The organism is Nocardioides sp. YIM 152588 (genome assembly GCF_040191335.1).
GTDB lineage: Bacteria > Actinomycetota > Actinomycetes > Propionibacteriales > Nocardioidaceae > Nocardioides.
Genome location: NZ_JBEGDJ010000014.1, coordinates 1 through 54,420, shown reverse-complemented (window position 1 = coordinate 54,420; position 54,420 = coordinate 1). Strand labels below are relative to the sequence as shown.

General features: G+C 73.4%; 59 protein-coding genes and 2 tRNA genes. 25 read left to right on the top strand and 36 right to left on the bottom strand.

The genetic code is table 11. The annotated features are described in order from the left end of the window. Window positions 1-33: 33 nt before the first annotated feature. Window positions 34-738 carry a hypothetical protein gene (locus ABLM29_RS09505; protein WP_349713854.1) on the top strand — a complete coding sequence of 235 codons (705 nt, stop codon included), beginning with the start codon at window positions 34-36 and terminating at the stop codon, window positions 736-738. Window positions 739-1,030: 292 nt separating this feature from the next. Continuing rightward, window positions 1,031-2,263, top strand: coding sequence for an HNH endonuclease signature motif containing protein (locus tag ABLM29_RS09500; RefSeq protein WP_349713853.1), 1,233 nt, complete (start codon window positions 1,031-1,033; stop codon window positions 2,261-2,263). Between the two features lie 30 nt (window positions 2,264-2,293). Here the strand turns inward: ABLM29_RS09500 and ABLM29_RS09495 are convergent, their stop codons facing one another. Then, window positions 2,294-2,758 carry a GNAT family N-acetyltransferase gene (locus ABLM29_RS09495; RefSeq protein ID WP_349713852.1) on the bottom strand — a complete coding sequence of 155 codons (465 nt, stop codon included), beginning with the start codon at window positions 2,756-2,758 and terminating at the stop codon, window positions 2,294-2,296. Window positions 2,759-2,796: 38 nt separating this feature from the next. Then, a complete protein-coding gene (locus ABLM29_RS09490; protein ID WP_349713851.1) occupies window positions 2,797-3,747 on the bottom strand; it encodes a pirin family protein in 951 nt (316 codons plus the stop codon). Window positions 3,748-3,843: 96 nt separating this feature from the next. Here ABLM29_RS09490 and ABLM29_RS09485 point away from each other — a divergent pair, with 96 nt between their 5' ends. The 3 genes from ABLM29_RS09485 to ABLM29_RS09475 all read left to right on the top strand — a co-directional run bounded on the left by ABLM29_RS09485 (window position 3,844) and on the right by ABLM29_RS09475 (window position 6,440). Continuing rightward, window positions 3,844-5,430, top strand: a complete 1,587-nt coding sequence (locus ABLM29_RS09485) for a phytoene desaturase family protein (RefSeq protein WP_349713850.1) — start codon at window positions 3,844-3,846, stop codon at window positions 5,428-5,430. A gap of 122 nt (window positions 5,431-5,552) precedes the next feature. Next, window positions 5,553-5,625 (top strand) — tRNA-Lys (locus ABLM29_RS09480). 71 nt (window positions 5,626-5,696) lie between these two features. Beyond that, window positions 5,697-6,440 (top strand): maleate cis-trans isomerase family protein, encoded by a 744-nt coding sequence (locus ABLM29_RS09475; RefSeq protein WP_349713849.1) that lies wholly within the window; start codon window positions 5,697-5,699, stop codon window positions 6,438-6,440. A 49-nt stretch (window positions 6,441-6,489) separates the two neighbouring features. On the opposite strand, the gene ppk2 is transcribed toward ABLM29_RS09475, so the two are convergent. From ppk2 to ABLM29_RS09460, 3 genes are all read right to left on the bottom strand, one after another. Beyond that, window positions 6,490-7,353, bottom strand: coding sequence for a polyphosphate kinase 2 (gene ppk2, locus ABLM29_RS09470; RefSeq protein ID WP_349713848.1), 864 nt, complete (start codon window positions 7,351-7,353; stop codon window positions 6,490-6,492). Between the two features lie 128 nt (window positions 7,354-7,481). Further along, complete coding sequence (locus ABLM29_RS09465) at window positions 7,482-7,802, bottom strand: DUF1905 domain-containing protein (protein WP_349713847.1); 321 nt, start codon at window positions 7,800-7,802, stop codon at window positions 7,482-7,484. Window positions 7,803-7,838: 36 nt separating this feature from the next. After that, window positions 7,839-8,243 (bottom strand): DoxX family protein, encoded by a 405-nt coding sequence (locus tag ABLM29_RS09460; RefSeq protein ID WP_349713846.1) that lies wholly within the window; start codon window positions 8,241-8,243, stop codon window positions 7,839-7,841. A 95-nt stretch (window positions 8,244-8,338) separates the two neighbouring features. Between ABLM29_RS09460 and ABLM29_RS09455 the strand changes: the two genes are divergently transcribed. Both ABLM29_RS09455 and ABLM29_RS09450 read left to right on the top strand, forming a co-directional pair. Next, window positions 8,339-9,616: a uracil-xanthine permease family protein gene (locus ABLM29_RS09455; RefSeq protein WP_349713845.1), complete on the top strand. Its 1,278-nt coding sequence runs from the start codon at window positions 8,339-8,341 to the stop codon at window positions 9,614-9,616. A gap of 47 nt (window positions 9,617-9,663) precedes the next feature. Continuing rightward, complete coding sequence (locus ABLM29_RS09450; RefSeq protein ID WP_349713844.1) at window positions 9,664-11,001, top strand: TIGR04338 family metallohydrolase; 1,338 nt, start codon at window positions 9,664-9,666, stop codon at window positions 10,999-11,001. A gap of 3 nt (window positions 11,002-11,004) precedes the next feature. Here ABLM29_RS09450 and ABLM29_RS09445 read toward each other — a convergent pair whose 3' ends face one another. From ABLM29_RS09445 to ABLM29_RS09405, 9 genes are all read right to left on the bottom strand, one after another. Then, window positions 11,005-12,003, bottom strand: a complete 999-nt coding sequence (locus tag ABLM29_RS09445; RefSeq protein WP_349713843.1) for a helix-turn-helix transcriptional regulator — start codon at window positions 12,001-12,003, stop codon at window positions 11,005-11,007. Then, on the bottom strand, window positions 12,003-12,965 hold the full coding sequence (locus tag ABLM29_RS09440; protein ID WP_349713842.1) for a WYL domain-containing protein: 963 nt from the start codon (window positions 12,963-12,965) through the stop codon (window positions 12,003-12,005). The genes ABLM29_RS09445 and ABLM29_RS09440 overlap by 1 nt, the downstream gene beginning before the upstream one ends. Before the next feature lie 68 nt (window positions 12,966-13,033). Continuing rightward, window positions 13,034-13,801, bottom strand: a complete 768-nt coding sequence (locus tag ABLM29_RS09435) for a crotonase/enoyl-CoA hydratase family protein (RefSeq protein ID WP_349713841.1) — start codon at window positions 13,799-13,801, stop codon at window positions 13,034-13,036. A gap of 60 nt (window positions 13,802-13,861) precedes the next feature. After that, window positions 13,862-14,185 (bottom strand): GroES family chaperonin, encoded by a 324-nt coding sequence (locus ABLM29_RS09430; RefSeq protein ID WP_502889205.1) that lies wholly within the window; start codon window positions 14,183-14,185, stop codon window positions 13,862-13,864. 20 nt (window positions 14,186-14,205) lie between these two features. Then, entirely contained in the window at window positions 14,206-14,454 is a 249-nt protein-coding gene (locus tag ABLM29_RS09425; RefSeq protein ID WP_349713840.1) for a DUF3618 domain-containing protein, read from the bottom strand. Continuing rightward, window positions 14,451-15,215, bottom strand: a complete 765-nt coding sequence (locus ABLM29_RS09420; protein WP_349713839.1) for an energy-coupling factor ABC transporter ATP-binding protein — start codon at window positions 15,213-15,215, stop codon at window positions 14,451-14,453. The genes ABLM29_RS09425 and ABLM29_RS09420 overlap by 4 nt, the downstream gene beginning before the upstream one ends. Then, complete coding sequence (gene cbiQ, locus ABLM29_RS09415; protein ID WP_349713838.1) at window positions 15,212-15,916, bottom strand: cobalt ECF transporter T component CbiQ; 705 nt, start codon at window positions 15,914-15,916, stop codon at window positions 15,212-15,214. Before cbiQ ends, ABLM29_RS09420 begins: the two co-directional genes overlap by 4 nt. A 3-nt stretch (window positions 15,917-15,919) precedes the next feature. Beyond that, on the bottom strand, window positions 15,920-16,273 hold the full coding sequence (locus tag ABLM29_RS09410; protein WP_349713837.1) for a PDGLE domain-containing protein: 354 nt from the start codon (window positions 16,271-16,273) through the stop codon (window positions 15,920-15,922). Beyond that, a complete protein-coding gene (locus tag ABLM29_RS09405) occupies window positions 16,270-16,959 on the bottom strand; it encodes an energy-coupling factor ABC transporter permease (RefSeq protein WP_349713836.1) in 690 nt (229 codons plus the stop codon). Before ABLM29_RS09405 ends, ABLM29_RS09410 begins: the two co-directional genes overlap by 4 nt. Window positions 16,960-17,101: 142 nt before the next feature. Here ABLM29_RS09405 and bcp point away from each other — a divergent pair, with 142 nt between their 5' ends. From bcp to ABLM29_RS09390, 3 genes are all read left to right on the top strand, one after another. After that, window positions 17,102-17,584 (top strand): thioredoxin-dependent thiol peroxidase, encoded by a 483-nt coding sequence (gene bcp, locus ABLM29_RS09400; RefSeq protein WP_349713835.1) that lies wholly within the window; start codon window positions 17,102-17,104, stop codon window positions 17,582-17,584. 50 nt (window positions 17,585-17,634) lie between these two features. Beyond that, entirely contained in the window at window positions 17,635-18,855 is a 1,221-nt protein-coding gene (locus ABLM29_RS09395) for a hypothetical protein (RefSeq protein ID WP_349713834.1), read from the top strand. Between the two features lie 25 nt (window positions 18,856-18,880). Next, window positions 18,881-18,962, top strand: a tRNA-Leu gene (locus ABLM29_RS09390). Between the two features lie 99 nt (window positions 18,963-19,061). Here the strand turns inward: ABLM29_RS09390 and rdgB are convergent. The 5 genes from rdgB to ABLM29_RS09365 form a co-directional block, all read right to left on the bottom strand. Further along, complete coding sequence (gene rdgB / locus ABLM29_RS09385) at window positions 19,062-19,676, bottom strand: RdgB/HAM1 family non-canonical purine NTP pyrophosphatase (protein ID WP_349713833.1); 615 nt, start codon at window positions 19,674-19,676, stop codon at window positions 19,062-19,064. 2 nt (window positions 19,677-19,678) lie between these two features. Continuing rightward, window positions 19,679-20,386 (bottom strand): ribonuclease PH, encoded by a 708-nt coding sequence (gene rph / locus ABLM29_RS09380; protein WP_349713832.1) that lies wholly within the window; start codon window positions 20,384-20,386, stop codon window positions 19,679-19,681. Between the two features lie 61 nt (window positions 20,387-20,447). Continuing rightward, window positions 20,448-21,251, bottom strand: a complete 804-nt coding sequence (locus ABLM29_RS09375; protein ID WP_349713831.1) for an ABC transporter permease — start codon at window positions 21,249-21,251, stop codon at window positions 20,448-20,450. Then, a complete protein-coding gene (locus ABLM29_RS09370) occupies window positions 21,248-22,159 on the bottom strand; it encodes an ABC transporter ATP-binding protein (RefSeq protein WP_349713830.1) in 912 nt (303 codons plus the stop codon). Before ABLM29_RS09370 ends, ABLM29_RS09375 begins: the two co-directional genes overlap by 4 nt. A gap of 47 nt (window positions 22,160-22,206) precedes the next feature. Further along, a complete protein-coding gene (locus tag ABLM29_RS09365; protein ID WP_349713829.1) occupies window positions 22,207-23,040 on the bottom strand; it encodes an MBL fold metallo-hydrolase in 834 nt (277 codons plus the stop codon). Between the two features lie 77 nt (window positions 23,041-23,117). Between ABLM29_RS09365 and ABLM29_RS09360 the strand changes: the two genes are divergently transcribed. Beyond that, window positions 23,118-24,227, top strand: coding sequence for an alkaline phosphatase family protein (locus ABLM29_RS09360; protein WP_349713893.1), 1,110 nt, complete (start codon window positions 23,118-23,120; stop codon window positions 24,225-24,227). 22 nt (window positions 24,228-24,249) lie between these two features. On the opposite strand, the gene ABLM29_RS09355 is transcribed toward ABLM29_RS09360, so the two are convergent. The 6 genes from ABLM29_RS09355 to clpS all read right to left on the bottom strand — a co-directional run bounded on the left by ABLM29_RS09355 (window position 24,250) and on the right by clpS (window position 27,499). After that, entirely contained in the window at window positions 24,250-25,200 is a 951-nt protein-coding gene (locus tag ABLM29_RS09355) for a PLP-dependent cysteine synthase family protein (protein WP_349713828.1), read from the bottom strand. 32 nt (window positions 25,201-25,232) lie between these two features. Further along, complete coding sequence (locus tag ABLM29_RS09350; protein WP_349713827.1) at window positions 25,233-25,790, bottom strand: NYN domain-containing protein; 558 nt, start codon at window positions 25,788-25,790, stop codon at window positions 25,233-25,235. A gap of 13 nt (window positions 25,791-25,803) precedes the next feature. Further along, window positions 25,804-26,076, bottom strand: a complete 273-nt coding sequence (locus ABLM29_RS09345) for a MoaD/ThiS family protein (protein ID WP_349713826.1) — start codon at window positions 26,074-26,076, stop codon at window positions 25,804-25,806. After that, window positions 26,076-26,516 carry a M67 family metallopeptidase gene (locus tag ABLM29_RS09340; protein ID WP_349713825.1) on the bottom strand — a complete coding sequence of 147 codons (441 nt, stop codon included), beginning with the start codon at window positions 26,514-26,516 and terminating at the stop codon, window positions 26,076-26,078. The genes ABLM29_RS09345 and ABLM29_RS09340 overlap by 1 nt, the downstream gene beginning before the upstream one ends. Window positions 26,517-26,585: 69 nt before the next feature. Next, the gene (locus tag ABLM29_RS09335) at window positions 26,586-27,176 is read right to left on the bottom strand and encodes a DUF2017 domain-containing protein (RefSeq protein ID WP_349713824.1); all 591 of its coding nucleotides are present in this window, start codon (window positions 27,174-27,176) and stop codon (window positions 26,586-26,588) included. Between the two features lie 14 nt (window positions 27,177-27,190). Continuing rightward, window positions 27,191-27,499 carry an ATP-dependent Clp protease adapter ClpS gene (gene clpS, locus ABLM29_RS09330; RefSeq protein WP_502889203.1) on the bottom strand — a complete coding sequence of 103 codons (309 nt, stop codon included), beginning with the start codon at window positions 27,497-27,499 and terminating at the stop codon, window positions 27,191-27,193. A 122-nt stretch (window positions 27,500-27,621) separates the two neighbouring features. On the opposite strand from clpS, the gene ABLM29_RS09325 reads away from it, so the two are divergent. Further along, window positions 27,622-28,170 carry an ArsR/SmtB family transcription factor gene (locus tag ABLM29_RS09325; protein ID WP_349713823.1) on the top strand — a complete coding sequence of 183 codons (549 nt, stop codon included), beginning with the start codon at window positions 27,622-27,624 and terminating at the stop codon, window positions 28,168-28,170. After that, window positions 28,167-29,435 (top strand): MFS transporter, encoded by a 1,269-nt coding sequence (locus tag ABLM29_RS09320; RefSeq protein WP_349713822.1) that lies wholly within the window; start codon window positions 28,167-28,169, stop codon window positions 29,433-29,435. The genes ABLM29_RS09325 and ABLM29_RS09320 overlap by 4 nt, the downstream gene beginning before the upstream one ends. Here the strand turns inward: ABLM29_RS09320 and ABLM29_RS09315 are convergent. Genes ABLM29_RS09315 through ABLM29_RS09305 form a run of 3 tightly spaced genes read right to left on the bottom strand, consistent with a single transcriptional unit; the run spans window position 29,407 to window position 32,951 of the window. Beyond that, window positions 29,407-29,952 (bottom strand): DUF1697 domain-containing protein, encoded by a 546-nt coding sequence (locus ABLM29_RS09315; RefSeq protein ID WP_349713821.1) that lies wholly within the window; start codon window positions 29,950-29,952, stop codon window positions 29,407-29,409. The genes ABLM29_RS09320 and ABLM29_RS09315 overlap by 29 nt on opposite strands. An 11-nt stretch (window positions 29,953-29,963) precedes the next feature. Continuing rightward, window positions 29,964-30,665 (bottom strand): TetR family transcriptional regulator, encoded by a 702-nt coding sequence (locus ABLM29_RS09310; protein ID WP_349713820.1) that lies wholly within the window; start codon window positions 30,663-30,665, stop codon window positions 29,964-29,966. 12 nt (window positions 30,666-30,677) lie between these two features. Beyond that, window positions 30,678-32,951 carry an arylsulfatase gene (locus ABLM29_RS09305; protein WP_349713819.1) on the bottom strand — a complete coding sequence of 758 codons (2,274 nt, stop codon included), beginning with the start codon at window positions 32,949-32,951 and terminating at the stop codon, window positions 30,678-30,680. Window positions 32,952-33,081: 130 nt separating this feature from the next. Between ABLM29_RS09305 and ABLM29_RS09300 the strand changes: the two genes are divergently transcribed. The 3 genes from ABLM29_RS09300 (at window position 33,082) to ABLM29_RS09290 (ending at window position 34,798) form a co-directional block, all read left to right on the top strand. Then, window positions 33,082-34,041, top strand: a complete 960-nt coding sequence (locus tag ABLM29_RS09300; protein ID WP_349713818.1) for a bile acid:sodium symporter family protein — start codon at window positions 33,082-33,084, stop codon at window positions 34,039-34,041. Window positions 34,042-34,184: 143 nt separating this feature from the next. Further along, window positions 34,185-34,649: a MarR family winged helix-turn-helix transcriptional regulator gene (locus ABLM29_RS09295; RefSeq protein ID WP_349713817.1), complete on the top strand. Its 465-nt coding sequence runs from the start codon at window positions 34,185-34,187 to the stop codon at window positions 34,647-34,649. Next, entirely contained in the window at window positions 34,646-34,798 is a 153-nt protein-coding gene (locus ABLM29_RS09290) for a hypothetical protein (protein ID WP_349713816.1), read from the top strand. Before ABLM29_RS09295 ends, ABLM29_RS09290 begins: the two co-directional genes overlap by 4 nt. Before the next feature lie 206 nt (window positions 34,799-35,004). On the opposite strand, the gene ABLM29_RS09285 is transcribed toward ABLM29_RS09290, so the two are convergent. The 8 genes from ABLM29_RS09285 to ABLM29_RS09250 all read right to left on the bottom strand — a co-directional run bounded on the left by ABLM29_RS09285 (window position 35,005) and on the right by ABLM29_RS09250 (window position 43,832). Next, the gene (locus tag ABLM29_RS09285) at window positions 35,005-35,634 is read right to left on the bottom strand and encodes a hypothetical protein (RefSeq protein ID WP_349713815.1); all 630 of its coding nucleotides are present in this window, start codon (window positions 35,632-35,634) and stop codon (window positions 35,005-35,007) included. A 106-nt stretch (window positions 35,635-35,740) separates the two neighbouring features. Then, window positions 35,741-36,619, bottom strand: coding sequence for a PfkB family carbohydrate kinase (locus ABLM29_RS09280; protein WP_349713814.1), 879 nt, complete (start codon window positions 36,617-36,619; stop codon window positions 35,741-35,743). Between the two features lie 105 nt (window positions 36,620-36,724). Continuing rightward, window positions 36,725-37,801, bottom strand: coding sequence for a nucleoside hydrolase (locus ABLM29_RS09275; RefSeq protein WP_349713813.1), 1,077 nt, complete (start codon window positions 37,799-37,801; stop codon window positions 36,725-36,727). 22 nt (window positions 37,802-37,823) lie between these two features. Further along, the gene (locus ABLM29_RS09270) at window positions 37,824-38,807 is read right to left on the bottom strand and encodes a queuosine salvage family protein (RefSeq protein ID WP_349713812.1); all 984 of its coding nucleotides are present in this window, start codon (window positions 38,805-38,807) and stop codon (window positions 37,824-37,826) included. Window positions 38,808-38,838: 31 nt separating this feature from the next. Then, entirely contained in the window at window positions 38,839-40,089 is a 1,251-nt protein-coding gene (locus ABLM29_RS09265) for an ABC transporter permease (protein WP_349713811.1), read from the bottom strand. After that, window positions 40,086-41,240, bottom strand: a complete 1,155-nt coding sequence (locus tag ABLM29_RS09260; protein ID WP_349713810.1) for an ABC transporter permease — start codon at window positions 41,238-41,240, stop codon at window positions 40,086-40,088. Before ABLM29_RS09260 ends, ABLM29_RS09265 begins: the two co-directional genes overlap by 4 nt. Further along, a complete protein-coding gene (locus ABLM29_RS09255) occupies window positions 41,237-42,775 on the bottom strand; it encodes an ABC transporter ATP-binding protein (RefSeq protein WP_349713809.1) in 1,539 nt (512 codons plus the stop codon). Before ABLM29_RS09255 ends, ABLM29_RS09260 begins: the two co-directional genes overlap by 4 nt. A gap of 10 nt (window positions 42,776-42,785) precedes the next feature. After that, entirely contained in the window at window positions 42,786-43,832 is a 1,047-nt protein-coding gene (locus tag ABLM29_RS09250) for a BMP family lipoprotein (protein WP_349713808.1), read from the bottom strand. Window positions 43,833-44,233: 401 nt separating this feature from the next. Between ABLM29_RS09250 and ABLM29_RS09245 the strand changes: the two genes are divergently transcribed. From ABLM29_RS09245 to ABLM29_RS09205, 9 genes are all read left to right on the top strand, one after another. Continuing rightward, the gene (locus ABLM29_RS09245) at window positions 44,234-45,001 is read left to right on the top strand and encodes an ABC transporter ATP-binding protein (protein WP_349713807.1); all 768 of its coding nucleotides are present in this window, start codon (window positions 44,234-44,236) and stop codon (window positions 44,999-45,001) included. Continuing rightward, window positions 44,998-45,798 carry an ABC transporter permease gene (locus ABLM29_RS09240; RefSeq protein WP_349713806.1) on the top strand — a complete coding sequence of 267 codons (801 nt, stop codon included), beginning with the start codon at window positions 44,998-45,000 and terminating at the stop codon, window positions 45,796-45,798. Before ABLM29_RS09245 ends, ABLM29_RS09240 begins: the two co-directional genes overlap by 4 nt. A gap of 126 nt (window positions 45,799-45,924) precedes the next feature. Continuing rightward, complete coding sequence (locus tag ABLM29_RS09235; protein ID WP_349713805.1) at window positions 45,925-47,067, top strand: hypothetical protein; 1,143 nt, start codon at window positions 45,925-45,927, stop codon at window positions 47,065-47,067. Between the two features lie 8 nt (window positions 47,068-47,075). Further along, a complete protein-coding gene (locus ABLM29_RS09230; RefSeq protein ID WP_349713804.1) occupies window positions 47,076-48,053 on the top strand; it encodes a hypothetical protein in 978 nt (325 codons plus the stop codon). Further along, on the top strand, window positions 48,050-49,492 hold the full coding sequence (locus ABLM29_RS09225; RefSeq protein ID WP_349713803.1) for an aldehyde dehydrogenase family protein: 1,443 nt from the start codon (window positions 48,050-48,052) through the stop codon (window positions 49,490-49,492). Before ABLM29_RS09230 ends, ABLM29_RS09225 begins: the two co-directional genes overlap by 4 nt. Before the next feature lie 4 nt (window positions 49,493-49,496). After that, window positions 49,497-50,954 carry an amidohydrolase family protein gene (locus ABLM29_RS09220; protein ID WP_349713802.1) on the top strand — a complete coding sequence of 486 codons (1,458 nt, stop codon included), beginning with the start codon at window positions 49,497-49,499 and terminating at the stop codon, window positions 50,952-50,954. Further along, window positions 50,951-52,684, top strand: coding sequence for a phytoene desaturase family protein (locus ABLM29_RS09215; protein ID WP_349713801.1), 1,734 nt, complete (start codon window positions 50,951-50,953; stop codon window positions 52,682-52,684). Before ABLM29_RS09220 ends, ABLM29_RS09215 begins: the two co-directional genes overlap by 4 nt. After that, on the top strand, window positions 52,681-53,721 hold the full coding sequence (locus ABLM29_RS09210; protein WP_349713800.1) for a methyltransferase family protein: 1,041 nt from the start codon (window positions 52,681-52,683) through the stop codon (window positions 53,719-53,721). The genes ABLM29_RS09215 and ABLM29_RS09210 overlap by 4 nt, the downstream gene beginning before the upstream one ends. Window positions 53,722-53,725: 4 nt before the next feature. Next, the gene (locus ABLM29_RS09205; RefSeq protein ID WP_349713799.1) at window positions 53,726-54,229 is read left to right on the top strand and encodes a flavin reductase family protein; all 504 of its coding nucleotides are present in this window, start codon (window positions 53,726-53,728) and stop codon (window positions 54,227-54,229) included. Window positions 54,230-54,420: the final 191 nt, after the last annotated feature.

Genomic DNA, 54,420 nt, shown 5'->3' with positions numbered 1-54,420 from the left:
TTGATCGCGGCTCCACATGCGCACGCTGTGGCCGTGAACAAGATTCCGGTGACGGCGCCGAGCCCTGTGTTCGGGGAGCGGGTCGTGGGTGCGGCGGCGATCGCGTTGGTAGCGTCGCTGGTCATCCAGAATGCGGTGCTGGTCTGGGCCGGAGCGCCCGGCTTCGGCGACCCGATCGAGAAGGTGCTCGCCTTCCACGCGGAGAACAGAGGCGCGGTCGCGATCGCGGTCGGCTCAGAGGCGCTGAACCTGCCGCTGCTGCTCGTGTTCGTGACCGGTCTCCACGGACTGGTCGGACGTCGCGGGGGCGTGGGCGCCGACTGGTCGCGCCTCGCGGTGGCCGCGGGCGCGACTCTCGCGGCGGTCTTCGCGCTCTACGCCGTTCTGTGGAACGGAGTCGTGTTGTCCGCCGGCGAGCCCACCGAGCCGAGCCCGCTGTTCGAGCTCGTCTGGCAGTTGCATGCAGGAGCGTTCGCGCTCGCGCTGCCGGCGCTCGGCACCACCTTCATCGGCACTGCGCTGGCGGCGCATGCGAGTCAGCTGGCGGCGCCGTGGCAGCGTGTGCTCGGCCTGGCCGGCGGAGGCCTGCTGATCGCCGCCGGGGTGGCCAACCTCGCGATCGCTGACGGCTCGCCGATCCTGTTCGTGGGGATGCTCGGCTACGCCGCGTGGCTCGTATGGCTCCTGGTGACCGGGGTGCGGCTGGTTCTGATGGCCAGGAAGGACGGCGCCGCCTAGGAACCGTCCCGTCACGCGGCAGCCCCGAGATTGCGTCAATCTGGATGAGCCGAAGTGCACGACCTCTGGTCGGCATGCGAGTGCGTCGCTGGCGGCGGTATGCCGCACCCAACGCCTCGGGCCTGTGGATGAGATCTACCCCAACCTGACTATCGAACGCCAGTTCGGTTGTCGCGTAGAATCAGGACAAGCCGCCACCGCTCCCGAAGGCCGCACGATGACCCTGCTCCCCGGTCCTGTCCCGCACCGCATCACGCGTGCGGTGGCCGCTTGCCGGGACGCGCTGGTGTCGGTGGCCGACGCACGGGCCGCCTACCTCAGCACCGCCGAGAAGGCAGACCTGCTCACCGAACTGGTGGCCCTGGAGACGCAGGTCGCCGAGCTGCGGCTGCGTGCGATGGCCGCATCCGGGGACGTCGCCGACACGCACGGGGCGCGGGACGTGGCCGCATGGCTGGCCCACCGCGCGAACGTGGAGGTCGCCCGGCTCCGGCCCGAGGGTCGGCTGGCGGAAACGATCGACCAGCGCTGGCCCGAGGTCGGCGCCGCGATGGCCACCGGACGGCTCTCGCTGGACCAGGCCAAGACCATCGTGCATGCCCTCGACGCCCTCCCCGACCGCATCGACGACACCCTCCAGCGCGACGCCGAGGCCCGGCTGGTCGCGCTCGGGACCGGCGACGCCGCCGAGTGCGGCGGACTCGGGATGCTCCCCCAGCACCTGCGGGTGCTCGGCCGCCGGGTGCTCGACGTCGTCGCCCCCGAGGTCGCCGAGGACGAGGAGGCCCGCCGTCTCCACGCCGAGGAGACCCGTGCCCAGGCCGCGTTGTCGGTGCGGATGAAGCCGCTCGGCGACGGCGCCACCCGGGTCACCATGACGCTGCCCGACGCCACGGCGACCCGGCTGGCCACCTACCTCGACGCCCTCACGTCGCCGCGTGGGGAGGTTACGAGGCTCGCTTCGCTCGCACCTCAGGCACCGGAGGTGGAGCGGCTGCCTCGACACCGCGCCCTCGGCCACGCCTTCTGCACCCTGCTCGACCGCCTCGACCCGAGCACGCTGCCCGACCACGGCGGCGACGCCACCACCGTCATGGTCACCATCGGGATCGAGGACCTGCGCAAGCGGCTCGGCGCCGCCGGCCTCCTCGACAGCGTCACCTCCGACGGCAGCGGCCGGATCACCGCCGCCCACGCCCGCCGCTTGGCCTGCACCGCCAAGATCGTCCCCGCGGTCCTCGGCGGCAGGTCGGAGGTCCTCGACCTCGGCCGAGCCCAACGACTCTTCACCCCCGCCCAACGCAAGGCCCTCCGCCTGCGCGACACCACCTGCCGCGCCGAGGGTTGCACCGTCCCCGCCACCTGGTGCGACGCCCACCACCACACCCCCTGGTCCCACGGCGGCCCCACCGACCTCGCCAACGCGGTCCTGCTCTGTGGGTACCACCACCACCGCGCCCACGACCCGACGTACGACACCACCAGGCTCCCCAACGGCGACCACCGCTACCACCGGCGGAGGTGAGGCGGCCGGCGACAGCCGGCGCCGCTCACCTCATGCCAAACGCACGACCTTCTCGAAGAAGACGCGGGTGAAGCCGTGCTCGGTCCGCCGGCCGACCTCGGCGTACCCCAGGCGCGCGTACAGCCGGATGTTCTCGACCATCACCACGTTCGTGTACAGCTCGACCACCCCGCGGCCGGTCGCCCTCGCGCGCTCCTCCGCGATGGCGATCAGCAGCCGGCCGATCCCCCGCCCCTGCCAGTCGGGATGGACCGCCACGTTCTTCAGGAGCGTGGTCGTCGGCTGGTCCACCACGACGACGAAGCCCGCGCGATCACCCGCGACCTCCGCCACCCAGACCAGGTCCTCGGCGACGGCCGCCGCGTAGTCCGCCACCATCGGGGGCGGTCGCGTCCCGCCCAGGCGCTCCACGTACGGCAGGTACGACGCCGCCGCGATCTCCGCGAGACGTCCGGCGTCGGACGCCCGTGCCCTCCGGGTCGTGACCGTGTCCACGCCCCCATGATCCGCCGACGACGGCGACCCGGCGGGCGTCAGCCCGCCGGGATGTGCCCGAACCGCCCCTTCTGGAAGTCCTCGTAGGCGCCGAGCACCTCGGACTTGGTGTTCATCACGAACGGCCCCGCCCAGGCGATCGGCTCGCGGATCGGCCGCCCGCCCAGCACCACGACGTCCAGCTGCGGGGAGCGCGACTCCTGCGCGCCGTCGGCCGCCAGCGTCAGGAAGTCGCCCGGGCCGAAGACGGCGGTCTGGCCCGACTCGAGCGGGCGGCCCTCGATCCCCACGGTGCCCCGACCGCCGAGGACGTAGGCGAGCGCGTTGAACTCCACCTCCCACGGCAGGTCGATCCGCGCGCCCGGCTCCAGCGAGACGTGGACCAGGCTCATCGGGGTATGCGTGGCGCCCGGGCCGTCGTGGCCGGCCACGCTGCCCGCGATCACCCGGACCAGGGCCCCCGCATCGGCAGACGTCAGCAGCCGGACCTCCCCGGCCCGGATGTCCTGGTAGCGGGGGTCGGTCAGCTTCGACGCGCGCGGCAGGTTCACCCACAGCTGGATCCCGTGGAACAGCCCGCCGGACTGCACCAACCACTCCGGCGGCGCCTCGATGTGCAGCAGCCCCGACCCGGCGGTCATCCACTGGGTGTCGCCGTTGGTGATGGTGCCGCCCCCACCGTGGGAGTCCTGGTGGTCGAAGACGCCGTCGATCATGTAGGTGACCGTCTCGAAGCCGCGGTGCGGGTGCCACGGCGTGCCCTTCGCCTCACCCGGGGCGTACTCCACCTCGCCCATCTGGTCCATCATGATGAACGGGTCCAGGTCGCGCAGGTCGACGCCGGCGAAGGCGCGCCGCACCGGGAAGCCCTCGCCCTCGTACCCCCGCGGGGCCGCGGTGACCGAGCGGACCGGCCGCGGCTGGTCCCCCAGACCGGGCCCCTTGATCCGCGGCAGGACGGTCAGGTCGTCGACGGTGATGGCCGGCATTCCGGCACCTCCTGTGGTCCCGTGTCACATCCGACTGGTTTAGTCATCAACGGCATCAGGTCCCCCACTGTTCCCGTTTCGCACTAGGGTCGGAGCGTGAACCAGGGCGCCTCTCGGGAGAGCTACGACGTCGCGATCGTCGGTGGCGGGCACAACGGCCTGACCGCCGCGGCCTACCTCGCCCGCGCCGGACTCTCCGTCCTGCTGCTGGAGCGCGCCGACCACGTGGGCGGCGCCGCGATCTCGACGCAGGCGTTCCCGGCGTACCCGACGCGGCTCTCGCGCTACTCCTACCTGGTCTCGCTGCTCCCCGACGAGGTGGTCCGCGACCTCGACCTGGACATCGCGCTGGCGCGTCGCCGCACGGCCTCGTACACGCCGTACCGGCACGACGGCATCAGCGGCGGCCTGCTCGTCGAGCGTGACGAGGGCGAGGCGACGCGAGCCTCGTTCCGGGAGCTCACCGGCTCCGACGACGAGTACGACGCCTGGCGGGAGTTCTACGCCGGCGTCGCCGACCTGGCCGCGGCCGTCGCGCCGACCCTGACCTCGACCCTGCCCTCGGAGGCGGACCTGCGCGCCGCCGTCGACCCGCAGGTCTGGACCGACGTCGTGCAGCGCCCGCTGGGCGAGGCGATCGAGCGCCGGTTCCACGACGACGTCGTCCGCGGCGTGGTCGCCACCGACGCGCTGATCGGCACCTTCGCCTCGCTGCACGAGCCGACCCTGATCCAGAACCGCTGCTTCCTCTACCACCTGATCGGCAACGGCACCGGCGAGTGGCGCGTGCCGATCGGCGGCATGGGCGCGGTCACCGGCGCCCTGGAGGCCGCCGCGCGGACCGCCGGGGTCGAGATCCTCACCCGCGCCGGCGTCAGCCGGATCGTCCCCGACGACGGCTCCGCCGAGGGAGCCGAGGTGCGCTGGCACGACGCCGGCGGCGAGCACGGCGTCCGGGCCCGGTTCGTGCTGGCCAACGTCGCGCCGTGGGTGCTGCAGATCCTGCTCGGCGGCGAGGAGGACCCGGACAGCAAGCCGGAGGGCGCCCAGCTCAAGATCAACCTGCTCCTCGCCCGCCTCCCGCGGCTGCGCTCCGGCGCGGACCCCGAGGAGGCGTTCGCGGGGACGCTCCACCTCGCCGAGAACTACGGCCAGCTGGAGGCGGCGTACGCCGCCGCGGCCGCCGGCCAGGTGCCCGACCCGATGCCGGGCGAGGTCTACTGCCACTCGCTGACCGACCCCTCGATCCTCGGCGACGTCCCGCCGGGCACCCACACCCTCACCTACTTCGGCCTGCACACCCCGGCCTCGCTCTTCACCGAGGACCCCGAGGCGACGAAGGCCGAGGCCGTCCGCCAGGCGCTGGCCGCGCTCGACGAACACCTGCTCGACCCGATCGACGAGGTCGTGCTGCGCGACCCCGACGGCAACCCGTGCATCGAGGCGAAGATCCCCCAGGAGATCGAGGCCGACCTGGCGATGCCCGGCGGCCACATCTTCCACGGCGACCTGGACTGGCCGTGGGCGTCGGCGCGCACCCGGCTCGACACCGCCGCGGAGCGCTGGGGCGTCCACACCGACCACCCGCAGGTGCTGCTCTGCGGCTCCGGCGCGCGGCGCGGCGGGGCGGTCTCCGGCCTCGGCGGTCACAACGCGGCCCAGGCGGTCCTGGAGTCGCTCTAGGAGTCCGCTGGCGGACGACGGACGTCACATCGGTGAGGGGTTCGCCGATTTCGCCGCCCGATCCCCCGCTGGTAATGTTTCTTCTCGTGAACGGCACACCGCCGGGAACGACAACAGAACATGCGCCATTAGCTCAATTGGCAGAGCAGCTGACTCTTAATCAGCGGGTTCGGGGTTCGAGTCCCTGATGGCGTACAGATACCGAGGCCCCTCGTTCGCGAGGGGCCTCGGTCGTTCTCCCGCCCGGCACCGCTAGGGTTCCCGCCGTGTCGAACGTCGTCGGGCCGCGGGCCGTCTTCGGGGTCGTCGTGCCCAGCACCAACACCGTCGTCGAGCACGACTACTGGCGGGCCGGGATCGACGGCGTCGCCTACCGCGCGGGCTCGATGCACATCGCCGACCCGACCATGGACGGCGACACCGGGTTCGAGGCGCTGCTGGTGCAGATCCGGGCCTCCATCGACACCGCGGTGCGCGACGTGCTGACCGCCGAGCCCGACCGGATGGTGATGGGCATGTCGGCCGAGACCTTCTGGGGCGGCGTCGAGGGCAACGCCGCGTTCGAGCGCCGCCTGACCGAGCGCACCGGGCTGCCGGTCACCACCGGTGCGAGCGCCTGCCGCGCGGGGCTGGAGGCCCTCGGCGTACGACGGATCTCGGTCTTCTCCCCCTACCAGCCCGTCGCTGACCGGGAGGTCGGCCGGTTCTTCACCGAGGCCGGGTTCGACGTCGCCGCGATCACCGGGCTGCGCTGCGCGACCGCCACCGACATCGCCCGCGTCGACGAGCCGCGGCTGCGCGAGGTCGTCGCCGAGCTGGACGGCCCGGACGTGGAGGCCATCGTGCAGGTCGGCACGAACCTGTCGTTCGTCGGCCCGGCCGAGACCCTGGAGGCCGAGCTGGGCAAGCCGGTCGTCGCGATCAACGCCGCCACGCTGTGGCACGCGCTGCGCGAGCACGGCATCGACGACCGCGTCGAGGGCTCGGGCGTGCTGCTCCGCGAGCACTGACCGCTCGCACCCACCCGGGCTCGACCCCGCGCCCGACCCCGGTCCGCGCTCAGAAGAGGCGCGGCACGAACGTCTGGTCGGCCACCGGCGGACGCACGTACGCGATCTCCTTCATCTGCGGCAGCACCACCTCGTCGGGCACGGCGTCGCCGTACTCGAACTGGCTGAGCAGGTGGCTGATGCAGTTGAGCCGCGAGGCCTTCTTGTCGTCCGACGGGACGACGTACCAGGGCGCCTGCTTGATGTCGGTGTACTGGAACGTGGTGTCCTTCGCCATCGAGTAGCGCACGTACAGCTCGTGCTCGGCGAGGTCCATGTCGGAGAGCTTCCAGCGCTTGATCGGCTCCTCGTTGCGGGCCTCGAACCGCTTGCGCTGCTCGTCGAAGGAGACGGAGAACCAGTACTTGAGGACGACGATGCCGGAGCGCACCAGCATCCGCTCGAACTCCGGGCAGCTGCGCAGGAACTCGGTGTGCTCCTCCTCGGTGCAGTAGCCCATCACCCACTCCACGTTCGAGCGGTTGTACCAGCTGCGGTCGAACAGGACCATCTCGCCCGCGGCGGGCAGGTGCTTGGCGTACCGCTGGAAGTACCACTGCGTCCGCTCGCGCTCGGTCGGCTTCGGCAGCGCGACCACCCGCACGATGCGCGGGCTGGTGCGCTCGGTGATGCGCTTGATGACGCCGCCCTTGCCGGCGGAGCCGCGGCCCTCGAAGATCACCGCGACCTTGAGCCCCTCCGAGGCGATCCAGTGCTGCAGCCGGACGAGCTGCTCCTGCAGGCGGGCGATCTCAGCGTCGTAGACCGACGACCGGAGCCGGCCGCTGCTGTTGTAGTCCGACGGGTCGCGCCCCGTCGCCGGCTCCGGGATCGTGCCGACGTCGTCGGCGTCACCGGGCAAACCGCTCTTCATCGCTGCCTCCAAGTCTGGGGAGCTCTCGCGTAGGGGTGCCCGGCACCGGTGCCGGCGGCGCAGGTGACGCTACCGGAGGACGCGGCGCGCCGCCGCCGTCCTGGGAAGTCGGCCGCCCACGGCCACGGTCACAGGGGCCGCAGCGCGACGCCGACCGGGCCTCCCTCGACGAGCCCCTCCCGCACCCGCACCGCCTTCTTCACCGGCAGCACGAACGTCCTCCGCTCCTGGCTCGGGAAGACCGAGGTGCGCCAGGTGCTGGCGCCGACCGTCACCTCGACCCGGACGCTGCCGAACCCGCCGGCCCTGCCCGCCGACGCCTCGTCGATGGCGTCGGCGACCTCGAACGGGAGCGCGACGAACCACCAGCCGCCCGGCTCGTCGCGGGCCTGCCACCGCCACAGGTCGGCCTCGAACTCGTACGTCGTCGCCGTGCCGTCACCGGTCATGGCGCCACGCTGCCACGGACCGCCGACAGCCGCGGATCACTCCTCCTGCGAGCCCTTGCGCCGCAGCAGCCCGCCGCCGAACAGCGCCCACAGCACCAGCAGCGGCTGGAAGAACAGCCGCACCAGCCGCTTGCGGTCGGTGTCGAGGCCGAAGGCGTCGGTGCCCTCGACGTACTGCGCGATGTTGCCGGGGAAGATCGCGACGAAGAACGCCGCCAGCAGGGCGCCGATCAGCCCGCGGCGCTTCGGCAGCGCCACGAAGGCCGCGCCCAGGCCGATCTCGACCACGCCCGAGGCCACGACCACGACGTCGTCGTCGACCGGGAACCAGTCCGGCACCTGCGCCTGGAACTCCTCCCGGGCGGTGGTCAGGTGGGTGACGCCGGCGAAGGTCATCACCGAGCCGAGCGCGATGCGGGCCAGGTTCTGTGCGAGTGCCATGACCGGCACGCTACGCGCCCGGGATGACGCGCGGATGACGAATCCCTAGGCTCCCGCGCAGGCGCCGTACTCGGGGCGCCGCCGAGGAGGAAGCCATGTCCTGGACCGTGCACGGCGACGGGCGCCACGTCGCCGCGGAGGCCATCGTCCGCCCCACCGAGCGGCTCTCCTGGCCGCGGACCGTCGGCTTCGGCGCCCAGCACGTCGTCGCCATGTTCGGCGCGACGTTCCTGGTGCCCGTGCTGACCGGCTTCCCGCCGTCGACCACGCTCTTCTTCTCCGGCGTCGGCACGATGCTCTTCCTGACGCTCAACCGCAACCGCGTGCCCAGCTACCTGGGCAGCTCCTTCGCGTTCATCGCCCCGATCCTCGCCGCGACCGCCTCCGACGGCATGGGCTCCGCCCTCTTCGGGATCATGGTCACCGGCCTGCTCCTCGCCGCGGTCGGCCTGGTCGTCAACGTCACCGGCTCCGGCTGGATCGACACGCTGATGCCGCCGGTGGTCACCGGCGCGATCGTCGCCCTCATCGGCTTCAACCTCGGCGGCGCCGCGACCACCAACTTCTCGGCGGCGCCCTGGATCGCGACGCTCACCCTCGCCACCATCTGCGTGATCGCCGCCGCCTTCCGCGGCATGCTGGCCCGGCTGTCGATCCTCGTCGGCGTCGTCGTCGGGTACGTCGCCACCGCGCTCGCCGGCGACCTCGACTTCACCGCGGTCCGCGAGGCCGACTGGATCGGCCTGCCCGACTTCGCCCACCCGACCGTCACCTGGTCGGTCGTGCCGATGTTCCTGCCGGTCGTGCTGGTGCTGGTCGCCGAGAACGTCGGCCACGTGCGCAGCGTCGCCCACCTGGTCGACGACCCGACCATCAACGACCGGACGGGCACGGCGCTGTTCGCCGACGGCCTGGCCACGAGCCTGGCGGGCCTGGGCGGCGGATCGGCCACGACGACGTACGGCGAGAACATCGGCGTGATGACCGCGACCCGGGTCTTCTCCACCGCCGCCTACTGGGTGGCCGGCGCCGTCGCGATCCTGCTCAGCCTCTCCCCCAAGTTCGGCGCGCTGCTCAACACCGTGCCGGCCGGCGTGCTGGGCGGCGTGACCGTCGCCCTCTACGGCCTGATCGGGCTGATCGGCGTCCGGATCTGGATCGACAACCGGGTCGACTTCTCCCAGCCGGTCAACCAGTTCCCCGCCGCCGCGGCGCTGATCATCGCGATCGGCGACCTGACGCTGTCGTGGGGCGACATGACGTTCACCGGGATCACGCTGGGCACGATCGCCGCGATCGTGCTCTACCACGGGATGGCGCAGCTGCAGCGCCTGCGCGGCCCCGAGGCGCGGGCGGAGGACGACGCCTTCTGAGGCCGCGCGGGTTCGCCCGTGTCGGGCCCGCCCGGCAGACTCCTCGCATGAGCACCGACCCGGACCGCTGGGCCGCCTACGCCGCCGAGGACCAGGTGGCGGGCTGGCTGGACACCCTGCGCCCGGACCGCCCCGAGATCACCGTCGACGGGCGCACGTTCAAGCCCGAGCCGGAGCCGCGGTTCACCGACCCCGAGGCGGTCGGCCGCTACGTCGACCAGGTCCTCGGCCACCTCGCCGAGCGCGGCAGGCGGTACGGCGGCCGCGAGGCGCTCCCCGTGCGCGTCCGGCCCCGGCGGGGCAGCACCGCGGCGACGTACTCCCTCGACGACGCGACCATCGCCGTGCCGCCGTTCGAGCGCGGCGGCCGGTGGGCGCTGCGCGGGCTGGTGGTGCTCCACGAGATCGCCCACCACCTGCACGGCGAGCCGGGCCACGGCGCCGCGTGGCGGGGCACGTTCGTGCGGCTGCTGGAGGACCTCGGCTCCCCCGTCACCGCCGAGCTGCTCCAGCACGCGTACGCCGAGGAGGGGCTCGGCCAGGTCAGCCACACCGTCGACGACGGCACCCTGGCACGGATCGCCAAGCTGCTGCGGCAGGCCGAGGGCACGCGCAACGAGCACGAGCGCGAGGCCTTCCTGACCAAGGCGCAGGGCCTGGCCACCCGGCACTCGATCGCGCTGGCCCTGGCCCGCGCGCACACCGCGCGCCAGGAGCGGCACGACCAGCCGGTGGCCGAGAACTACCGGATCGGCGAGCCCGGCAAGCGCGGCCTGGCCCGCTACGTGCGGCTGCTGCTCAACGTCGCCCACACCAACGACCTGCGCTGCACGATCAGCCACGACTCGACCGCGGTCACCATGTACGGCTTCGCCGCCGACATCGAGGTGACCAAGGCGCTCTACGAGTCGCTGCTGGTCCAGATGGTCGCCGACTGCGAGCGCTACCTGGCCTCCACCGAGCGGGAGACCGTGCGCACCTGGAACGCCCGCCGGCGCCGCTGGGAGAAGAAGCAGGTCGCCACCATCACCGCGCGGCTGGCCTTCTACGAGGCCTACGCGCTGCGGATCGGCCAGCGGCTCGGCGAGGCCCGGCGGGCCGAGATCGCGGCCGCCACCGGCGAGGGACCGGACGGGCGGCGCGGTGGCCGCGGGATCCGTCCCGAGGACGCCCCGACCTCCTCGGAGACGGCGCTGGCGCTGCGGGAGAAGGAGGTCGCCGTGCACGACTACTTCGCCGAGGCGCTGCGCCGCAACCGCGTCCGCGGCACCTGGAAGGGCGACCGCCGCTCCTCCATGGCCTCCGCGCCGAGCGCGGCCGGCGAGGGGCACCGCGCCGCCGACCGGGCGCGGCTCAGCGACGAGCGGGAGATCGGCGCGGGCTGAGTCCTACTCGGCCGGGTCGAGCGAGTGGTGGACCAGCAGCTCCTCGGCGAGCACGGCGCCGGCGGACTCCAGCTCCGGCGGGGAGACCACGAAGGCCTCCGGCCCCGACGCCAGCATCAGCATCCCGACGCGCCGCTCCAGCGGCGGCAGCAGCTCGACGTCGAGGGCGACCAGCTCCTCGTCGTCCTGCACCACGGTCGACCGCTCGGCGTAGAAGTCGACGGCCCAGCGCGCGTCGTGGGGCACGCAGACCCGCACGGTCTCGGTGGCCCGCTGTGCGGCCAGGCGCTCGTCGAGGTCCGCGGGCGGCTCGAAGCCGCGCTCGAGCACCTCGACCTCCCGGATGTTGGAGAGCAGGTAGGTCCGCAGGCTGCCGTCGTCGCGGACCGGGCCGGCGTCCACCTCCCAGCCGCGGCGGGTCTGGACCAGCCGGTACGGCTCGATCTCGCGCTCGGTGACGCCGTGCTGCCAGGACCGGGAGTAGACGATCCGCGCCGCCCGGCGCCGCTCGTGCGCCTGCTGCAACAGGGGCAGCGGCCGGTTCCAGTGGCGGGCGGCCGGCTCCCCCGCCAGGCCCGCGTCGCCGACCATCGTGTCGGTCAGCACGCCGATCGCGTCGATCAGGTCGATGTTCTCGGGCTCGATGTCGAGCAGCGCGAGGGCGGCGGAGTAGACCAGCGCCAGCTCGGCCGCGTCGACGTACTCCACCCCGAGCTCGCCGTGCTCCTCCACGAACCGGACGACCTCCGCCTCGGTCGGGTCGGCGTCGGCGCCGTCGGGGCCGAGGAACTCCAGCACGTCGGGGCGGGTCAGGCCGAGCAGCCAGTCGGCGGAGACGTCCGCGGAGTAGAAGGCCAGCAGGTCGTCGCGGAGCTCGGCGGCCGGGACGCCGAGGCCGGCGGCGAGGTCGGCCAGCGGCAGGCCGTCGGGGTGCGCGGCGAGCCGCTCGAAGACCTGGGGCAGCCGGGCGATCCGGGCGGCGTACTTGGGGACGGCGGGCATCAGGCACCCTCCTCGTGAGCGCGGTCGAGGCCGGCCGCGACGGCCAGCGCGTCGAGCACCTCGCGGCGGACCTCCTCGGGCCCCTCGATCCGCACCCGGCGGCCCAGCTCGTTGAGCCGGTCGCGCAGCGCCGCGCGGTTGGTGACGCGGTAGGTCATCCGCACCCCCCAGGCGGCCCCGCCGTCGTCCTCGATCTCGATCGGGTCGCCGAGCCAGCGGCGTACGTCGGGCTCGAAGGCCAGCGAGGTGCGCAGCGCGACCTCGACCGGCGGGTCGATCTCCCAGGTCATCGGGTGCAGCCCGGCGTGGCGCACCGACGGCACCGGTCGCGCCGACCCGGCCGGGCCGGCCTCGGGGTCGACCATCCGCGTCACCACGAACGTCTTCACCGGGCCGCCGGCGTCCAGGGCCGCGTCCTCGATGCCGCGCAGGTACCAGGTGCCGTTGCGGGCCTGGACCGACTCGGGGTGGACCACCCGCGGGAGGCCCTTGTAGCCGAACCGGAGGACCGCACGGTCCCGGACGGCGGGTACGACGACCGCGACCGCCGCGTCGAGCTCCTCCGCCGCGGGCGAGACCTGAGCGGCGACCTCCGCGGGCCGGGCGTCGCGGGGTAGCCCGAGCCGGGTGACCAGGTCGTCGCGGTCGGCGAGCAGCACCGCGCGGCGCAGCTGGGTCTGCTGCTCGGGGGTCAGCCGGACGCGGAGCCGGTTGTCGACGGTGGTCATGGCGTAGACGGCGTCCTCACCGGCCTCGGCGAGGTTGTCGATCTGCCAGCCCTGGTTGGTGAGGTGGCGCAGCTCGCGGGCCAGCTGGCTGGCCGCGTCCTTGCCGTCGAACCCCGCGAGTGCCAGGAGGCGATCCCGGTGCACCCCGGCCGGCCCGGCGGCGCGCAGCACCGCCGCGATCCGCACCAGCCGCTCCATCGGCCCCCGCTGGTCCCGTCCCGGACCCTTCGCCACCGTCGTCCTCCGTGCCGCCCGTCGCTGTCAGTGCCGACGCGTCGCTGGTCGCCGAACCTGGTCCCGAGTCAGTCGTCGAACGAACCGTGGCGTCCGGCACCGCCGGCGAACCGCGTCGCGCCCAGGACAGTATCGCTGGCCAAGGCCCGCAGGCCGTGGTTCCACTCCACCCTCAGCGCGTCGCCCAGCGGCAGGTCGTGCTGCTCGTAGGAGGCCATCCGGTCGGCGCGCAGGCAGGTCTGCGGGAAGGCGGCGAGGCTCTCGGCCAGCGCGATCGCCTCCTCGAGGGCCCGCCCGGGCGCGCTGACCCGGTTGGCCAGCCCCATCCGCAGCGCCTCCTCGGCGCCGACCTCGCGGCCGGTCAGGATCAGGTCGAGCGCGTGGGAGTGGCCGATCAGCCGCGGCAGCCGCACGTTGCCGCCGTCGATCAGCGGCACGCCCCAGCGGCGGCAGAAGACGCCGAACGCGGCGTCCGGGTCGGCGACCCGCAGGTCGCACCAGAGCGCCAACTCCAGGCCGCCCGCGACCGCGTAGCCCTCGACGGCGGCGATCGCCGGCTTCGACAGGAGCATCCGGGTCGGGCCCATCGGTCCCGGCCCCTCGCCGGGCGCGCTGACCGTGCGCTCGCCGCGGCTGACCGCCTTCAGGTCCGCGCCCGCGCAGAAGACCCCGCCGGCGCCGTACAGGACCGCGACGGAGGCGTCGTCGTCCGCCTCGAAGGCCTCGAACGCCTCCACCAGCGCCGCGGAGTGCGCGTCGTCGACGGCGTTGCGCACCTCCGGCCGGTCCAGCGTCACCACGGTCACCGGACCGCGCTTCTCCACCTCGACAGCCATGCGACGACCCTACGGGCCTCGACTGCGCGGCGGAGCGAAGCGGAGACGCGCTCGGCCGATTCAGAGGTAGAGGCCGGCGGACTCGTCGGCGAGGCGGTCGGCGGCGACGGCGTGGATGTCGCGCTCGCGCATCACCACGTAGACCTCGCCCTGGACCTCGACCTCGGCCTTGTCCTCCGGGTCGTAGAGGACCCGGTCGCCGGACTCGACGGCGCGGGCGTGCGGCCCGACCGCGACGACGCGGGACCAGGCGAGGCGCTTGCCGCCCATCGCCGCGGTCGCCGGGATCACGATCCCCCCGGACGAGCGCCGCTCACCGGTGTCGGTGTCGAGCTCGCACAGGATGCGGTCGTGCAGCATCTTGATCGGTGTCTTGTCCGACACGGCACTGCTCACGGGTTCGGTCAGCCGGCGATCTTGCGGATGATGACGAGCGCGGCGACGACGCCGCCGACGATGCCGACGGTCTTGAGGATGTTGTCGGTGCGGGGCTCACCGGTCGCCGGGTCGACGTAATAGGCCTTCACCTGGGCGACCTCGCGGCGCGCGATCGTCTTGGGGTGCGAGCGGTAGAGGAGCTGGTCGATGGTGCCGGCGAGACGCTCACGCGTCTCCTCGATCTCGCGCTCGATGTCTGCGGGCTGGTTGCTCACGGGTGCAGGCTATCAACGCGGACCGGCACGAAGCCGAACGGGAGTTCCAATCGGTGGGCGCTCATCAGCTCCGCGTCGGTCAGCACGTCGTACGTCGACCCGTCGGCGACCACGCGGCCCTGGCTGAGCACCACCGACCGCGGGCACAGCTCGAGCGCGTAAGGCAGGTCGTGCGTCACCATCAGCACGGTCACGTCCAGCGACCGCAGGATGTCGGCCAGCTCGCGGCGCGAGGCCGGGTCGAGGTTGGACGACGGCTCGTCGAGGACCAGGATCTCCGGCTCCATCGCCAGCACGGTCGCGACCGCCACCCGCCGGCGCTGGCCGAAGGAGAGGTGGTGCGGCGGCCGGTCGGCGAAGTCGGCCATCCCGACCATGTCGAGGGCGTCCATCACCCGGCGCTCCAGCGCGGCGCCCTTGATCCCGAGGTTCGCCGGGCCGAAGGCGACGTCCGCGCGCACCGAGCCGAGGAAGAGCTGGTCGTCGGGGTCCTGGAAGACGATGCCGACGCGCCGCCGGATCTCCAGCAGGTTCTTCCTGGTCACCGGCAGCCCGCTGACGCTGACCGACCCGGCCCCCTGGCCGGCGTCGGCGGTGAGGATGCCGTTGAGGTGCAGCACCAGGGTGGTCTTGCCGGCTCCGTTCGGCCCGAGCAGCGCGACCCGCTCGCCGGCGTGCACGTGCAGGTCGACGCCGAAGAGCGCCTGGTGGCCGTCGGGGTAGGCGAACGCGAGGCCCCGGACGTCGAGCACCGGGGTCATCGGCCCCTCCCGTCGGACAGCAGCCCCTCCGGGAGGCGGCCGTCGTACCCGCGCGACAGCATCGCCAGGTGGACGCGCTCCCCGCGCTCGTAGGAGCGCACGAAGAGCGCGCCGAGGGTCTTCGCCAGCGCCGGCCAGTGCCGGGGCGAGCGGGGGTCGACGCCGCGCGATCGCATGGCGGTCATCATCCTCCGCAGGTCGGCGGTGACCACGTCGAGGTACCGGATCATGAAGCCCATGATCTGCACGATCAGGTGCGGCATCCGCAGCCGCTGCAGCCCGAGCAGGACCGCGTCGGGCTCCGTGGTCGCGGCGAGCGTCAGCGAGGCGATCACGCCGAGCGTGCCCTTGACCGCGAGCCCCCAGGCCGCGACCAGGCCGGGCTCGGAGACCATGACCGCCTCCCAGCCGAACAGGGGGACCTGCGGCCCCTCCGCCACGAACGGGATGAGCGCGGCGAAGACCAGGAACGGCACCTCGATCACGGCGCGCTTCAGCACGTAGGTGACCGGCACCCGCGCGAGCGCGATGACCGCGAGCAGCACCACCAGGTAGACGCCGAAGACCGGGTACCAGGTGCGCGGCGTCGCCACCACGGTCAGCACGAACGCCAGCAGCACCAGGATCTTCAGGTGCGCCGGCGCCCGGTGGACGGCCGAGTGGCCGTGGAAGTGGAGCCGGTGGCCGTGGCCCGCGCCCATGCCTCAGGCCCGCCCGGCGTCGGCGGGCTCGTCCGCGGACTCCTCGGATGCCTCGGCCCCGCCCTCGGGGCCGCGCCGACGGAGCACCAGGAACAGGCCGGTCCCCAGACCGAGCACCAGGAGTACGCCGACCACGCCGGCGATGCCGCCGCCGAGCCGCTCGTCCTCGACCCCCGCCGTGCCGTAGTCGGCGAACGGGCTGTCGGCGGCCGCGGAGTCCTCGGCCGAGTCCAGGAAGCCGGTCTTCTCCGCGACGAACTCCAGCCCGTCGGGGTGGCTGCTCGCGTAGTAGCTGCCGACCCCGGCGATCAGGAGGGTGACCAGCAGGCCGACGACCAGGAAGCGTCGGTTCCTCATCGGGCGGCCTCCGGGGTGACGAGGAGCGGCTGGGCGGCGCGGACCCCGCGCGCGCCGTGGACGAGGTCGGGGCGGGAGGCGACGACGGCGCCGACGACCAGACCGGTGATCGCGGCCTCGCCGAGGCCGATCACGGTGTGCCAGCCGAGCATCGCGGTGAGCACCGTGCCGGTGTCGATGTCGGCGGTGCCGCCGACCGCGAAGAGGAGGGTGAAGACGGTCGCCGCGGCCGGGACCGAGGCGAAGGCGCCGATCGCCGCGGCCACCGGCACCGAGCCGACGCGCTGGGGCAGGACGAGCATGGCGAGCCGGAAGACGCCGTACCCGACGAAGACGCCGACGAGCGCCATCAGCGTGATGTTGGTGCCGAGCGCGGTGAGCCCGCCGTCGGCCATGAACAGCGCCTGCACGAGCAGCACGACGCTCACGCAGAGCGCCGCGGTCCACGGGCCGACCAGGACCGCCGCGAGCGCGCCGCCGAGCAGGTGCCCGCTGGTGCCCGCGCCGACCGGGAAGTTCATCATCTGGCCCGCGAAGACGAACGCGGCGACCAGGCCGGCCATCGGCGCGGTCCGGTCGTCGAGCTCCGTGCGGGCCTTGCGGAGCGCCACGGCCACGCCGGCCGCCGCCACGGCCCCGGTCGCCACCGACGTGGGTGCGTCGAGGAATGCGTCGGGCACGTGCATGGGGTGCTCCCGGCTGTCGTTGGCTGTCGTCGGCTGTAGTTGGATGGAGGGGCACCGCACCGGCGGCGCCGCATGCGAGCCTATTGCATGCTGTTTGCAATAGCGACAGCGCCGCCGTAACGACGAGACCGCAGGAGATCCCGTGAGCACTCCCACCCGCCTGGCCGCCGGCGACGCCGCCCCCGACTTCACGCTGCCCGACGACCAGGGCAACGAGGTCTCCCTCGCGGACGTCCGCAAGGGCGGCAAGGTGATCGTCTACTTCTACCCCGCGGCGATGACCCCGGGCTGCACGAAGCAGGCCTGCGACTTCACCGACTCCCTCGACGCGCTGCAGGCCGCCGGCTACACGGTGCTCGGCGTCTCCAAGGACACCCCCGCCAAGCTGGCCAAGTTCCGCGAGCGCGACGGCCTCACCTTCCCGCTGCTCTCCGACCCCGACCTCGACGTGCACCGGGCCTTCGGGGCCTTCGGGGAGAAGAAGCTCTACGGAAAGATCGTGGAAGGCGTGATCCGGTCCACCTTCGTGGTCGACACTGACGGGACGATCGCGGTGGCGCAGTACAACGTGAAGGCGACGGGCCACGTGGCCAAGCTGCGCAGGGATCTCGGGCTGACCGCCTGATCGTCCCCGCCAGGCAGCGCGCCGAGGTCGGCCCCGACCGGAGGAGAGCGATGGATCTGCACCAGGCACTCGCCGAGCTCGCCCGCGACCACGGCACGGCGCTGTTCCTCGACGCGTCGGCGTTCCGCGGCGCGCTCGACGACTACCTCGACGAGGGCACCGCGTCCGGCGGGACGATCAACCTGCTCACCGACGCGGTGCGCCTGGGCGCCCTCGACGGCATGCTCGGGATGCTCGACAGCGGCGCGGGCACCACCGAGGCGGTGGAGGCGGCCGGGCTGCGGCTCGCCCGCGACCGCGGCAGCACCGACACGCGCGGGTGCCAGTGGGCGTGCGCGGTGCTGGGCTACGCGCTCGGCCGCGTGCCGATGGAGCTCGTCCGGGGGCTCGACCCGGACGCCGCGACGTCGGCTCCCCAGTGGCCGGCCCCCTCCGGTAAGCCGGCCCCGCCCACCGCGCCGACCACCGCGCCGCCGCCCGCCCAGCCGACGGCGCAGGCGCCGTACCAGTCACCCACGCCCCAGCCCCCCACGCCCCAGTACCCGCCGCCGCAGCAGGGCTACCCGGCCGGGTACCAGCACGCCTACCGGTCGACGGGCTACCCGCCGCCGCCCGCACCGAAGAAGTCCCGCACCGGCCTGCTGGTCGGCCTCGCGGCGCTCGCCGTCGTGCTCGTGATCGGGATCGTCGTCGCGGTGGTGGCCCTCGCCGGCGGCGACGAGCCGACGCCCGGGGCCGACCCGTCCTCGTCGACGTCCAAGGGGTCCGGGAAGACGAAGGAGACCGAGTCCCCCGGCACCGGACCCACCCTCGACGGCACCGGCTACACGGTGGTGCTGCCGTCGGACGAGTGGACCGACGCCACCGACGTGTTCCGCGAGGCCGACCCGTCCTCGACCGGCGCGCTCGACAAGGCCGCGATGTGGGGCGAGTCGATCCAGACCGCGCGGGCGAACGTGATCATCGAGGCGGGCTCGGCCAACGGCAGCTCCGACCCCGAGGACCTCGAGGACGACTGGCGCGGCCTGCTGGTCGGCGGGGACTCCAGCGCCGTGGTCAGCGACCTGCCCGAGCGCCAGATCGACGGCAAGCGGGCCATCGGTGTGCAGATCAGCCGCACGAACGCGGCCGACGTCGAGATCTACCAGGTCGCGTACCTGACCGTCTCCGGCAACAACGCCTACTCCATCGCACTGTCCCGCAAGGCCAGCGACAACGGGGTGGACGCGGCCTTCGAGACCATGCTGGGAGGATGGACCTGGGACGAGTGACCCCGACCGGGGTCGCCCGTCCCACGCCGGAGTGGTGGAACAGGCAGACACGCAGGTTTTAGGTACCTGTGCCTTCGGGCGTGCGGGTTCGACTCCCGCCTTCGGCACCCGATCGCGCACCGATCACGCTTGGGGGTCGTGTGCCTGAGACCCCGGATATCCGGGGTCTCAGGCACACGACCCGGCCCGGGCCCGCAGGATCGGGCTCAGCCGGCCAGCAGCTTGGCGACCTGCGGCGCGACCTCGCGCAGCGCGCGGCCCCGGTGCGAGATGGCGTCCTTGTCCTCGCGGGTGAGCTCCGCGGTGGTCAGGCCCGGGCGGTCGTCGGCGACGAACAGCACGTCGTAGCCGAACCCGCCGGCGCCGCGGACCTCGCGGATCACGCGGCCCTCCATCCGGCCCTCGACGACGAGCTCGCGACCGTCGGGCAGCACCACGGCCACGGCGCACACGAAGTGGGCGCCGCGCCGCTCGTCCGGCACGTCGGAGAGCTGCGCCAGCAGCAGCTCGTTGTTGCGCTCGTCGGACTTCGGCGGGCCGCTCCAGCGCGCCGAGAGCACCCCCGGCATGCCGTTGAGCGCGTCCACGCAGAGGCCCGAGTCGTCCGCGATCGTGGCGACGCCGGTGGCCGCCACCCCCGCCCGCGCCTTGAGCAGCGCGTTGCCGGCGAACGTGGGCTCGTCCTCGACGGGCTCGTCGAAGGCGGCGACGTCGTCGAGGCCGAGCACCTCCACCGCGGGCAGGTGCTCGCGGAGGATGCGGTGCATCTCCTCCAGCTTCTTAGCGTTGCGGGTGGCCACCAGGACCCGCGGGGCGGCCACCGTCAGCGCCCCAGCGCCTCGGCCTGCAGCCGGGTCAGGTCCGCGCAGCCCTTCTCGGCCAGGCCCAGCAGGGCGTCCAGCTCGGCGCGGTCGAAGGCGGCGCCCTCGGCGGTGCCCTGGACCTCGACGAACTTGCCGTCGCCGGTCATCACGACGTTCATGTCGGTCTCGGCGCGCACGTCCTCCACGTACGGCAGGTCCAGGCGCGGCACGCCGTCGATGATCCCGACGCTCACCGCGGCCACCGAACCGGTCAGGGCCTGGGGCACGCCCAGCTTCGCGCAGGCGTCGGCGAGGGCGACGTACGCGCCCGTGATCGCCGCGGTCCGGGTGCCGCCGTCGGCCTGGAGCACGTCGCAGTCGATCTGGATGGTGTTCTCGCCCAGCGCCTTGTCGTCGATGATCGCGCGCAGCGAGCGGCCGATCAGCCGGCTGATCTCGTGCGTGCGGCCGCCGATCCGGCCCTTGACCGACTCCCGGTCCGAGCGGGTGTTGGTGGAGGCGGGCAGCATCGCGTACTCGGCGGTGACCCAGCCCAGGCCGCTGCCCTTGCGCCAGCGCGGCACGCCCTCGGAGGCCGAGGCGGCGCACAGCACGCGGGTCTTGCCGAACTCGATCAGCACCGAGCCGGCCGGGTGGTCCAGCCAGTCGCGGGTGATCTTGATCGGGCGGAGATCGTCGTCGGCGCGGCCGTCCTCACGGGTGCTCATGACCCACCAAGTTAGCGGGCGCCGCGGACGTCCGGGCGCCCGGCCTCGGCCCGGCCCCGGGTCACTTCACCTCGGCCCGCAGGATCCGCGTGAGACCCGCGACCATCGGCACCCCGATCCACAGCGCCGTCGAGACCAGCAGCTTGCCCCACTCCTCGGCGGTGTCGAGCTGCCAGTCGCCCAGCGGCGCGACCGCCGCCTGGAAGTTGACCCACTCCAGGGCGTTGCCCAGCCACTCGCGGATGGAGCCGACCGCGAACAGGACGATCGGCAGCAGGTACCAGTAGAGGAAGAAGACCACGATCGCCGCGGGGGTGTTGAGCAGCAGCGCGCCCAGCGCGAAGCCGATCGTCATGGTGAGCACCTGGACCAGCGCGAAGCCGACGGTGCCGCTGACGTCCACCCGCCAGCTGACCGCCCCGTCGCCGGCGATGTCGCAGATGGCGGTCGCCACCACGGCGATCGCGTACATGGCGACGAGGGTGGCGACGACGTACAGCACCGAGACCACGAGCTTGGCCAGGACCACCCGCGACCGGCGCGGCTCCAGGCTGAAGGTCACCATCGCGCTGCGCTGCGACCACTCGGTGGTGACCAGCAGGATCGCGAGCACCGGGAGCAGCAGCGAGGTGATGCCGCCGGCGATGATGGCGAGGTCGCTGAAGGCGATGAAGCCGCCCTCGATCACCGTGACGACCACGATGAAGCCCTCGACGAGCGCGACCAGGCCGGCGATGCTGATCAGCAGCCACAGGCCGGCGCGGGTGTCGTAGGACTTGCGGAGCTCGACCAGCACCTGGCGCCAGAAGGGCACCGGCGCGGTGCCCGAGACGTCGAGGTGGAACGGCTGGGCGGTGGTGGTCATCGGGTCGCTCCGATCGCGTCGCGCTGGCTGGAGGAGGTGAGCTCGAGGAACAGCTCCTCGAGCCCGCCACCGCCGTCGCGCAGGTCGGTGAGCACGACCTGGGCGTCCAGGGCCGCCCGGCCGACCTGCTCGGCCGTCGCGGCGACCCGCAGGCCCGGGCCGGCCGGCGTGACGGCGTGGCCGGCCGCGGCCAGCGCGGCGCCCAGCCGGGCGTTGTCCAGCGACATCACCAGGGCGCTGGCGGCGCCGCCCCGCGAGGCGAGCAGCGACCGCTGGTCACCCTGGGCGACGATCCGCCCGTTGCCGATCAGGATCATCTCGTCGGCGATCATCTCCACCTCGTGGAGCAGGTGGCTGGAGAGCAGCACGGTGCCGCCGCGGTCGGCGTAGCCGCGCAGCAGGCCGCGCATCCACCGGATGCCGGCGGGGTCGAGGCCGTTGGCGGGCTCGTCGAGGATGAGCACCGACGGGTCGCCGAGCAGCGCGTGCGCGATGCCGAGCCGCTGCTTCATGCCGAGGGAGTAGTTGCGCAGCCGGCGCTTGGCCTCGCCGTCGGTGAGGCCGACCAGGTGCAGCATCTCGTCGACCCGCGACGACGGCAGGCCCATCGCGGTCGCACCCAGCGCCAGGATCTCCCGGCCGGTGCGGCCGGCGTGCTGCGCCGAGGCGTCGAGCAGGACGCCGACGTGGCGGCCCGGGTTGGGGATCGAGGCGAACGCGTGGCCGCCGATCGTCACCCGGCCGGCGCTGGCCGGCGTCAGGCCGACCATGACCCGCATGGTGGTGGTCTTGCCGGCCCCGTTGGGGCCGAGGAAGCCGGTCACCCGGCCCGGCCGGCAGGCGAAGCTGACGTCCTCCACGGCGGTGAAACCGCCGTAGCGCTTGGTCAGGTGGTCGACGACGATCATGGGCACAGCCTGCCCGACCGGCCCCAGCGTCGCGGGGTTTGTGCGGACTACAGGTCGTAGACGGCGCCGGCCGCGGCCAGCTCGCACGGACCGGAGTACGACGAGCGCGCCTCCGCCAGCATCGTCGGCGCGTCGTGCCACGGCGGCACGTGGGTGACCACCAGGCGGCGCGCGTCGGCCTTCGTCGCGGTCTCCCCCGCCTCGACGCCGGTCAGGTGCAGGTTCGGCGGGTTGTCGTCGCCGTCGCGGAAGGAGGCCTCGCACAGGAACAGGTCGGCATCGGTGGCGATCTCGACCAGCGCCGGCGTGGGTCCGGTGTCGCCGCTGTAGGCGACCACCTTGCCGTGGGCGCTGACCCGCATCGCCCACGCCGGGACCGGGTGGTCCACCTCGGCGGCCTCCACCGAGAACGGCCCGACGGTGAACGGCTCGCCGTCGAACGCGGTGAACTCGAACTCCTCGCGCATCCCGGGCTTGCGGGGCAGGTCGTAGGCGTTCGCCAGCCGGCTCGGGGTGCCCTTGGGCCCCCACACCGGGATCCGCGGCTGGGAGCCGCTGGGGTGGTACTTGCGGAGCACGTAGTAGCTGGTCATGTCGACGCAGTGGTCGGCGTGCAGGTGGCTGATCAGCACGGCGTCGATGGCCAGCGGGTCGACGTAGCGCTGCAGCGCGCCGAGCGCGCCGTTGCCCAGGTCGAGGACGAGGCTCCAGACCCGGTCGGGATCGTCGGCGTCGGCGGCCTGCACCAGGTAGCAGCTGGCCGGGGAGTCGGGGCCGGGGTAGGAGCCCGAGCACCCGACGATGGTCACGCGCACCCCGCCGGGCGGAACGCTGCCGCTCCCGGTGGGGGCATCCACATCGACGTGGTCCTGCTGCTGCACCGTTCCACCCTAAGGCGTCGCGCCTCCCCGGGGCACGATTCAAGACGCAGGTCACGGCCCCGTACGCTCGTCGCGTGATGCACCCCACGCACCGCCGCCGCGCCGCCACGCTCCTGACGGCCCTCGCCCTCGGAGCCGCGACCGCGACCGCGTGCGCGGCCACCACCGACTCCCCCGCCGGCGCGCACACCGGCGCCGCGCCCACCTCGGCGGCCCTGGCGGCTGCCTCCGGCCCGTCGTCGGCCACCACGCGCGCCGACGCCTCCCGCGCGACGCCGGACGGCCGGGTGCTGGCGATCTCGCTCGACGGGCTCAACCCGACCGCGCTGACCCGGCTGGGCCGCGCCGGGACGCCCCACCTGCACCGGCTGATGCGCCAGGGCGCCTCCACCCTCAACGCCCGCACCCAGGTGGAGCGGACGGTGACCCTGCCCAACCACACCAGCATGATCACCGGGCGGCGGATCTCCGCCTCGCACGGCGGCCACGGCGTCACCTGGAACACCGACCGCCCCGGGAGCACCGTCCAGAACGCCTCCGGGGACGCCGGCATCGCGTCGGTCTTCAACGTCGTGCACGCCGCCGGCGGGAAGACCGCACTCTTCTCGACCAAGACGAAGTTCTCGATCTTCGACCGCTCCTGGCCGGGGGCCGTGAACCGGTCGGTGATCCGCGAGGAGCGGGACGCCGCGCTGGTCCGGGTCCTGCGTCGCGACCTGGTCCGCCACGACCGGGCGTTCACCTTCCTCCACCTGGGCCTGGCCGACCACACCGGGCACGCGCAGAAGTGGATGAGCCCGGCCTACCTGACCGCCGTGCGCACCCTGGACCGGCTGCTGGGCACGGTCCTGGACACGATCAAGGAGAAGCCGCGCCTGTCCGACGTGCGGATCGTCCTCACCGCCGACCACGGCGGCGTCCCCGGCACCACCGGGCACGGCAACGCGACCAAGCGGGACGACTACCGGGTCCCGTTCCTGGTCTGGGGGCCCGGCGTGGACCGCGGCAACCTGTACGCGATGAACGCGAAGGTGCGCCGCGACCCGGGCAAGGACCGGCCGCGGTTCGGCGGGAAGCAGCCGGTCCGCAACGGCGAGCTGGCCAACGTCGCCACCGACCTGCTCGGCCTGCGCGCCGTCCCGGACAGCAAGTGGAACCGGAAGCAGAACCTCGCCTGGACCGACTGAGTCGGTGCCGGGGCCGGCGAGCTCAGGCCCAGAGCTGGCCCTCGAGGCGGTCCTCGGCGTCGTCGACGGTGCCCTCGTAGGCACCGGTGGAGAGGTACTTCCAGCCGGCGTCGGCGACCACGAACGCGATGTCCGCGGACTCGCCGGCCTTGACCGCCTTGGCGGCCTGGCCGATCGCGGCGTGCAGGATCGCGCCGGTGGAGATGCCGGCGAAGATGCCCTCCATCTCCAGCAGCTCGCGCACCCGCCGTACGGCGTCGCGCGGGCCGACCGAGAACCGGCTGTCGATCAGCGAGGCGTCGTACAGCTCGGGCACGAAGCCCTCGTCGAGGTTGCGCAGGCCGTAGACGAGCTCGCCGTAGCGGGGCTCGGCGGCGACGATCTTCACGTCGGGCTTGGCGGTGCGGAAGAACCGGCTGACGCCCATCAGGGTGCCGGTCGTGCCGAGGCCGGCGACGAAGTGGGTGATCGAGGGCAGGTCGGCCAGCAGCTCGGGGCCGGTCCCCTCCTCGTGCGCGAGGGCGTTGGCGGCGTTGCCGTACTGGTAGAGCATCACCCAGTCGGGGTGCTCCGCGGCGATCCGCTTGGCCACCCGCACGGCCTCGTTCGAGCCGCCGGCGGCGGGGCTGGAGACGATCTCGGCGCCCCACATCCGCAGCAGCAGGCGCCGCTCCTCGGAGGTGTTCTCCGGCATCACGCAGACGATCCGGTAGCCCTTGAGCTTCGCGGCCATCGCCAGCGAGATGCCGGTGTTGCCCGACGTCGGCTCGAGGATCGTGCAGCCGGGCCGGAGCGTGCCGTCCTTCTCCGCCTCCTCGATCATCTTGAGCGCGGGGCGGTCCTTGATCGAGCCCGTCGGGTTGCGGTCCTCCAGCTTCGCCCAGATCCGCACGTCCGGGGACGGCGACAGCCCGGGCAGCCCGACCAGCGGCGTGCCGCCGACGGAGGAGAGCAGGTTGTCGAAGCGGGTCATGGAAGCAGGACGGCCTTTCGGGAACAGCGCGGTCAGCGCAGGAAGAACTCGGGGTCGAACTCGGCGAGCGGGATGATCCGGGTGCGCGGCAGCGGCTGGTTGAACGCCTTGACGTCGTCCTCGAGGTCGTAGAGCGGGACCCCGAGCCCGGTCAGCTGGGCACTGGTGAACTCCCGGAACCCGAGCAGTCCGACGCGGCGATCGCCGTCGACCAGCGAGCCGAGGTGGCGCGCGAAGTCGGCGTCGTGGCTGGCCAGCAGGACGTCGGCGTCGTCGTGGGCGAGGAGCGCGTCCAGCGTGCGCTGGATGCCGATGTCGACGACCTTCTCCTCGGCCGACCCCGACAGCGGGACCGGGCGGTAGCCCATCGCCAGCAGCGCCTGCACGAACGAGGTCGGCAGGCTGCCGCTGCTGGCGTTGAGGAAGAAGAGCCCGGTGACGGGCTGCCCCCACAGGTCCTCCGCGAAGTCGGTGACCCGCTCCCAGCGGGGCCGCTCCTCCGGCGCCGGGCGGCGGCCCAGCAGGGAGTTGCCGAGGGTGGCGTCGACGTTCTCGCCGTCGACGAGGACGAAGGTACGGCGCTCGCTCACGCCGCCACTCCTATCAGCCGCCGGCGACGGCCGGAAGGATGACCACCTGGTCGCCGTCGGCCAGCGGGGCCTCGAGGCTGCCCATGAAGCGGACGTCCTCGTCGTTGATGTAGATGTTGACGAAGCGGCGCAGGTCGCCGTTGTCGATCAGGCGCTCCTTGATGCCCGGGTGGCCCGCCTCGAGCGAGTCGATCAGCGCACTCAGGCTCTCGCCCTCACCGGAGACGGCCTTCTCGCCGCCGGTGTAGGTACGCAGGATGGTCGGGATACGGACCTCGATGGCCATCAGGATTCGCTCCTAGCAAGGGTCGGGACGATCTCCACCGGTTCCTCGGTGACGTCGCCGTCGGTGATTCTGTAGGACCTGAACTCCACCGGGCCGTCGTTATTCCCGTGCTCACGTGTGCTGACCAGCACGTAGTGGGCTCCGGGCTCGCCGGCGAGCTTGATGTCGGTGACGCTCGGGTACGCCTCGGTGGCGGTGTGCGAGTGGTAGATGACCACCGGCTCCTCGTCCCGGTCGTCCATCTCCTTGTAGAGGTGGAGCAGGTCCGTCGAGTCGTACTCGTAGAACGTGGGGCTGCCGGCGGCGTTCACCATCTCGATGAAGCGCTCGGGTCGGTCGGACCCGAGGGGGCCGACGACCATTCCGCACGCCTCCACGGGGTGGTCCCGCTTGGCGTGGTCCACGATGGCGTCGTACGCCGCCTGGTCGATCCGCAACACGGTCTCAGCCTAGGCGGTGCCGGGTGCGGCCCGGGAATCCGCCCGCGCGGCGGACATCGCGGGCGCCGGTCAGCGGCGGCCGGAGACGGCCTGGACGAGGGTCTCCTGGAGGAAGCCGAGCCACTCGTAGATGTGGTGCGCCTGGGCCCGGGGGTCCTCGTCGGGGAGGGACTCCCAATACTCCTCGTCGCCCTCCTCGACGCCGAGCCGGGTGGCCAGCGCCAGCCGCAGGTCGGTGAACGAGCGCATCCAGACCTGGGCGTCCTCGTGGTCGAGCTCGACGTCGAGGGTGATCTCCTCGGGCCCCGGCTCCTGCGGGAGGCCGGCCTGCTCCAGCGCCTCGATCATGCTGCCGGCGGCGCGGGACTTGCTGTCGCGCAGCGCGCCCTCGGTGTAGCGGCGGAACTCACCGGCCGCCTCCGCGTCGCCGCGGTAGGCGTTGGGCAGCAGGCGCGCCAGGACCGGGTCCTCGGGCTCCTCGGTGGGGCCGGCGAAGTCGAAGAGCGCCGCGAGCGGGTCGTCGTCGCGGGCCGGGACGGCCGCCTCGTTGTGCAGCAGCTCGATGAGCTGCGCGGCCAGCGACCTGAGCAGGTCGGCCTCGAAGGCCGAGAAGGTCGCGATGATCTGCTTGCTCCGGCGGTGCCGGACGAAACCCGCCATGGTCGGTCCTGACCTCACTCGGACTTCTGCAGGGTGGCCCAGAGGCCGTACTCGTGCATGGCCTGGACGTCGCGCTCCATCTCCTCGCGGCTGCCGCTGCTGACCGCGGACCGGCCGTCCTCGTGCACCTCGAGCATCAGCTTCTCGGCCTTCCTCTTGGAGTAGCCGAAGTACTTGGTGAACACGTAGGAGACGTAGGACATCAGGTTGACGGGGTCGTTCCACACCACGGTCACCCAGGGCGTGTCGGCAACCGTGATCGCGTCCGGCGTCAAGTCCTCCTCGACGCCCGGATCCACCTTCGCAGGGCTCGCGGTCGTCACGGCTCCATGGTGGCACACGGGTCGGGGGCGCCTTCACCGGACCGACCCCCCAAGAACTGTTTGACAGTTGCCGGGGGCGCGTGGTCGACTACTCCCCAAGAACTCTTTGAGAGTGAGTGGGAATGGGCGAGAACCAGGACACCAGCGCACTGCGCGCCACCGCGCACCCGGTCCGGCTGCAGATCCTGTCGCTGCTGACCGGAGCCGCGATGAGCGCCGCCGAGGTCGCCCGCGAGCTGGACATCAGCCACGCCAACGCCTCCTACCACCTGCGCCAGCTCCACGACGCCGACCTGATCGTGGTCGAGGGCGAGGAGCGGATCCGCGGCGGGGTCGCCAAGCGCTACCGCTACCGGGCCGACCGCCCCGAGCCGCCCGCCGTCCCGGGGCAGCTCGCCGCCGACGTACGGGCGATGGCCGGGGAGATGCTGCGCCGCTTCGAGCTGCGCGCGCCCGGACGCGGGTCGTTCACCGACGCCGAGCTGTGGGTGGAGGAGGAGACCTGGGACCGGGTGCGCGACATGGTCCAGGAGGCCGCCGTGCTGCTGCACGAGAGCGCGCAGCGCCCGCGCACCCCCGGCACGGTGCGCACCAGCCTGACCGTCGCCGCGTTCCGGATGGACGCGGGCGACGCCACCGGTGCCACCCCTGCATCCGAGGAGGAGCGATGACCGCCCGGACCGGGGCGCTCGCGCCCCTGCGCCACCGCAGCTTCCGGTGGTACTTCGCCTCCCGCACCATCAACCTGGTCGGCGGAACCATGGCCCCGGTCGCCCTCGCCTTCGCGGTGCTCGAGGTCAGCCACTCCCCCGGCGCGCTCGGCCTGGTGCTCGCCGCGCACAGCATCCCGATGGTGGCGTTCGTGCTGCTCGGCGGCGTGATCGCCGACCGCTTCGGCCGGACCCGCGTGATCCAGGTCGGCAACGTCGCCTCGGGCCTGAGCCAGCTCGCGATCGCGACCCTGGTGATCTCGGGTCACGCGCAGGTCTGGCACCTGGTCGCCCTCACCGCGGTCAACGGCACCGTCGCCGCCGCCAACCAGCCGGCCCTGGCCAGCCTGATGCCGCAGCTGGTCCCGCGGGCCGAGCTGCAACAGGCCAACGTCCTCAACTCGATGCTGCGCAACACCTTCGCGGTGCTCGGCCCTGCCATCGCGGGCGGGCTCGTCGTCACCGCCGGCCCGGGCTGGGCGCTGGCCGTCGACGGCGCCACCTACCTCGTCGCGGCCGCCCTGCTGCTGCCGATCGCCCTGCCGCCGGCCGAGCGCAAGGAGCGCACCGGCGTCGTGGCCGACCTGCGCGAGGGGTGGACCTTCGTCCGCTCCACCACCTGGCTGTGGGTGGTCGTGCTGTCGTTCGGCGTCCTCAACGCGCTGCACGCCGGCGGCCTGGACACGCTGGGCCCGGTCCGGGCCAAGGAGAGCGCCCTCGGTGCCGCGGGCTGGGGCCTGATCGGCTCCGCGACCGCCGCCGGCCTGCTGCTGACCGCGCTGGTCTTCACCCGGGTACGGCTCGAGCGACCGCTGTTCTGGGGGATGCTCGGCTGCGCCGCGTTCGGCCTGCCGATGCTCGCGCTGGGCACCACCGACCAGCTGTGGATCGTGCTCGTCGCGGCGTTCGTCGCGGGCGCCGGGATCGAGGTCTTCGGCCTCGGCTGGGACCTCTCGATGCAGGAGCACGTGCCCGAGGAGATGCTGTCGCGGGTCTACTCCTACGACATGCTCGGCTCGTTCGTCGCGATCCCGATCGGCCAGCTGGCGTTCGGCCCGCTCGGGCTCGTGGTGGGCGTGCAGACGATGATGCTGGTCGCGGGCGTGGCCTACGCGACGATCTGCCTGCTGGTGCTGCTCTGCTCGCCCTCCGTGCGCAACCTGCGCCGGGTGCCGGTGGTCGCGGCCGGCTCCCCGGTCAGCACCACTTCTGCGCCAGTGTCCTGATCACCGTCGCGTTCCGGTTGGTGGCCACCCCGAGGTGGCGCTCGATGAACGCGTTGGAGAGCTTCGCGGTGTGGTACTGGCTCTCGCCCTCGGCGAGCAGGAGGTGCGCCGCGCGCCCCTCGACGTGCACCCGCTCCCCCTCCGCCCCGGAGGCGGCGATGGCCGCCTCCAGCGCCGCGAGGGTGGCGGCGTCCGGCTCCTCCTTGAGCAGGGAGACGTAGTGCCGCCCGTCGTGGTCCAGCGCGTCGGCGACCCCCGCGACGGCGGCCAGCTCCGCCGCGGTGAAGGCGATCGTCGGCACCTCGAACCCGGCCTCGGCCAGGTACGCCGCCTCCAGCGCCTCCTCGATCCGGGCCCGGGAGCGGCGGCCGGTGTCGAGGCGGACGTTGCCGGTGTTGATGTGCGTCGCCACGCCGTCGAAGCCCGCCGCCCGCGTGGCGGCGACGATCGCGTCCTTCGGGAACTTCCGGTTCGCGCCGAGGTTGATCGCCCGGAGGAAGGCCACGTAGGTCGTCATGGGGCCAGTCTTCACTCCCCCGCCGACGGCTGCTCCCGATCGTGCCCCGAGCCCGGCAGCAGCGCGGCGTGCAGCGCCCGCACGTGGCCGGCGAGGTCCGCCCCGCCGGGCGCCCCGGCCCCGGGATCGGCCAGCCACCGCTCCACGGCGTGCTGCCAGAGCGTGACGGCGGTGGCCGCGGCGGCGACGACCGCCGCATCGTCGGCACCGGCCCCGGTCCGCTCGGCCAGCGCCCCGGCCAGCTTCACCTCCCAGGAGCGCAGGACGTCGTACAGGCGGCCGCGGAGGACCGCGGAGGAGTAGGCGGCGCGGCTCCACAGCAGCGTCAGCTCGCGCTCGGCCTCGAAGTCGGGCGCCACCCGGCACAGCCCCTCGACCGCGACCGCGAGCAGGTCGCCGCCGTCCCCGGGCACCGCCAGCAGCTCCTCGCGGAGCATCCCCTGACGGGCCTCGCGCAGCGGGTTGAGCACGTCCTCCTTGGTCGCGAAGTAGCGGAAGAAGGTGCGGGTGGAGACCTCGGCCTCGGCGGCGATCGCCTCCACCGTGGTGGCGTCGAAGCCGTCCCGCGCGAACAGGCGCAGCGCTGCCTCCTCCAGCGCGCGCCGGGTGGCCTGCTTGCGCCGCTCGCGCAGCCCGGCCTCCGGCAGCGCGGTCGGCGGTCGGGACGCGGCGGGGCCGGGCTCAGGGCTGGGCTCAGGGCTGCTCTCGGACACGGACACAGCGTCTCAGTCCGACGCCACCGCGGCGCGCAGCCGGGTCTCGTCGTCGGGGCGGGCGCCGGGGCGACCGGCGACCAGCTCGACCTCGAGCAGGTCGCCGGTGAACGCGAACGGCGGCCGGTAGTCGTCGCCGACGGCGAACCCCTGGTCGCGGCCGACGAACATCCCGATGCCGGCGGTGGAGAGGTTGGGGAAGAAGAACAGCCCCGGCAGCGCAGCGGACGCCCGCTCCTCGCCGTCGACCAGGAGCGCCGCCCGCGGCTCGGCGCCGGGCAGGTACTGCAGGGCCAGCTCGTGCGGCCCGGGCGTCAGGGGGTCCGGGCAGGCGAGGCGGACCGGGCCGGAGAAGAGGGCGAAGGTGGCCACCGGGCGGCCCTCCAGCAGGTACCACCCCCAGCCGCCGTGGCGGTCGCCGATCGCGGTGATCACGCCCTCGACCCCGCCCTCGGGGACCACGATCCGGGCGCGCATCTCGAACCCGCCCACGGTCATCGGCAGCTGGCTGTCGTGGATCGGGCCACCGCCGGGGGTGTACCAGGCGCGTTGCGGCGGCGGGTAGGCACCGGGGTGCATGTGGACCATCGAGTCGGGGAACTCGAACAGCGGCAGCACCTGGTTGCGGCCCGCCTCGGCCCACCACAGCTCCTCCAGGCGTCGTACGACGTCGGGGTGCTGGTCCGCGACGTCGACCGCCTCGGAGAAGTCGTCGGTGAGTCGGAACAGCGACCAGCGATCCGTGGCGAAGTCGTGGCTGCCGCCGAGCACCTCGCGCTCGCCGAACTGGTTGGCGACGTAGTCGGTGACGGCCTTCCAGCCGTCGGCGTAGATGCCGCGCGAGCCCATCATCTCGAAGTACTGGACCTTCCGGTGCTCGGCCGCCCCGGCGTCGTCGATCGAGGGCAGCATCGAGCCGCCGTCCACCGGCTGCTGGGTGACGCCGTCGACGCTGGCCGGGGCGGCGAGCCCGGCCGCCTCGAGCACCGTGCCGTAGACGTCGACTGCGTGGCAGAACTGGTCGCGCACGGCACCGGGCGTGCGGACGCGCGCGCCCCAGTCGAGGATCAGCGGCGTGCGCACGCCACCGAGCCAGGAGTAGCGCTTCCACAGCCGGAGCGGGGTGTTGCCGGCCCACGCCCAGCCGAACGGGTAGTGGTTGTAGCCGTCGTGGCCGCCGATGTCGTCGATCCGCTCCAGCGACTCCTCGACGCTCTCGCCGTTGCCGAGCCAGCCGGCCGCCTCGTTGAGGGTGCCGGTGGTGCCACCCTCGCCGCTGGCGCCGTTGTCGGAGGTCACGATGACCAGGGTGTCGTCGGCGATGCCGCGCTCCTCGAGGTAGTCGAAGAGCCGGCCGAGGTGGTGGTCGGTGTGGGTCATGAACCCAGCGAAGACCTCCATGTAACGGGCGAAGAGCCGCCGCTGGTCGTCCGGCAGCTCCTCCCAGTCGGGGATCCAGGCGGGCCGCTCGGGCAGCACGGTGTCCTCGGGCACGATGCCGGCCGCGACCTGGCGCTCGAAGACCTGCTGCCGCCACGCCTCCCAGCCGCCGTCGAACGCGCCGGCGTACGGCTCGACCCACTCCTCGGCGACCTGGTGCGGGGCGTGCGCGGCGCCGGGCGCGACGTAGAGGAAGAACGGCTTGCGCGCCTCGGCCTGCTGCTGGTCCTGGACCATCCGGATCGCCTCGTCGACGAGGTCCTCGGTGAGGTGGTAGCCCTCCTCCGGCGTGCGCGGCGGGTCCACGTGGGTGTTGTCGCGGACCAGCTCGGGCGCCCACTGGCTGGTCTCGGCGCCGAGGAAGCCGTAGTACTTCTCGAACCCCATCGCCAGCGGCCAGTGCCGGTAGGGGCCGGCGGCCGAGTAGTCGGTCTTGGGTGCGAGGTGCCACTTGCCGACGGCCATCGTGTTGTAGCCGCCGTCGCGCAGCACCCGCGCCACCGTGGCGGCCGAGGTCGGGATCCGGCCGGTGTAGCCGGGGAAGCCCAGCGCCGCCTCCTCGGTGACGCCCATGCCGACCGCGTGGTGGTTGCGCCCGGTCAGCAGCGCGGCCCGCGAGGCGGAGCAGACGGCGGTGACGTGGAACCGGTTGTAGCGCAGCCCGCGGGCGGCGAGGCGGTCGATGTTCGGGGTGGAGATGGTGCTGCCGAAGCAGCCGAGCTGGGCGAAGCCCACGTCGTCGAGGACCACCACGACCACGTTGGGGGCGCCGTCGGGCGCCACCGGGTAGTCGACGAACGAGGGCGTCGCACCGGCGACGCGGGAGGGAACGACCGGGGTGTCCATGCCCGGGACCCTAGTCGCGATCCGGGAAAATGTCACTCGACTGCCACTTGGCATCTAGATGACAGGAATCCCTTGCCATGGCGCGCCCCTGCCCCCACGATGTGACGCACATCACTGGGAGGGGAAGCGGATGCTGGTGCCGGAGATCGTGGCGTGGGCGACCGACCTGGACCACGCGTCGACCGATCCGGGGACCGCCTTCCAGGCGGCGTCGAAGGTGATCATCGCCTTCTTCCTGTTCGGCATCGCACTGGACACCCACCTCGCCGACTTCCGCGACGTCGTACGGCGGCCCGGGGTGATCGGCGTCGGGCTGGTCGCCCAGTACCTGGTCGCGCCCGGGCTGACGCTGCTGCTCACCCTGGCCCTCGACGTGCGCGGCTCGGTGGCGATCGGCATGCTCCTGGTGGCCTGCTGCCCGGCCGGCAACCTCTCCAACATCCTGACCCACCGGGCCCGCGGCGACGTCGCCCTGTCGATCTCGATGACCGGGACGTCGAACGTGCTCGCCGTGGTGGTCACCCCGGTGGCGCTCGCGTTCTGGAGCGGCCTCAACCCCGCCGCCGACGCCCTGCTCACCGAGATCTCGCTCGACCCGTGGGAGATGGTCGGCGAGGTCGCGCTGCTGATCGGGCTGCCGTTCGCCGCCGGCCTCCTCGTCGCCTGGAAGTGGCCGTCCGTGGCCGCCCGCGGCGCCCGCTTCGTCGAGCCGGCGGCACTGGTGATGCTGCTGCTGATCATCGTCGGCGGCCTGGCCAGCAAGGGCGGCACGATCGTCACGTACGCCGGAGTGGTGACCGCGCCGATCCTGATCCAGAACGCGATCGCCCTGGCCACCGGCTACGGCACCGGCCGGGCACTGCGGCTGTCGCCGGGCGGGACCCGGGCGATGACCTTCGAGCTCGGCGTCCGCAACACCGGCCTCGCCCTGGTGCTGGCCCTGGCGTTCTTCGGCGAGCTCGGCGGCGTGATCCTCGTGGCGGCGCTGTGGGGGCTGTGGGACGTGATCACGGGGCTGGCGCTGGCGTCGTGGTGGAAGCGCCGCGCGCCGGCCACCGAGGCGCCGGCGGTCGAGGCGCAGCGCAGGTAGCCGCCGCCGCGCCGTCAAATGGACATTCGTCCCGAGATCGGCGATTTCGCGACCAGGATCCATGTGACGCGGGGCCCGCGGCGACGTGAGGCGGGTCACGTGCGCTGGCATTTACATAGGCAGGCTATGTAACGTGCCGTGACGTGACCGACGACCCCGCGACCGACGACGAGCTGGCGCTCGCCGGCGAGCTGGTGACGCAGGCCTCCCGGCTGGTGCGCGCCATCCGCCGCCACGAGCCGCAGGGCGCGGACATCCGGATCCTGTCGATCCTCGACCAGGTCGGGCCCCTCGGCGTGACCGAGATGGCGGAGTTCGACCGCACCTCGCAGCCGAGCATGTCGGCCTCGGTCCGCCGGATGGCCGAGCAGGGCTGGGTCAGCAAGGAGCCCAACCCTGCGGACGCCCGGAGCACCCTCGTCGCGCTCACGCCCGAGGGCGCAGCGGCCCTGGCCCGCGCCCGCGACTCCAACGGCCGGTACGTCGCCGACCGCCTCGCCGCGACCGGTCACGGCCTCGACGACCTGCGCGCCGCGGTGGCCCTGCTGCGCGACGTGCTGAGCCCCCTCCCCGACCCCCACCAGACCCCCGGAAGCGAGACCCCGTGACCGCCCCGACCACCGACTCCCCCAGCGCGACCCCGGCGACCGGATCCCCCGGCGCGGGCGGCGCGGGCGGCTCGTTCCTGCGGCAGCCCCGCGCGGTGTGGGCGGTGGCGTTCGAGGTGGAGGCCGAGGCGCTGGGCGACCTGGGCTGAGGGCGGGCCGGCCGCCGGCGACCGCGACTGCTGCGCTGGGTCCGGGTCGTGTGCCTGAGACCCCGCTATGCCGGTGTGTGGGGCACACGACCCGACCAGCGCTCTGACGTCGATGTCACGCGAGCGAGCATCCGAGTAGCGAACTCCGATCCGCTCATGCCGCGTTCCGCGCGGTCACCCAGGCACGTCGAACCGCCGCGCGCGAGTCAGACGGAGCGACTGCGCGCCAGCCTCTCGGCCCGGGCACCGATCTCCGTGAGCATCTTGCGCTCCATCACCAAGGAGCCCGGCTCCATCGGGACCATGCCGCACCGATCGATCAACCGGGGCAGCCGGAACCGGTTGCGGCTGATCAGCCGGGAACGGCCCGGGCCTTCCTCGCGGATGGCGAAGGCCCACGACCAGTTCCCGTCCGAGGATCGCCACGCGATGGCGTGGGGCGGATCGACCAGTTCGAGGACCATCCGGTTGGCACCGAACTCGATCACCTCTCCCGGCTCCGGGTGCTGGTACTGCTCGAGGACGTGGTCGACGCTGTGCATCCCCAACCCGAACAGGTTCTCGATCCAGTCGTAGGTGTAGGCGCCGCCGCGAGGGGACGGCCCCATCTGGGCGAGCCAGGGGAAGACGTCGGAGGGTTGGGCGGCGACGCTGGTCGCCCGCGTGGTCTGGGCGTCGGCGTCGACCAGGAGGTCGTCCCCGGGGAGTCGAGCACCGATCTCATCGGGCCTCGCGCCCCAGGTCAGGACCCTCTGCCGCAGGAACGCGCGGTAGCAGAGGGCCGCACCGACGACGAGCAGTGCGGCTCCACGCGGAACCGATGGACCGATGCGCACAGCCCCATTCTCTCCGCCCCGCCGTGCCGGGTCACCCGGCGGAGGACCGTCCCGGGAGGGACTTGGGTCACCCGTGCGGGCGACACGCGTGGCGCGGGCCGGCCGGCTACCGCGAGGCCAGCGCGCCCCGCGCCCCCAGCGCGGTGACGGCCACGGACCCGCCGGCGACGGCGGCCGCGACGGCGTCGGACAGCGAGCCGCCCTCGCAGAGCACCGCGGCGAGCGCCCCGCAGAACGCGTCGCCGGCGCCGGTGGTGTCGACGACCCTGACCCGCGGGGCCGGGACCCGGGCGAGCCGGTCGCCGACGGCGATGACCGCGCCGTCGGCGCCGACCGTGACGACGGTGGCGACGGTGGACGAGGCGAGGGCCAGCGCAGCCAGGTCGACGTCGGCGAGCCCGGTCAGCTGCTCGGCCTCGATCTCGTTGACCACCAGGACCGGCGGGCGGCGGCCCCACTCGGGGAGGTCGCCGGCGGGCGCCGCGTTGTGCACCCAGGTGACCCCGTCGGCGATCGTGGCCGGCACGGCCTCGAGGGCCGCGCGCGGGATCTCGGCGCAGGTCAGTACGACGTCACCGGCCGCCGGCGCAAGCCGGGTCAGCGCGGCGGCGACCTCCGCGTGGGTCAGGCCGTCGGTGGCACCGCCCGCCACCACGATGCTGTTCTCGCCGTCGTCGGAGACCCAGACGAACGCCTGTTGCGTCAGCAGCTCCGGGTCCGCCAGCGCCTCGGTCGCGTCGATGCCCGCGGCGGCCAGGTCGGCCAGCACGGCGGCGCCGTCGGCGTCCTTCCCGAGCTTGACCACCATCGCGGTCGGGGCGCCCATCGACGCCGCGTTGACCGCCTGGTTGCTGCCCTTGCCGCCGAAGCCGACCAGCAGCTCCGAGGCCAGCACGGTCTCCCCCGGCGCGGGCAGGTCGCGCACCCGGGCCGTCCGGTCGACACCGGCCGAGCCGACGACGACCACCCGGCCGCGCTCAGCCACGCTCTCCCCGAGCCCCGGTTCGCGCTGCCCCGAGCCCCGGTTCGCGCTGCCCCGAGCCCCGGTTCGCGCTGCCCCGAGCCCCGGTTCGCGCTGCCCCACGATCGGTCACCGGCCCTCCTCCCGGACGAGGCTCGCCAGCGTAGCGACCAACCGCTCGATGTAGGCCGCGCCGTCGCCCTCCGTGGCGACGTAGGCGTTGACCGCCTTGTCGACGAAGTGGCCGCGCCAGTCGGCGATGGTCTCGCCGGTGGTCCACTGCCCGCCCAGGTCGACGTCGACGACGGTCGGCAGCGAGCCGACGAGCGTGGGGTCGAGGGCGGCGCCGACGACGAACGGGTCGTGCACGTGGGCGCCGTAGAAGCCGTCGTACAGGTCGTGGAACTCGAAGTAGAAGCGCAGCGCGTCCCGGACGAAGTCGAGCACGGGCGAACCGAACGGCGTGGCCATCACCTCGGCGTCCGTGCCGCCGGCCGGGTCCAGGCCCGCGGCGCGGGCGACGGCCAGCAGGTCGGGCGCGCGGATGATCGAGGTCTCGGTGACATCGAGGCCCATCATCGTGATCGGCACCGCGCCGCGGGCGCCCGCGGCGCTCCACTGGTGCAGCACGGTCCGGGCCGCCTCGGGGTCGACGTGGATGTTCCACTCCACGCGCGGGTGCACGTTGCCAGCCTGGCTGAAGGTGCCGCCCATGACGAAGACGTCGCGCAGCAGCAGAGGCAGATCCGGCTCGGCGAGGACGGCCGCGGCCAGGTTGGTGAGCGGGCCGGCGGTGACCAGGGTGATCTCCCCCGGCGTACGGCGGGCCTCCTCGACGAGCAGCTCGACCGCGGTCCGCTTCGAGGCGCTGCCGGACGGCGTGAGCACCGCGTGGCCGGTCCCGGTCGGCCCGTGCGTCTCCGGGGTCGTCTCCAGGCGGCGGGCGATCGGGCCCGCCGCGCCGCGGGCGACCTCGACGTGGCCCGCGCCCGCGAGCTCGAGCACGCCGAGGGTGTTGCGGACGACCTGGTCCACGTCGACGTTGCCCGCGCAGGTGGTGACGGCGACCAGGTCGACGTCGGGGTGCGCGGCGGCGTAGAGCAGGGCCAGAGAGTCGTCGATGCCGGTGTCGACGTCGAGGATCAGTCGTTGCCGCCCGCCGTCCCGCTGGACGGGCGGCGGCGCGGCGTGCCGGGGTCGGCGCACGGGGGCTCCTGTCGGTACGCGCTCAGTAGCGCGTGGTGATGGTCAGGTGGTGGGGGCGGATCAGGTCGTGGAAGGCCGACCAGAACCGGTAGTCGACCTGGGCGTTGACCACCGGCGCGGAGCGGCGCTCGTTGAGCGCGTCGGTGAGCAGCGCGCACGCGACGACGGTCTGCACCCGGATCTCGTTCTCCAGGTCCGACCCCGCGGGCACGACCCGGCCGGCGTCGACCTCGGCCGCCAGCGCCGGCGAGTAGTGCAGCACCCGCATCGCGCGCAGCGCGGCCGGGACGATGTAGTCGGCGAAGACCGAGAGCGAGTCGAGGTCCTCCAGCGCCACCAGCCCGAGCCGGTGCAGCGTCCAGACGCCGAGCTGGGCGAGCTTGTCGAGGCGCACCGGCACCCCGTGCAGCACGCCGCTGTCGTCGAACTGGCCGAACTCGGCGGTCAGCCGCTCGAGCAGCCCCGCGCCGTCGGCGTAGGCCCGCGGCGGGCAGTCGGCGACGAAGGCGCTGAACCGGCCGCCGTACCGCTCCACGAGGACGGCGCCGATCTCGTTGAGCACCCGCACCCGCTCAGCGAGCAGCGGGATCGGGCGCGGACCGTGCAGGACCTCGGCCAGCTGCGCCTCGGTGACCCCGGCCAGCCACGCCCCGCTCAGCACCGGTACGCCGGCGGCGACCGCCTGCTCGAAGCGCAGGAACATCGCGTCGGCGTCGACCAGCTCGCGGCCCTCGTGCTCGACCGACCAGGGCACGCCCGTCTCGAAGTCGGTGTAGGCGAAGTTGATCGCCGTCGTCACCAGCGCGAAGTCGATCTGGGCGTCGCGGTCGGGCAGGCTCGGCCGCTCGGCGTCGGGCTGGTCCCCGCCGATGGGCGGGAACACCTCGAAGCGCATCCAGTCGGCCACGGCCGCCACCTGGTCGGTGTCGATCGTGACGTCGGCGCACAGCGGGCTCGCCGCGGCGCAGCTCGCGAGCACCGTCGCCTTCCAGGCGTCGCTCGTCATCGGGTCTCCTTCACAGCTGGGGGCGGGGCCGTCATTCGTCGGAGCGGCGATAGGGCACGCCGACGGCGGCCGGTGGTCTCAGCGCCTGCCGCGCGACGACCAGCACCACCAGGGTGGTCAGGTACGGCGCGACGATGACGAGCTCGCGGGGCACCGGCGGGCCCCAGACGAACCAGACCAGCACGGCGACGCCGACGGCGAGGTTGCCCCACGCCTCCGAGCGCCGGCCGGCGCGCAGCAGCCACAGGGCGCGGAGCGCGAGCGCCGCGCCGCCGATCAGCAGCAGCGCCGAGACCGACGCCGCCTGGCGGGTGCTGAGCGCGTCGGTGAAGCCGAAGAGCAGGCTGCCGCCGAGGACGCCGCTCGGCGTCCAGTTGCCGAAGAGCACGGTGGCGAGCCCGAGGAACCCGCGCCCGGCGACCTGGCCCTCGCGGTAGACCGAGGACGCCGCGACCACGAGGTAGGCGCCGCCGAGCCCGGCGAGGCCACCCGAGATCGCCTGCGACCAGTAGCGGACCCGGTAGGGCGAGACGCCGAGCGAGTCGGCGGCGGTCGGGTTCTCCCCGCAGGCGCGCACGTGCAGCCCGAACCTGCTGTGGGTGAGGGCCCACCACGTCACCGGCACCAGGAGCAGGCCGATGATGGTCGCGACCGAGACGTCGGTGACGAGGCCGGTGAGGATGCGTGCCCAGGCCGAGGCGAAGGGGACGCCGGCCTCGCCGAGCGGGTCGAGGACCCACGAGGCGCCGGGCAGCGACACCGTCGGGACCGTGTCGAGCGCGGGGCTCTGGCTGATGCTGCCGCCGTCCTTCTCCGCGAACGTGATCGACGAGAGGAACCGGACCACGCCGATCGAGGCCATGTTGATGACGATGCCGGCGATCGCCTGGTCGACGCCCCACGCCAGCGTGACGACGGCGTGCAGCAGCCCGGTCAGCACCCCGCCGACCACGCCGCCGAGGAGCGCCGCCCACGGGCCGTAGTAGAGGCCGACGAAGGCGCCGGTCCAGCTGCCGATGATCATCATGCCGTCGAGGCCGAGGTTGAGGGTGCCGGAGCGCTCCGCCCACAGGCCGCCGAGCCCGGCCAGCAGGATCGGCACCGAGAAGCGCAGCGTGGCGCCGGCGAGCCCGGCGGAGGTGAGGTCCGGCGCGTCGGCGAGGTAGGCCGCCACCGGGAGCGTCACGGCGACCGCGATGAGGACCCACCACATCGAGAGGCGGCGGCGCCGCGGGGCGGGCCGCGCGGGCGCGGCGACCTTGGTCAGCTGGGGCGTGCTCATGCCGGCTCCTGCACGGGGACTGCGCGTCGGGCGTAGGTCGCCGCGCGGCGGCGGGCGTTGCGGTCGGAGATCCCGTGGACCAGCTGGTAGCTGGTCACCACGGCCAGGACCACGGTGGCCTGGACGACGGCGACGACCTCCTTCGGCACGCCGATCAGGTCGAGCGGGAGCGCGCAGCGCTCGAGGAACGCCCACAGCAGCGCGCCGAGCGCCACGCCGATCGGGTGGTTGCGGCCGATGATGGCGATGGAGAGGCCGACCCAGGCGAGGCCGGCGGGGAACCCGATGCCGTAGCGGTGCGTCGGCGAGCCGAGCAGCTCGGGCAGCCCCACCAGGCCGGCGATCAGCCCGGAGGCCACCATCGTCGCGACGATCATCCGGCGCGGGTCGGTGCCGCCCATCAGCGCCGCGCGCGGGGCCTCGCCCGACGCGGTCTGCTCGAACCCGAAGCGGGTCCGCTCGGTCACCAGCCAGTAGCCGACGCCGAGCAGCACCGCGAGGAGGGTGAAGCCGTAGACGTCGCCGAGCCCGGGCACCGGGATCGACGGCATCCAGCCGGACTCCGCCATCAGCGGGGTCTGGGTGTTGTTGCTGCCCTCGTCACGGGCGCCCAGGCGGTCCGGCGAGATGAGGAAGGCGATGATCCCGGTCGCGACCGCGTTGAGCATGATCGTGCTGATCACCTCGCTGACGCCGCGGCTGGCCTTGAGGTAGGCCGCGATCGCGGCGTACGCGCCGGCGACGACGCAGGAGACGACGATGAGCAGCGGGATCTGCAGCACCATCGGCAGGCTCACGGCGGCGCCGACGACGGCCGCCGCGAAGACCCCGAGCCGGTACTGCCCGTCGATGCCGATGTTGAACAGGAACATCCGGAAGCCGATGGCCGCGGCCAGGCCGGCGAGGTAGTACGTCGTCGCCTTGTTGACCATCGCGGTCCACCCCTGCGAGGTGAGCGCGTACTGGCCGACGACGTCGATCACCGCGCCCGGCGAGGTGCCGTACGCCGCCAGGATGATGGCGAGCACGGCGACCGCGAACCCGAGCGCGATGCCGACCGCGAGCAGGTGCAGCCCGACCGAGGCGAGCCGCGGCGGCGAGACGATGCGGCGCACCAGCGCCTCGAGGCGCTCGTTGAGGCGGGCGCTCATGCGACCGCCTGCGTCATCGACCGGCCGATCTCGGCGACGGTGGCGGTCTCGGCGTCGTGGACGGCGACGACGGTGCCGCGCACCATCACGACGATCCGGTCCGAGAGGGTGAGCAGCTCCTCGAGGTCGGCGCTGATCAGCAGCACCCCGGTGCCGCGCTCGGCCGCGGCGATGAGCCGGGTCCAGATCGCCCGCTGCGCACCGACGTCGACCCCGCGGGTGGGCTGTGCCGCCACCAGCAGGTCGGGGTGGGCGTCGAGCTCGCGGCCGACGATGAACTTCTGCTGGTTGCCGCCCGAGAGGGCGGAGGCCGGCAGGTCGATCGAGGGCGTGCGCACGTCCGAGGTCGCCACGACGTGCTCCGCGGCCCGCCGGACGGCGCCGATGCGCAGCCAGCGTCCCCGGGCGAGGCGCCGGTCGTGCAGGTGGCCGAGCAGTTGGGAGCGCCAGAGGGGCTGGTCGAGCAGGAGCCCCTCGCGCTGCCGGTCCTGCGGGATGCAGCCGATGCCGCCGACCCGCCGCTCGGCGGTCGACTCCCCGGCCAGGTCGCGACCGTCGAGGATCACGCTGCCGGCGCTGAGCGGCAGCGTGCCGAGGAGGGCGTCGACGAGCTCGTCCTGCCCGTTGCCCTCGACCCCGGCGACGCCGACGATCTCGCCGACGCCGACCTCGAGCCGGAGGTCGTCGAGCCGGCCGCCGCTGTCGGTGGTGGCGCTGATCCCGGTGACCTGCAGCCGCGCGGGGCGCTCGCCGCCGCGCGCCCGCAGCGGGAGCGCCGCGGGCTCGGAGCCGACCATGAGGACCGCGAGCTCGTGCACGTCGGTCTCGCCGGGCACGACGTCGGCGACCACCCGGCCGGCGCGCATCACGGTGATCGCGTCGCTGATGCCGACCACCTCGTCGAGGTGGTGGGAGATGAAGACGACGGTGAGCCCGTCCTCGCACAGGCCCCGGATCCGGCCCAGCAGGTCCGCCGACTCCTGCACCGTCAGCAGCGCGGTCGGCTCGTCCAGGATGAGGATGCGGGCGCCGCGGAAGAGGACCTTGATCAGCTCGACCCGCTGGCGGCTGCCGACCCCGAGGTCGCGCACCATCGCGTGCGGGTCCACGGCGAGGCCGTAGCGCTCGGAGATCTCCGCGATCCGCACGGCGGCCGCCTCGCGGTCGATGCGACCGAAGCGGGAGCGCCGCATCGGCTCGTCGCCGAGGATCACGTTGTCGAGCACCGAGAGGTTGTCGGCCAGCTTGAAGTGCTGGAAGACCATGCCGATGCCGACCCCGATCGCGTCCGAGGGCGAGGAGAAGGAGACGTCGCGGCCGTCGACGCGCAGCGTGCCGTGGTCGGGCTTCGCGGCGCCGTACAGGATCTTCATGAGGGTCGACTTGCCCGCACCGTTCTCGCCGACGACGGCGTGCACGGTGCCGGGCGCGACCCGCAGGCTGACGTCGTCGTTGGCGACGACGCCCGGGTAGGTCTTGGTGATCCCGTCGAGCTCCACGGCGTATCCGGCCGTGGAGCCCGACGGGGTGCTCACCTGGAGGGTGTCACTCAACGGTCGTCGGCACCGTGATCTCGCCGGACGTGACCTGCTCGGCGAGCGCCTCGACGGCCTCGATGGTCTCCGGGGAGAGCATGTCGCCGCTCGTCGAGTAGCCCACGCCGTCGCTGGAGAGGTCGAAGCGGCGCTCGCCCGCCTCGACGGAGCCGTCCGCGACCGACTCGATGAAGGTCTGCACGCCGACGTCCACCCGCTTGAGCATCGAGCTGATGATCACCGAGTTCAGCGGCGCCTCGGTGGTCGTGTACTGGTCGCTGTCGACGCCGATCACCATGGTGCCCGCACCGTCGGCGGAGTCGAAGACACCGGCGTTCGAGCCACCGGCGGCGGCGAAGATGATGTCGGCGCCGCCGTCGTACAGGCCGTTGGCCGACTCCTTGCCGCGCACCGGGTCGTTGAAGCCCGCGAAGTCCGGCGGCTGGGTGAGGTAGGACGAGCTCACCTTGACGTCGGCGTCCGCGGCCTCGACACCGGCCACGAAGCCGGCCTCGAACTCGTTGATCAGCGGGATGTCGACGCCGCCGATGAAGCCGACCTCGCCGGTCTTCGACTCCAGCGCGGCGACCGCGCCGACGAGGAAGGAGCCCTCGTTGGCGGCGAAGGTCAGGCCCACCACGTTGGGCTCCTCGACGGTGGCGTCGTCGACGATCGCGAACCAGGTGTCCGGGTACTTCGGCGCGACCTCGGTGAGGGCGGTGGCGTAGAGGTAGCCGACGGTGACGACCGGGTTGGCGCCGCTCTCGGCGAGCAGCTCGAGGCGGGCCGCGCGGTCGGCGTCGGTGTCGGTCTCCTTGGCGGTCGACTCGGTCACCTCCGCGCCCTGGGCCTCCGCGGCCGCAGCGGCGCCGGCGTAGGCCAGGTCGTTGAAGCCGCCGTCGCCGCGACCACCCAGGTCGTAGGCCACCGCGATGGTGCCGCCGCCGCTGGTGTCGTCGGCCGCCGTCGTGTCGTCGGCCTCGCTGTCGCTGCCGCAGGCGGAGAGCGCCAGGGTCGCCGCAGCGAACATCGCGGCGATGCGGATGGGTACCTTCATGCTGCTTTCTCCTGAGTGGAATCCGCAGCTGTTCGTCCCGGATCGACAGCCGCTGCTGAGGTTGTCAGCGGCCAGTCTCGGAGGCTCCACGGATACCGCTGGGGTGAAGTCCGCAAATGGAAACGGCGGTTTTACGGCCCTGAGACAGCGGGCGGGACAGTGGGACAGGCTGCCCGGCCCGACCGGGCCGGCACCCGCGGTGACCTGCACCTCTGTCCCCTTGTCCCTGCGCAGGTAACACGACCGAGAAGTTATCGAGGGGCCAGTAAAGACGCTGTAAACGCGGGCGAGGGCCGATGGTCTCCCTGCCTACTATCCCGGCACGCCGCGGGGCCTGTCCCGGTTCGTAGACGTACCAGGGACAGCCGCGGAGACAGAGGGACAAGCGCGAAGGGAAGCCTGTGACGGTCACAGCCACGAGTGGTGTCGGCGGGGTCACGAAACGACCGCTGGTCGCCTTCAAGGGGGTCGGTCGGACCTTCGGCGAGGTGGAGGCGCTCGCCCCCTGCGACCTCGCCGTCGACCGCGGCGAGTTCGTCTCGATCGTCGGTCCCTCGGGCTGCGGCAAGTCCACGCTGCTGCGGCTCGCCTCCAACCTCGACCAGCCGACCGCCGGCGGCATCGAGTTCGCGACCGACTCGATCGGCTACGTCTTCCAGGACGCCACCCTGATGCCCTGGCGCAACGTGCGCCGCAACGTCGGCCTGCTCGCCGAGCTCAGCGGGATGTCCAAGGCACGCACGCGCGAGGCCGTCGACGAGGCCCTCGCCACCGTCGGGCTCAGCGACTTCGACGACCACCTGCCCCGCCAGCTCTCCGGCGGCATGAAGATGCGCGCCAGCCTGGCCCGGTCGCTGGTCCTGAAGCCCGAGGTCTTCCTCTTCGACGAGCCGTTCGGCGCGCTCGACGAGATCACCCGCGGCCGGCTCAACCTGGTCCTCCAGGACCTCTTCCTCGCGGAGCGGTTCGCCGGCCTGTTCGTCACCCACTCGGTCGAGGAGGCCGTCTTCCTCTCCACCCACGTCGTGGTCATGTCGGCACGGCCGGGCCGCATCGTCGCCGAGTACGACATCCCGTTCGACTTCCCGCGCTCGCTCGACCTGCGCTACACCGCCGAGTTCGCCGAGCTCGCCGGAGCGGTCGCGAAGTCGCTGGAGGAGGCGTCGTGAACAAGGTGACCCGCTGGCTCCTGAAGTCGTTCCTGCCGCCGTTCGGGGTGTTCTGCACCTTCATCGCGCTCTGGTACGCCGTCCGCGCGGTGCTCCCGGACAACCGGAAGATCCTGCTCGCGGCGCCCCACCAGATCTTCACCGAGGCGCTCTCGGACGAGAAGGTCCGCAGCGACATCCTGAGCGCCACCTGGACCACCCTGGAGGCCGCGCTGATCGGCCTCGGCGTCGCCATCGTGATCGGGCTGACCATGGCGGTCCTGATGTCCCAGGCGAAGTGGATCGAGCGCTCGTTCTACCCGTGGGCGATCTTCCTGCAGACCGTGCCGATCCTCGCCCTGGTGCCGCTGATCGGCATGTGGTTCGGCTTCGAGCTGTTCGCCCGGGTGGTGGTCTGCGCGATCATCGCGATGTTCCCGATGATCATCAACCCGCTCAATGGGTTCCTCAGCGCCGACCGCGGGCTGCACGACCTGTTCACGCTCGCGGGGACCTCGAAGGCGACCCGGATGGCCAAGCTGCTCGGCCCCTCGGCGCTGCCGGACATCTTCGTCGGCCTGCAGACCGCCGCCGGTCTCGCCGTGGTCGGCGCGACGGTCGGCGACTTCTTCTTCGGCCGCGGCCCGCGCGGCCTCGGGCTGCTCATCAACTTCTACCGGTCGCGCGTCCAGACGGCCGAGCTGTTCGCGACCATCCTGGCCACCTGCCTGCTGGGCCTGGTCATCTTCTGGTTCTTCGGTGCGCTCGGGCGCCGGGTTGTCGGCAAGTGGAGCCCCGCCTGGGGTGCTCCCCGCTGACTCTCGCGAGGGTCCGACGCCGTACCCGTCGCTTCCATCCAGCACCACACCTGGGCTGCCTCGACCCGAGCGGCCTGCCCACCTCCGCCCAACCAGCATCACCACTGTTGAAGGGAACGAAGAAGGATGACTACACCTAGACTGCGGCGGTCGCTGATCGCGATGACGGCGACGCTGGCCATCGGCGGCACGCTCGTGGCCTGCGGCTCCGACGAGGAGGCGGTCCCCGAGGCGACCGGCGAGGGCGAGCTCGCGGACGTCTGCCCGGCCAACATCGTGATCCAGAGCGACTGGGAGCCCGAGGCCGAGCACGGCGGCATCTACCAGCTGGTCGGCGACGGCTACGTGATCGACACCGACAAGAAGTCGGTCACCGGCCCGCTGCTCGACGCCGGCGAGGACACCGGCGTCACGGTGGAGATCCGCATCGGCGGCGCGTCGGTGGGCTACGCCTCGGTCTCGCAGCTGATGAACGACGACCCCGACATCATGATGGGCTTCAGCCGGGTCGGCGACTCCATCGCGACCCAGAAGACGATCCCTGTCACCGCCGTGATGGCGTCGATGGAGAAGTCGCCGTACGGCATCTACTGGGACGCCGACACCTACCCCGAGGTCGAGACGATCGCGGACCTCCAGGACACCGACGCCGTGATCATGATCGGCAACGAGGCCGAGGTCTGGGTCTCGTACCTGATCGAAGAGGGCGTCCTCGACGAGGACCAGCTCGACCGCAGCGCCCAGGACAAGCCCGCCGCGTTCGTCGGCGCCAACGGCGAGAACGCCGAGATCGGCTTCATGACCGCCGAGCCGAACCTCTACTCCAACGGCGTGTGGGGCGAGTTCAACATCAAGGGCCAGCTGCTCGACGAGGCCGGCTACCCCGAGTACTTCCAGTCGGTCGTGGTCAACTCCTCCGACATCGAGGACAAGGCCGACTGCCTCGAGCTCCTCGTCCCGATGATGCAGCAGGCCCAGCTGGACTACCGGACCGACCCGGCCGCGACGAACGACCTCATCGTCGAGCTCGTCGAGGAGTACCAGAACGCCTGGCAGTACGACCTCGACGCGGCGAACTACGCCCACGACAAGGGCGTCGAGATCGGCATCCTCGCCGACAGCGAGGACGGCGTGACCGGCAAGTTCGACATGGACCGCGTCCAGGAGCTGCTGGACATCGTCTCGGAGAACCCGGACGTCGACGCCGAGGGCCTCACCGCCGACGAGCTGGCCACCAACCAGTTCATCGACGAGTCGATCGGCGGCTGAGAAGCACCATGACGACGGCCGCCCGCGATCTTGCGGCGCTCCACCCGGACGCCCGACTGGCGTCCTCGCGCCGCAAGATCCGGGCGCCGTTCGTCCTCGACGACAGCATGCGGTTCTACTCGCCGCAGGCCAACGTCGACGCGCTGACCCACCCCCGGGTCGCGCCCTGGCTCGACTACGTCCGCGACGAGTGGACCCCCGCACCGGTCGACGGCGCCGACTCCCGGATCGCGCTGCTCGTGCCGTGCACCAAGTACAAGCCCTACTGCACCTCGCGCGAGCACCGCGCCATCAACGCCGCGCTGCTCGCCGCCGGCTGGCGGCCGAGCGCGCCGTACGACGGCCCGCCCGAGCTCCTCGACGCGCTCGACCCCGGCGAGTCCGGCGACCTGCTCGCCACCGCCCCGCTGGTGCGCGACGGCGTCGCGCTCGACCGGATCGTGATGAGCGAGCCCCTCGGCCTGGTGCCCTACGAGCACACGATGCTCGCGCCCGCCGCACTCGGCGGCGGCCAGTCGCCGGCGACCTCCTACGACGACCCCGGGCTCTTCGAGGCCCGCGGCACCTCCGTCTCCCCCGAGCGCGACGACTGCACCGCGGTCCGGCGCGCGGACGGCTCCTGGGCCTGGGGAGCGAACGAGCGGGCCGCCCTGGCCCGCATGGTCCGGGAGATGTCCGGCACCGTCGCCGCCACCCTCGACCGCCTGGACGGCACGTGGACCGCGGTCCTCGGCTGGGTCTCCCCCGGGCTGACCCACAAGATGTTCCTCGAGGCGATCCCCGGACGGACCGAGCCGCTGCCCACCCGCGCCTGGACGGAGGAGGCCCGCGCCGACCTGGCCGCCCGCCTCGCCGCCGAGGGCCGGTCCGCCGGCCCGCGCGCGGTCGCCGCCGTCTACGCCCGCGGCGACGGCCACGACACCCCGCTCGGCCTGCCCGAGCTGACCTCGCGCCTGGTCGCCCGGATCGACGAGCTGACCCGATGACGAGCCCCGCGACCAGCCCGGCCGGCACCCGCACCATCGCCGCGCCCGGCGTCGGCGGCGACCTCGGCACGATCGAGGCCGCGGACCTCTCCCGGGTCCCCGAGCTCCTCGGCCGCGCCCGCCGGGCGCTCCCCGACTGGCGCGCCGCGGCCCCCTGGCAGCGCGCCGCGCTCCTGGTCGCGGCCGCCGACGAGCTCGCCACCCGGGTCGACGAGCTCGCGACGCTGCACGCCCGCGAGTCCGGCAAGATCCTCCCCCAGGCCCACCACGAGGTCCTCGGCGCGATCAACCTCCTGCGCCGCAACGCCGAGCTGGGCCGCACCGCCGCCGGCGAGCTCGCCCCGACCGGCTCGCTGCCGGGCGGCGAGCGGGACCTCACCATCGTGGAGCGGGTGCCGCTCGGCGTCGTCGTCGCGGTGATCCCGTTCAACTTCCCCGTCGAGCTCACCATGGAGAAGGCCGCCGCCGCGCTCGCGACCGGCAACACCGCCATCGTGAAGCTCCCCCCGCAGAACCCGCTGACCACCGCGGCCGTGCTGGCGGTCCTCGAGCGCCACCTCCCGGCCGGCGTCCTCCAGCAGGTGTACGCCGACGCCGAGGTCTCCGCGGCGCTCTGCTCGGCCGACGGCGTCGACGCCGTCTCCCTCACCGGCTCGGTCGGTGCCGGCGTCGCCGTCGCCCGCGCCACCGCCCACCTGCTGCGCCCGCTGCACCTGGAGCTCGGCGGCAACGGCGCGGCGATCGTCCGGCCCGACGCCGACCTCGACCTGGTCGTCTCCGAGACGCTGCGCGGCCGGCTGCTGATGAACGGCCAGGCCTGCGCGGCCACCAAGCGCGTCATCGCCCACCGCTCCGTGGCCGGCGAGCTGACCGAGCGGCTGGTCGCCGCGTTCGGCGAGGTCACCCCGGCCGACCCGCTCGCCGACGGCGCCCGGCTCGGCCCCCTGATCGACGACCGAGCCGCCGCCCGCGTCGAGGCGCAGGTGCGGGCCGCGGTCGCCGCGGGCGCGCGACGCGCGCTCGGCTCCGCCCCGGACGGCGCCTGGTTCGCGCCGACGGTGCTGGCCGACGTACCGGCGCACGCCGCGGTCCTGCACGACGACGAGATCTTCGGGCCCGTCGTGCCGGTCGCCGTCGTCGACTCCGACGCGGAGGCGACGGCACTGGCGAACGCCACCTCGCTGCGGCTGACCGCCGCGGTCTTCAGCTCCGACGTCACGACGGCCCTCGGCATCGCCGGGGACCTCGACTTCGGCGGTGTCGTGGTCAACGGCACCAACAACTACCGCCCCCCGATCGTGCCGTTCGGCGGCGTGGGGCTGGCCGGAGCGGGGCGGGAGGGTCTCGGCTGGACCCTCGACGAACTGACCCGCACCCGGTTCATCGCGTTGCGCGGAGTGCGGCCGGCTGGCGTGACGCCGATCCCCCAGAAGGAGTAGCACGTTGAGCACCACCACACACCGGGGCGAGTTCCTGGTCAGGGGCCGCCACGTCCTGACCATGGCCGGCGTCCCCGGCCCCCTGGACCGGGACCGCACCCCGGGCGTCCACCTGGACGGCGTGATCACCGACGGAGCGGTCCACGTCCGCGACGGGGAGATCGTCGCCGTCGCCCCCTACCGCGACCTCGCCGCCGCCCACCCCGCGCTGGAGGTCTTCGGCGACGGCACCGGGCTGGTCCTGCCGGGCCTGGTCTCCACCCACACCCACCTGTCGGAGGCGCTCGGCACCGGGATGGGCTCCGAGCTCTCGCTCTTCGCCTGGGGCGCCGGCATCGTCGGCCCGCTGGGCGAGGCGCTCACCGCGGAGATGGCCGCCGAGGGCACCGCGCTGCGGGCCGTCGAGATGCTGCTCTCCGGCGTCACGACCGTCAACGACATGTTCTGCCACGGCAACCTCGGCTCGGCCGCGTCGGTCGGCGTGGTCGCCGGGCTGGAGCGGGCCGGCCTGCGCGGCGTCGTCTCCTACGGCGCCGAGGACGTGCCGCTGGTCGAGGCCGGCGTCGCCCCGACGGCGGTGATCGACGACGTGATGGCCGAGCAGCAGGCGCTGCTCGACGCCGCCGCCGGCACCCCGCTGGTCGAGTACCGCTACGGCATCGGCACCCTGCTCGGGCAGTCCGACGACCTGCTCGCCGAGGGGGTCGCCTGGTGCCGCGCCGGCGGCCACGCGGTGCACACCCACCTGGCCGAGGTCCGCGAGGAGCTGACCACCGCCCAGCTGCGCTGGGGCCGCCGCACCGTCGAGCACGCCGAGCGCCTCGGGCTCTTCGAGCGCCCGCTCATCGCCGGGCACGGGGTCTGGCTCAACGCCGGCGAGATCGCGCTGCTCGCCGACGCCGGCGTCGCGATCGCCCACAACCCGGTCGCCAACATGATCCTCGCCTCGGGCGTCTGCCCGGTCCCCGCGCTGCGGGCGGCCGGCGTCCCCGTCGGCATCGGCACCGACGGCGCCGCGTCCAACGACAGCCAGGACATGCTCCAGGCGATCAAGATGGCCGCGCTGCTGCAGAAGGTGCACACCCTCGACCCGACCGCGCTCGACGCGCTCGACGTGCTCACCATGGCCACCATCGACGGCGCCCGCGCGCTCGGCCTGGACGACCTGATCGGCTCGCTGGAGCCGGGCAAGCGAGCCGACCTGGTGCTGCTCCAGGACACCGTCGACGTCGCCGTGCTGCACGACCCGCTGGGCCAGCTCGTCTACGGCGCCTCGCCGCGCTCCGTGCGCGACGTGTGGGTCGACGGGCGGCAGGTGGTCGCCGACCACGCCTGCACGAGCGTCGACGAGGCCGCGCAGATCGCGCGGTGCCGGCCGCTGATGGCCGACCTGGCCGCGGGCTCCGGCCTGGCCGCCGCCGGCCACTCGGTGCTGGCTCCGGTGGCGGGAGGTGCGCGGTGAACCGCCCGAACGAGCAGCGGAAGGGATCCGCGATCGTCGTCGGCGCCGGCCACAACGGCCTGGTCGCCGCCGTCCGGCTGGCCCGCGCCGGTTGGGCCGTCACGGTGCTGGAGCAGGGCTCCGAGCCGGGCGGCTGCGTCTGGACCGAGACCCACCCCAGCGGCGTGCTCGTCGAGCGCGGCGCCTGGGAGCACGGCGGCATCCACCCGGTGGCCACCGAGCTGGGCCTCGACATCGACTACCGGCCGCACCCCGTCGCGGCCGGGTTCCACTTCGGCGACGGCACGCAGCGGGTGTTCTGGACCGACCTGGAGCGCACGCTGCCCGGGCTCGGGGCCGACGCGCCGGCGTACCGGGGGCTGGTCGAGCTCTCCGACACCCTCTTCTCGATGCTCGGCACCTTCGAGACGCCGCCGACGCTCACCCAGATCGGTGCCGCGCTGGCCGCCGTCCCCGGGGGCGACGAGCTGTTCCGGCTGATGATCCAGCCCGCCGAGACCGTCATCGAGGCCCAGCTCGACGACCCCTACACGCGGGCCGCGCTGGCGCTGCAGGCCTCGCACGCGCAGGTCCCGGCGTGGGCGCCGGGCACCGGGCTGTTCGCGTTCATGCTGCCGCTCGCGCACGGCGGCACGTCGGTCCGCCCGGTCGGCGGCTCCGCCGCGCTCACCCGCGGCCTCGTCGCCGCGCTGGAGGCGGCCGGCGGCATCGTGCGGGTCGACTCCCCCGTGGTCGGGATCGCCACCACCTCCGCGGTGGCCCCGCCGCCGGCCGACGCCCCGGCCGCGCTCGCGGACGCCACCAGCGGCCCCACCGCCTCGAAGAAGGGCGCGTACGGCGGCTCCGTCTCCTCCGGGTCCGGCGCCGTCATGGGCACCAGCGGCCCCACCTGGGCCGGCGGCGGCGCGGTCACCCTCGCCGACGGCACGGTGCTCACGGCGGACGCCGTGGTCTCCACGATCGGCGTGCCCCGCACCACCGCGCTGCTGGCCGACGAGGCCCCCGCGCTCCGGGCCGCGGGCGCCGACCTGCACAGCGGGCACTTCAACGTCGCCGAGCTGACCGTGACGATCGTGCAGTCCGAGCGGGTCGCGCTGCCGTGGGAGGACGGCGACTCGATCTGGTACGCCTGCGCCGAGCCCGGCGACGTCCGCCGCGGCTTCGCCGAGGTGATGGCCGGCCAGCTGCCGGCCTCCCCCTGGTCGATGGTCGGCGACGTCGCCCAGCCGGCCGGGGTGGCCGGCGGCGCGACCTGGCTCTCCTCGATCGTGCCGCTGGAGCGGGCCGACGGCCCCTGGACCGCCGAGCTCGAGCGCGAGGCCGGCGAGCGGCTGGTCGACCACACCTCGAAGCTGATCGGCGTCGACCTGCGCGCCGGCGCCGTCGACGTGGTGGTCTCCGGGCCGCTGACCTGGCAGCGCCGGATCGGCGGCGACGGCTCCCCGAACCACCTCGACAACACCCTCGACCAGCTGCTCGGGTGGCGTACCCCCGGCCATGCCGACCAGCGCACCGAGCTGCCCTGGCTCTTCCTGGCCGGCGCCGGCCAGGATCCCGGCGGCGGCCTGACCGGGGCGTCGGGGACGGCGGCGGCCGCCGCGGTCACCACCCCCGTCGGCGCGCGCGGAGGGCTCGGCGCGCGGGTCTCGACCGAGGTGCGGGGGCTGACCCAGGGCCTGAAGGCCTACCGGACGATGCGGAAGAGCTCGCGGAAGGGAGCGCGGCGATGAGCGACCCGGGTGTCTTCGGGGTCATCGACCTGATGACCGGCTACCAGCAGGCGGCGGCGCTCACCGCGGCCGCGCGGGTGGGCGTCTTCGACCTGCTCTCCGCCGAGCCGCTGCCGGCCGACGAGGTCAGCGGGCGGCTCGGCACGGACCCGGCCACCACGGTGGCGCTGCTGGACTCGCTGGCCGGCCTCGGCCTGGTCACGGCGACCCCGGCCGTCCCGACCACGGTCTACGTCGCGACGCCCACGTCGCGACGCCTGGCCGCCGGCGGCGACCTGCGGCTGGTGGCGGAGAAGGAGGCGTTCTTCGCCGGGGTGTGGCAGTCGCTCGAGGCGACGATCCGCACCGGCGAGCGGCAGATCGACTCCTGGCGCTCGCGGCTGGACGCCGACCCCGCGCAGTCGCTGAACTTCCTGCGCGCGCTGGTCGTCCTCGCCCGCGAGACCGGCCCCGACCTCACCCGGCTCCCGGGCGTCCGGCCGGGCGCCCGGGTCGCGGACCTCGGCGGCGGCCTCGGCTCGTACGCCGTCCCGCTGGCCGCCGCGGGCGCCTCGGTCACCCTCGCCGACCTGCCACCGGTGGTCGCGTGGGCCGACGAGGAGCTCGCCGGCCTGGCGAGCACCGACCCCGAGGCCCGGGAGCGGATCTCGCTGACCGCCGTCGACCTGCTCGGACCGGACGCGGAGGCGGTGCTCGCGGCGCCCGCGGAGTCCGGCGGCGGCTACGACGTGGTGCTCCTCTCCCACCTGCTGCACGAGGTCGACGACGCCGACGCGGCCCGCCTGGTCGCCCTGGCTGCCGCGCTGGTGCGCCCCGGCGGGACGGTGGTGGCCTTCGAGCTGCCGGGCGACCCCGCCGAGGGGCCGCTGGCGGCGTTCGGCCCGATGTTCGACCTGATGATGCGGATCGAGACGGGATCGCGGGCCCGGCGGTTCGCCGAGTTCGAGGCGCTGCTGCGCGGGGCCGGCCTGGGCGACGTACGGCGCCTCGACTTCGCGCTGCCGGCCGGCGTCGTCGCCGGGACCCGGGAGTGCTGACGCCGTGGGCGCCCGGAAGCTGATCACGGCGTTCGACGAGGCGCTGCTGAGGCAGGCGTTCGGCTGCTTCCCCTCGGGGGTGACCGCCCTGTGCGGCACCCTCGGGGGCGAGCCGGCCGGGATGACGGCGAGCTCGTTCACCTCGGTCTCGCTGGACCCGCCGCTGGTCTCGGTCTGCGTCGCGAGGACCTCCTCCACCTGGCGGCGCATGGCCGCGCTGCCCTCGGTCGGGCTGTCGGTGCTCGCCTCCGACCACGGCGGGGTCGCCCGCGCGCTGGCCGCGCGGGGAACCGACCGGTTCGCCGGCGTGGACTGGACGCGCAGCGCGAGCGGCGCGGTCTTCGTGCCCGGAGCCACGCTGTGGCTGGAGTGCAGCCCGCACCGGACCTTCGAGGCCGGGGACCACGACATCGTGGTGCTCCGGGTCGAGGCGCTGCTGATGGACGCGGACGTGGAGCCGATCGTCTTCCACCGCAGCGCGTTCCGCGAGATCGCCCCCTGCGGGTGAGCCTGTCTTCGCGTCGTCACATCCAGATTGGCCCCGAAACCGGGGCTTGAGGGGCCAATCTGGATGTGACGACGCCCCCACGGGCCGGCAGGGGGGTCAGTCGGTGAGCAGCCGCTCGCCCGGCCAGGGGGTGGCGCGCAGCGCGGCCAGCGACGCCGCCGCGGCGGCGCGCTCCCCAGCGGCCGCGTCCC

Bases quoted from the DNA above. Each gene is read 5' to 3' on its own strand.
- ABLM29_RS09355 (WP_349713828.1), bottom strand. From the start codon at position 25,200: ATGACCCGCTTCGACAACCTGCTCTCCTCCGTCGGCGGCACGCCGCTG.
- rph (WP_349713832.1), bottom strand. From the start codon at position 20,386: ATGAGCACCCGTGAGGACGGCCGCGCCGACGACGATCTCCGCCCGATC.
- ABLM29_RS09455 (WP_349713845.1), top strand. From the start codon at position 8,339: ATGTCCTGGACCGTGCACGGCGACGGGCGCCACGTCGCCGCGGAGGCC.
- ABLM29_RS09370 (WP_349713830.1), bottom strand. From the start codon at position 22,159: ATGATCGTCGTCGACCACCTGACCAAGCGCTACGGCGGTTTCACCGCC.
- ABLM29_RS09360 (WP_349713893.1), top strand. From the start codon at position 23,118: ATGCACCCCACGCACCGCCGCCGCGCCGCCACGCTCCTGACGGCCCTC.
- ABLM29_RS09335 (WP_349713824.1), bottom strand. From the start codon at position 27,176: ATGGCGGGTTTCGTCCGGCACCGCCGGAGCAAGCAGATCATCGCGACC.
- ABLM29_RS09260 (WP_349713810.1), bottom strand. From the start codon at position 41,240: ATGAGCGCCCGCCTCAACGAGCGCCTCGAGGCGCTGGTGCGCCGCATC.
- ABLM29_RS09410 (WP_349713837.1), bottom strand. From the start codon at position 16,273: ATGAGGAACCGACGCTTCCTGGTCGTCGGCCTGCTGGTCACCCTCCTG.
- ABLM29_RS09315 (WP_349713821.1), bottom strand. From the start codon at position 29,952: ATGACGACCTACGTGGCCTTCCTCCGGGCGATCAACCTCGGCGCGAAC.
- ABLM29_RS09305 (WP_349713819.1), bottom strand. From the start codon at position 32,951: ATGGACACCCCGGTCGTTCCCTCCCGCGTCGCCGGTGCGACGCCCTCG.
- ABLM29_RS09420 (WP_349713839.1), bottom strand. From the start codon at position 15,215: ATGACCCCGGTGCTCGACGTCCGGGGCCTCGCGTTCGCCTACCCCGAC.
- ABLM29_RS09320 (WP_349713822.1), top strand. From the start codon at position 28,167: ATGACCGCCCGGACCGGGGCGCTCGCGCCCCTGCGCCACCGCAGCTTC.
- ABLM29_RS09445 (WP_349713843.1), bottom strand. From the start codon at position 12,003: ATGCCCGCCGTCCCCAAGTACGCCGCCCGGATCGCCCGGCTGCCCCAG.
- ABLM29_RS09300 (WP_349713818.1), top strand. From the start codon at position 33,082: ATGCTGGTGCCGGAGATCGTGGCGTGGGCGACCGACCTGGACCACGCG.
- ABLM29_RS09465 (WP_349713847.1), bottom strand. From the start codon at position 7,802: ATGACCGGTGACGGCACGGCGACGACGTACGAGTTCGAGGCCGACCTG.
- ABLM29_RS09265 (WP_349713811.1), bottom strand. From the start codon at position 40,089: ATGAGCACGCCCCAGCTGACCAAGGTCGCCGCGCCCGCGCGGCCCGCC.
- ABLM29_RS09210 (WP_349713800.1), top strand. From the start codon at position 52,681: ATGAGCGACCCGGGTGTCTTCGGGGTCATCGACCTGATGACCGGCTAC.
- ABLM29_RS09490 (WP_349713851.1), bottom strand. From the start codon at position 3,747: ATGCCGGCCATCACCGTCGACGACCTGACCGTCCTGCCGCGGATCAAG.
- ABLM29_RS09270 (WP_349713812.1), bottom strand. From the start codon at position 38,807: ATGACGAGCGACGCCTGGAAGGCGACGGTGCTCGCGAGCTGCGCCGCG.
- ABLM29_RS09325 (WP_349713823.1), top strand. From the start codon at position 27,622: ATGGGCGAGAACCAGGACACCAGCGCACTGCGCGCCACCGCGCACCCG.
- ppk2 (WP_349713848.1), bottom strand. From the start codon at position 7,353: ATGAAGAGCGGTTTGCCCGGTGACGCCGACGACGTCGGCACGATCCCG.
- ABLM29_RS09395 (WP_349713834.1), top strand. From the start codon at position 17,635: ATGGATCTGCACCAGGCACTCGCCGAGCTCGCCCGCGACCACGGCACG.
- ABLM29_RS09235 (WP_349713805.1), top strand. From the start codon at position 45,925: ATGACTACACCTAGACTGCGGCGGTCGCTGATCGCGATGACGGCGACG.
- ABLM29_RS09450 (WP_349713844.1), top strand. From the start codon at position 9,664: ATGAGCACCGACCCGGACCGCTGGGCCGCCTACGCCGCCGAGGACCAG.
- ABLM29_RS09345 (WP_349713826.1), bottom strand. From the start codon at position 26,076: ATGGCCATCGAGGTCCGTATCCCGACCATCCTGCGTACCTACACCGGC.
- ABLM29_RS09230 (WP_349713804.1), top strand. From the start codon at position 47,076: ATGACGACGGCCGCCCGCGATCTTGCGGCGCTCCACCCGGACGCCCGA.
- ABLM29_RS09225 (WP_349713803.1), top strand. From the start codon at position 48,050: ATGACGAGCCCCGCGACCAGCCCGGCCGGCACCCGCACCATCGCCGCG.
- ABLM29_RS09250 (WP_349713808.1), bottom strand. From the start codon at position 43,832: ATGAAGGTACCCATCCGCATCGCCGCGATGTTCGCTGCGGCGACCCTG.
- ABLM29_RS09375 (WP_349713831.1), bottom strand. From the start codon at position 21,251: ATGACCACCACCGCCCAGCCGTTCCACCTCGACGTCTCGGGCACCGCG.
- ABLM29_RS09435 (WP_349713841.1), bottom strand. From the start codon at position 13,801: ATGGCTGTCGAGGTGGAGAAGCGCGGTCCGGTGACCGTGGTGACGCTG.
- cbiQ (WP_349713838.1), bottom strand. From the start codon at position 15,916: ATGGGCGCGGGCCACGGCCACCGGCTCCACTTCCACGGCCACTCGGCC.
- ABLM29_RS09460 (WP_349713846.1), bottom strand. From the start codon at position 8,243: ATGGCACTCGCACAGAACCTGGCCCGCATCGCGCTCGGCTCGGTGATG.
- ABLM29_RS09405 (WP_349713836.1), bottom strand. From the start codon at position 16,959: ATGCACGTGCCCGACGCATTCCTCGACGCACCCACGTCGGTGGCGACC.